General features: G+C 57.4%; 49 protein-coding genes and 5 pseudogenes. 33 read left to right on the forward strand and 21 right to left on the reverse strand.

Translation table 11 applies throughout. The features are described 5' to 3' along the window. Positions 1-339 precede the first annotated feature (339 nt). From ACTJJ7_RS24235 to ACTJJ7_RS24260, 6 genes are all read left to right on the forward strand, one after another. The gene (locus ACTJJ7_RS24235; RefSeq protein WP_105737516.1) at positions 340-870 is read left to right on the forward strand and encodes an OmpA family protein; all 531 of its coding nucleotides are present in this window, start codon (positions 340-342) and stop codon (positions 868-870) included. 194 nt (positions 871-1064) lie between these two features. Next, positions 1065-3422 carry a type VI secretion system Vgr family protein gene (locus tag ACTJJ7_RS24240; protein ID WP_105737514.1) on the forward strand — a complete coding sequence of 786 codons (2358 nt, stop codon included), beginning with the start codon at positions 1065-1067 and terminating at the stop codon, positions 3420-3422. 62 nt (positions 3423-3484) lie between these two features. Continuing rightward, positions 3485-4708 carry a DUF2169 family type VI secretion system accessory protein gene (locus tag ACTJJ7_RS24245; RefSeq protein ID WP_440969103.1) on the forward strand — a complete coding sequence of 408 codons (1224 nt, stop codon included), beginning with the start codon at positions 3485-3487 and terminating at the stop codon, positions 4706-4708. Then, positions 4705-5115 (forward strand): PAAR-like domain-containing protein, encoded by a 411-nt coding sequence (locus ACTJJ7_RS24250; protein ID WP_105737510.1) that lies wholly within the window; start codon positions 4705-4707, stop codon positions 5113-5115. The genes ACTJJ7_RS24245 and ACTJJ7_RS24250 overlap by 4 nt, the downstream gene beginning before the upstream one ends. Before the next feature lie 36 nt (positions 5116-5151). Next, complete coding sequence (locus tag ACTJJ7_RS24255) at positions 5152-9840, forward strand: RHS repeat-associated core domain-containing protein (protein WP_440969104.1); 4689 nt, start codon at positions 5152-5154, stop codon at positions 9838-9840. A 25-nt stretch (positions 9841-9865) separates the two neighbouring features. Next, positions 9866-10267 (forward strand): hypothetical protein, encoded by a 402-nt coding sequence (locus ACTJJ7_RS24260; protein WP_105737506.1) that lies wholly within the window; start codon positions 9866-9868, stop codon positions 10265-10267. Between the two features lie 137 nt (positions 10268-10404). On the opposite strand, the pseudogene ACTJJ7_RS24265 reads toward ACTJJ7_RS24260, so the two are convergent. Next, positions 10405-10746, reverse strand: a pseudogene (locus ACTJJ7_RS24265) (IS6 family transposase); the annotation flags it as partial. A 111-nt stretch (positions 10747-10857) separates the two neighbouring features. Continuing rightward, entirely contained in the window at positions 10858-11631 is a 774-nt protein-coding gene (locus ACTJJ7_RS24270) for an SDR family oxidoreductase (protein ID WP_105737504.1), read from the reverse strand. 145 nt (positions 11632-11776) lie between these two features. On the opposite strand from ACTJJ7_RS24270, the gene ACTJJ7_RS24275 reads away from it, so the two are divergent. Beyond that, on the forward strand, positions 11777-12676 hold the full coding sequence (locus tag ACTJJ7_RS24275) for a LysR family transcriptional regulator (RefSeq protein ID WP_105737502.1): 900 nt from the start codon (positions 11777-11779) through the stop codon (positions 12674-12676). Positions 12677-13781: 1105 nt separating this feature from the next. Here ACTJJ7_RS24275 and ACTJJ7_RS24280 read toward each other — a convergent pair. Further along, a complete protein-coding gene (locus tag ACTJJ7_RS24280; RefSeq protein WP_440969105.1) occupies positions 13782-14531 on the reverse strand; it encodes an SDR family oxidoreductase in 750 nt (249 codons plus the stop codon). A 106-nt stretch (positions 14532-14637) separates the two neighbouring features. Next, a complete protein-coding gene (locus ACTJJ7_RS24285; RefSeq protein WP_440969106.1) occupies positions 14638-15558 on the reverse strand; it encodes an alpha/beta hydrolase family protein in 921 nt (306 codons plus the stop codon). A 172-nt stretch (positions 15559-15730) separates the two neighbouring features. Between ACTJJ7_RS24285 and ACTJJ7_RS24290 the strand changes: the two genes are divergently transcribed. The 4 genes and pseudogenes from ACTJJ7_RS24290 (at position 15731) to ACTJJ7_RS24305 (ending at position 18523) form a co-directional block, all read left to right on the forward strand. Then, positions 15731-16288, forward strand: coding sequence for a TetR/AcrR family transcriptional regulator (locus ACTJJ7_RS24290; RefSeq protein ID WP_245421241.1), 558 nt, complete (start codon positions 15731-15733; stop codon positions 16286-16288). 376 nt (positions 16289-16664) lie between these two features. Then, positions 16665-16801, forward strand: a pseudogene (locus ACTJJ7_RS24295) (P-type conjugative transfer ATPase TrbB); the annotation flags it as partial. Between the two features lie 318 nt (positions 16802-17119). Further along, entirely contained in the window at positions 17120-18064 is a 945-nt protein-coding gene (locus tag ACTJJ7_RS24300; RefSeq protein ID WP_440969107.1) for a pirin family protein, read from the forward strand. A gap of 60 nt (positions 18065-18124) precedes the next feature. Further along, positions 18125-18523, forward strand: coding sequence for a RidA family protein (locus ACTJJ7_RS24305; RefSeq protein WP_162800208.1), 399 nt, complete (start codon positions 18125-18127; stop codon positions 18521-18523). A 16-nt stretch (positions 18524-18539) separates the two neighbouring features. Here the strand turns inward: ACTJJ7_RS24305 and ACTJJ7_RS24310 are convergent, their stop codons facing one another. The 9 genes from ACTJJ7_RS24310 to ACTJJ7_RS24350 form a co-directional block, all read right to left on the reverse strand. After that, entirely contained in the window at positions 18540-19505 is a 966-nt protein-coding gene (locus ACTJJ7_RS24310) for a zinc-binding dehydrogenase (protein WP_105737490.1), read from the reverse strand. A 106-nt stretch (positions 19506-19611) separates the two neighbouring features. After that, positions 19612-20379 (reverse strand): alpha/beta fold hydrolase, encoded by a 768-nt coding sequence (locus ACTJJ7_RS24315; protein WP_105737488.1) that lies wholly within the window; start codon positions 20377-20379, stop codon positions 19612-19614. Positions 20380-20736: 357 nt separating this feature from the next. Next, positions 20737-21033 carry a hypothetical protein gene (locus ACTJJ7_RS24320; RefSeq protein WP_130502133.1) on the reverse strand — a complete coding sequence of 99 codons (297 nt, stop codon included), beginning with the start codon at positions 21031-21033 and terminating at the stop codon, positions 20737-20739. A gap of 297 nt (positions 21034-21330) precedes the next feature. Further along, on the reverse strand, positions 21331-21453 hold the full coding sequence (locus tag ACTJJ7_RS24325; RefSeq protein WP_280952427.1) for a hypothetical protein: 123 nt from the start codon (positions 21451-21453) through the stop codon (positions 21331-21333). Further along, the gene (locus ACTJJ7_RS24330; protein WP_105737484.1) at positions 21453-23195 is read right to left on the reverse strand and encodes a monovalent cation:proton antiporter-2 (CPA2) family protein; all 1743 of its coding nucleotides are present in this window, start codon (positions 23193-23195) and stop codon (positions 21453-21455) included. The genes ACTJJ7_RS24325 and ACTJJ7_RS24330 overlap by 1 nt, the downstream gene beginning before the upstream one ends. A 121-nt stretch (positions 23196-23316) precedes the next feature. After that, complete coding sequence (locus ACTJJ7_RS24335; RefSeq protein ID WP_440969108.1) at positions 23317-24159, reverse strand: alpha/beta fold hydrolase; 843 nt, start codon at positions 24157-24159, stop codon at positions 23317-23319. Positions 24160-24447: 288 nt separating this feature from the next. Continuing rightward, positions 24448-25338, reverse strand: a complete 891-nt coding sequence (locus ACTJJ7_RS24340; protein ID WP_105737480.1) for a LysR family transcriptional regulator — start codon at positions 25336-25338, stop codon at positions 24448-24450. A 31-nt stretch (positions 25339-25369) separates the two neighbouring features. Beyond that, positions 25370-26407 carry an Atu2307/SP_0267 family LLM class monooxygenase gene (locus tag ACTJJ7_RS24345; RefSeq protein ID WP_440969109.1) on the reverse strand — a complete coding sequence of 346 codons (1038 nt, stop codon included), beginning with the start codon at positions 26405-26407 and terminating at the stop codon, positions 25370-25372. A 242-nt stretch (positions 26408-26649) separates the two neighbouring features. Then, positions 26650-27303, reverse strand: a complete 654-nt coding sequence (locus ACTJJ7_RS24350; protein WP_105737476.1) for a hydrolase — start codon at positions 27301-27303, stop codon at positions 26650-26652. 221 nt (positions 27304-27524) lie between these two features. Here ACTJJ7_RS24350 and ACTJJ7_RS24355 point away from each other — a divergent pair, with 221 nt between their 5' ends. Continuing rightward, a complete protein-coding gene (locus ACTJJ7_RS24355; protein ID WP_440969110.1) occupies positions 27525-28412 on the forward strand; it encodes a LysR family transcriptional regulator in 888 nt (295 codons plus the stop codon). A gap of 58 nt (positions 28413-28470) precedes the next feature. On the opposite strand, the gene ACTJJ7_RS24360 is transcribed toward ACTJJ7_RS24355, so the two are convergent. Continuing rightward, positions 28471-28857 carry a winged helix-turn-helix transcriptional regulator gene (locus ACTJJ7_RS24360; RefSeq protein ID WP_105737472.1) on the reverse strand — a complete coding sequence of 129 codons (387 nt, stop codon included), beginning with the start codon at positions 28855-28857 and terminating at the stop codon, positions 28471-28473. A gap of 126 nt (positions 28858-28983) precedes the next feature. On the opposite strand from ACTJJ7_RS24360, the gene ACTJJ7_RS24365 reads away from it, so the two are divergent. The 3 genes from ACTJJ7_RS24365 (at position 28984) to ACTJJ7_RS24375 (ending at position 31722) form a co-directional block, all read left to right on the forward strand. Then, positions 28984-29817: an enoyl-CoA hydratase/isomerase family protein gene (locus tag ACTJJ7_RS24365; RefSeq protein WP_440969111.1), complete on the forward strand. Its 834-nt coding sequence runs from the start codon at positions 28984-28986 to the stop codon at positions 29815-29817. 167 nt (positions 29818-29984) lie between these two features. Next, entirely contained in the window at positions 29985-30725 is a 741-nt protein-coding gene (locus tag ACTJJ7_RS24370; RefSeq protein ID WP_105737468.1) for an SDR family NAD(P)-dependent oxidoreductase, read from the forward strand. 580 nt (positions 30726-31305) lie between these two features. Next, positions 31306-31722, forward strand: coding sequence for a VOC family protein (locus ACTJJ7_RS24375; protein ID WP_440969112.1), 417 nt, complete (start codon positions 31306-31308; stop codon positions 31720-31722). Between the two features lie 148 nt (positions 31723-31870). Here the strand turns inward: ACTJJ7_RS24375 and ACTJJ7_RS24380 are convergent, their stop codons facing one another. Beyond that, a complete protein-coding gene (locus ACTJJ7_RS24380; protein WP_440969126.1) occupies positions 31871-33373 on the reverse strand; it encodes an alginate export family protein in 1503 nt (500 codons plus the stop codon). A gap of 322 nt (positions 33374-33695) precedes the next feature. Then, the gene (locus ACTJJ7_RS24385) at positions 33696-35501 is read right to left on the reverse strand and encodes an amidohydrolase (RefSeq protein WP_440969113.1); all 1806 of its coding nucleotides are present in this window, start codon (positions 35499-35501) and stop codon (positions 33696-33698) included. A 251-nt stretch (positions 35502-35752) separates the two neighbouring features. Between ACTJJ7_RS24385 and ACTJJ7_RS24390 the strand changes: the two genes are divergently transcribed. The 9 genes from ACTJJ7_RS24390 (at position 35753) to ACTJJ7_RS24430 (ending at position 44977) form a co-directional block, all read left to right on the forward strand. After that, positions 35753-36661, forward strand: coding sequence for a LysR family transcriptional regulator (locus ACTJJ7_RS24390; RefSeq protein WP_105737743.1), 909 nt, complete (start codon positions 35753-35755; stop codon positions 36659-36661). 1063 nt (positions 36662-37724) lie between these two features. Then, the gene (locus ACTJJ7_RS24395) at positions 37725-38066 is read left to right on the forward strand and encodes a hypothetical protein (protein ID WP_440969114.1); all 342 of its coding nucleotides are present in this window, start codon (positions 37725-37727) and stop codon (positions 38064-38066) included. 578 nt (positions 38067-38644) lie between these two features. After that, positions 38645-39208, forward strand: a complete 564-nt coding sequence (gene msuE, locus ACTJJ7_RS24400) for an FMN reductase (protein ID WP_440969115.1) — start codon at positions 38645-38647, stop codon at positions 39206-39208. A 5-nt stretch (positions 39209-39213) separates the two neighbouring features. Next, a complete protein-coding gene (locus ACTJJ7_RS24405) occupies positions 39214-40353 on the forward strand; it encodes an acyl-CoA dehydrogenase family protein (RefSeq protein WP_440969116.1) in 1140 nt (379 codons plus the stop codon). 27 nt (positions 40354-40380) lie between these two features. Further along, on the forward strand, positions 40381-41508 hold the full coding sequence (locus ACTJJ7_RS24410; RefSeq protein ID WP_105737741.1) for an LLM class flavin-dependent oxidoreductase: 1128 nt from the start codon (positions 40381-40383) through the stop codon (positions 41506-41508). 52 nt (positions 41509-41560) lie between these two features. Further along, positions 41561-42592: an ABC transporter substrate-binding protein gene (locus ACTJJ7_RS24415; protein WP_105737456.1), complete on the forward strand. Its 1032-nt coding sequence runs from the start codon at positions 41561-41563 to the stop codon at positions 42590-42592. 15 nt (positions 42593-42607) lie between these two features. Next, positions 42608-43627, forward strand: coding sequence for an ABC transporter permease (locus ACTJJ7_RS24420; protein ID WP_105737454.1), 1020 nt, complete (start codon positions 42608-42610; stop codon positions 43625-43627). Further along, a complete protein-coding gene (locus ACTJJ7_RS24425; protein WP_105737452.1) occupies positions 43621-44421 on the forward strand; it encodes an ABC transporter ATP-binding protein in 801 nt (266 codons plus the stop codon). Before ACTJJ7_RS24420 ends, ACTJJ7_RS24425 begins: the two co-directional genes overlap by 7 nt. Before the next feature lie 34 nt (positions 44422-44455). Next, positions 44456-44977: a hypothetical protein gene (locus ACTJJ7_RS24430; RefSeq protein WP_105737450.1), complete on the forward strand. Its 522-nt coding sequence runs from the start codon at positions 44456-44458 to the stop codon at positions 44975-44977. Positions 44978-45023: 46 nt separating this feature from the next. Here the strand turns inward: ACTJJ7_RS24430 and ACTJJ7_RS24435 are convergent, their stop codons facing one another. Both ACTJJ7_RS24435 and ACTJJ7_RS24440 read right to left on the reverse strand, forming a co-directional pair. Next, complete coding sequence (locus ACTJJ7_RS24435; protein WP_105737448.1) at positions 45024-45542, reverse strand: cupin domain-containing protein; 519 nt, start codon at positions 45540-45542, stop codon at positions 45024-45026. 24 nt (positions 45543-45566) lie between these two features. Then, a complete protein-coding gene (locus ACTJJ7_RS24440; protein ID WP_440969117.1) occupies positions 45567-46166 on the reverse strand; it encodes a peroxiredoxin-like family protein in 600 nt (199 codons plus the stop codon). A 434-nt stretch (positions 46167-46600) separates the two neighbouring features. Between ACTJJ7_RS24440 and ACTJJ7_RS24445 the strand changes: the two genes are divergently transcribed. The 6 genes from ACTJJ7_RS24445 to ACTJJ7_RS24470 all read left to right on the forward strand — a co-directional run bounded on the left by ACTJJ7_RS24445 (position 46601) and on the right by ACTJJ7_RS24470 (position 52592). Beyond that, positions 46601-47935 carry an LLM class flavin-dependent oxidoreductase gene (locus ACTJJ7_RS24445; protein ID WP_440969118.1) on the forward strand — a complete coding sequence of 445 codons (1335 nt, stop codon included), beginning with the start codon at positions 46601-46603 and terminating at the stop codon, positions 47933-47935. Then, positions 47904-48956, forward strand: coding sequence for an ABC transporter substrate-binding protein (locus ACTJJ7_RS24450; RefSeq protein WP_245421231.1), 1053 nt, complete (start codon positions 47904-47906; stop codon positions 48954-48956). Before ACTJJ7_RS24445 ends, ACTJJ7_RS24450 begins: the two co-directional genes overlap by 32 nt. A 77-nt stretch (positions 48957-49033) precedes the next feature. Next, positions 49034-49846, forward strand: a complete 813-nt coding sequence (locus tag ACTJJ7_RS24455; protein WP_245421230.1) for an ABC transporter permease subunit — start codon at positions 49034-49036, stop codon at positions 49844-49846. Further along, positions 49819-50610 (forward strand): ABC transporter ATP-binding protein, encoded by a 792-nt coding sequence (locus ACTJJ7_RS24460; protein ID WP_105737440.1) that lies wholly within the window; start codon positions 49819-49821, stop codon positions 50608-50610. The genes ACTJJ7_RS24455 and ACTJJ7_RS24460 overlap by 28 nt, the downstream gene beginning before the upstream one ends. Positions 50611-50673: 63 nt before the next feature. Beyond that, positions 50674-52233, forward strand: coding sequence for an FAD-dependent oxidoreductase (locus ACTJJ7_RS24465; protein WP_245421229.1), 1560 nt, complete (start codon positions 50674-50676; stop codon positions 52231-52233). Next, a complete protein-coding gene (locus tag ACTJJ7_RS24470; RefSeq protein WP_105737436.1) occupies positions 52230-52592 on the forward strand; it encodes a 4Fe-4S dicluster domain-containing protein in 363 nt (120 codons plus the stop codon). Before ACTJJ7_RS24465 ends, ACTJJ7_RS24470 begins: the two co-directional genes overlap by 4 nt. Before the next feature lie 61 nt (positions 52593-52653). On the opposite strand, the gene ACTJJ7_RS24475 is transcribed toward ACTJJ7_RS24470, so the two are convergent. Continuing rightward, positions 52654-53193 carry a nucleotidyl transferase AbiEii/AbiGii toxin family protein gene (locus ACTJJ7_RS24475; RefSeq protein WP_440969119.1) on the reverse strand — a complete coding sequence of 180 codons (540 nt, stop codon included), beginning with the start codon at positions 53191-53193 and terminating at the stop codon, positions 52654-52656. Continuing rightward, the gene (locus ACTJJ7_RS24480; protein ID WP_440969120.1) at positions 53190-53387 is read right to left on the reverse strand and encodes a hypothetical protein; all 198 of its coding nucleotides are present in this window, start codon (positions 53385-53387) and stop codon (positions 53190-53192) included. Before ACTJJ7_RS24480 ends, ACTJJ7_RS24475 begins: the two co-directional genes overlap by 4 nt. Before the next feature lie 11 nt (positions 53388-53398). Between ACTJJ7_RS24480 and ACTJJ7_RS24485 the strand changes: the two are divergent. From ACTJJ7_RS24485 to ACTJJ7_RS24495, 3 genes and pseudogenes are all read left to right on the forward strand, one after another. Next, positions 53399-53506 (forward strand): annotated as a pseudogene (locus ACTJJ7_RS24485) (3-keto-5-aminohexanoate cleavage protein); the annotation flags it as partial. After that, positions 53497-54594, forward strand: a pseudogene (locus tag ACTJJ7_RS24490) (4-hydroxyphenylpyruvate dioxygenase family protein); the annotation flags it as partial. The pseudogenes ACTJJ7_RS24485 and ACTJJ7_RS24490, both read left to right, overlap by 10 nt. Before the next feature lie 487 nt (positions 54595-55081). Then, positions 55082-56518: a hypothetical protein gene (locus ACTJJ7_RS24495; RefSeq protein WP_105737434.1), complete on the forward strand. Its 1437-nt coding sequence runs from the start codon at positions 55082-55084 to the stop codon at positions 56516-56518. Positions 56519-56910: 392 nt separating this feature from the next. Here the strand turns inward: ACTJJ7_RS24495 and ACTJJ7_RS24500 are convergent. Further along, positions 56911-57629 (reverse strand): annotated as a pseudogene (locus ACTJJ7_RS24500) (SDR family oxidoreductase). Positions 57630-57671 lie beyond the last annotated feature (42 nt).

Below are 57671 nucleotides of genomic sequence, written 5' to 3' on the forward strand. Positions count from 1 at the left end.
GCCAATTATTCGGTTGATTCCAACGGCGACCGTCCGATCGAGACGCTGCGCCTGAACTTCACCAAGATGGAAGTGAAATACACGCCTTACGATGCCAACCAGAGCCCGCAGTCGCCCATGATTGCATCCTACGATCTCGCCACAACGCGCGCGGCGTAAGGGCAGGCATGAGAAAGCGGAGTGGGCCTTTGTGCCCGCTTCGCTCTACGTCGGTCGGCCCCGATGACTCTGTACCGAATATAAGCGTGTGTGATGGAGTTGCGTAATGGTCAGCGCTTGAAATCGACCATTGGTTAATTTAGTCTGAACTCAACTTGCTATTCCCAAAGGGGTTACATCATGCGCCAGCTTTTTACTGTTCCTGCGGCCATTTTGATTGGCGCGGCTTCGCCGGCAATGGCTGGGCCAGCGTATAAGTCGGAAGATATTGTCAAGCATTTCGTCAATACGGCAGATCTTGGCAAAGCACGTGCCATCTGCGTCGGGACAGATCAGGAATGTGCGAAGAAGGTTGTAAATCCTGCTGCCTCGCCGCTCAACATGAAGGTGACATTCGAGTTGAACTCGGATCGCTTGACCGAAGAAGCCAGGCAGACGCTCGGCGAATTCGCCAAGGCTCTGAATGACCAGCGTCTGCAGATTGCGACGTTCCAGGTCGAAGGCCATACGGATGCCACGGGCACGGACGCATATAATGATACATTGTCCATGCGCCGCGCACGGTCCGTCTCGGCCTATCTCAGCGAACTTGGCGTATCTCCGGAGCGTCTGAAGGCAGAAGGCTTCGGCAAGCGCCATCCAAGTGTAAGCGATCCCTTCTCGCCGGAAAATCGCCGCGTTGAAACCCGGTTGGTGCTGCCGCAAGGTTAGTATTTCTGCGGATGTGACACGCAAGGCGAACGATTGTGCCGGCGCATATGGCGGAACATTGTCGAATCTGACGGCGGCGGCAGGGATAGGCTGGCGCCCGCCCAATTTTTATTGTGGCTCCGAATAGCTTTTGCCGCAGTCTCTCAAGTTCTGAAGTTCAAGGCTGCTGCTGTGAAAGAAGAGGGACTTTGATTATGAATATTATTTCGGATGCCGGCTATATTCAGGCCACCCGCATTTTGCGCATTCAAAGCCCTCTTGGACCAGATGTCTTGCTTCCTGAGCGGTTTGAAGCAAATGAAGAAATTTCGGGGCTTTTCGAGATCGCCCTTACGGTCAAATCGAAGAAGACGGATCTTAAGGCAAATGACATTGTCGGGAAGACGCTGGACATTGAGCTTGAAACCGGCGAGGGGCAGTATCGTCCGTGGAATGGCCTGGTCACCGAGCTCATGGAAGGGCCTCCCGTAACCCGCGGCCTTCGCGCGTATCGCATGGTACTGCGCCCGCAGCTCTGGTTGCTGTCGCAGCGTTCCGATTGCCGCATCTGGCTCGACAAAACCTCAATCGACGTTTTGCAGATGCTTTTGTCCGAGCATGGAATCAAGGCTGCGGTGACTGGCGGCGTGATCAATCCGCCAAAGCCGCAACATTATTCGGTTCAATGGAACGAAACGGATTTGGCCTTTCTCACCCGCCGTCTCGAAGAGGATGGCATTTTCTACTGGTTTGAGCACGTCGCGGGCGCACACACATTGCATGTGGCCACCCACACATTCGGCTATACTGAAGGTCCCGAAACCAATGTTCGCTATGCAGCGGGTTCAACCGACCGCAACCACATTGGCGGGCTGGAAAAGCGTTATGTTTTCACCCCTGGAAAGCGCACGGGAGCAGACTGGAATTTTGAAACGCCCAAAATTGTGCCGAAGGCAACGAGCCCATCCCTGGTCTCGCTGCCGAAAAGTGGCGAGTACGAACTTTATGAGTATCCAGCGCGCGCGTTGAACGTTGCCGACAATGAAGCGGCATCTCAACGGCGCATGCAGGCGGTCGAAGCCGATCATGAACGGGTTGAAGGCCATTCCACCGTGCGGACCCTGGCGGCCGGCCGCCGGTTCAAACCCTATGATGTTGCCCATCCCGATCAGGCTCATGAAGAGTTTGTGGTTACAAGGATTGTGCATACGGCAATCGATCCAACCTATGAAACAAATGACGGAGCTGCCGACTATTCCAATAGTTTTCATGCCTTGCCCAGCCGCGTGCCGGCAACGCCGCATCGCTCCACACCACGGCCGCGCATTGATGGCACACATATCGGCCTTATAGCGGGACCGCCTGGAGAGGAAATCCATGTCGATCAATATGGCCGTGTGAAGCTGTGGTTTCCTTGGGACCGTCGCGCGCAAAAAGATGGCTCCGACACGAAATGGGTCGAGGTTGTTCAAAGTTGGGGAGGCGGGACATGGGGAGCGCGCGTCAATCCACGTATCGGGATGCAGGCTATTTGCAGCCATGAAAATGGTGACCCTGACCGGCCTTATGTCATTGGCCTGGTAGCCAATGCCGACAACAAAGTTCCTTACAATCTGCCGGCTCACAAGACAAAATCCAGTTTCAGGACCAATACCCACAAAGGCAATGGCTTTAATGAAATGTCATTTGAGGATGACAATGGGCAGGAAAACTTTTTTCTGCACGCGCAGAAGGATATGACGAGCAAAGTACTCAACAATCAAATACACCGTGTAGACGCCAATGCCATGCACTCAACTGGTGCCAATCACCAGCTTGAAGTTGGCGCCAATATGAACCAGCAGGTCGGCGGCGGCATGAATCTCGTGGTCGGCGCGGTCGGCGGTGCGGCGGCCTCACTGCTTGGCGGGGGACTTTCGGGACTAATGGCGCAGAGTTCAGGATTGCTCTCTCAAGCCATGGGCATCGCAATGCAGGCAGTCCAAAGTGCGGGCGGGTCCGCAGCATCAAAGGCGGCAGGCGCAGCCCAGGCGGTAATGGGCGCTGCAGGGGTTCAAAATGCGTCACAGGGTTCCGAAGAAGCTCAACGAATGGGCGGTGTAGCGGAACAAGCCGGCAGTTATGGTGCCAGCTTGGGTGCAAGCACCCTTGCGGCCATTCCCACTGGCTTTGATGATGCGCGAGGCGGTGTCAACGGTGCCAAGGCGCCCGGTCTGCGAGCAGAAGGCGGCAAGTCAATGGCCGGCGCGGGGAGCAAAATCGCCGAGTCGCTTGCCGGGCTCATTGGCAGTGGTGTACGGAACACGACTATTGGCCAGATGGATAATATCAACATCGGTGCCGTGTCGACCGAGCAGGTTGGGGCGGTGAAGATTACGACTGTCGGCCAGGTTGCAATGGAAAAGGTGGGACATACCAAGAAGCTGACCGTGGGAGAGGAATATACGATTGAGGTCGGCAAAAGCCTCATCGTGATGAAAAAGGACGGCACCATCATCATCAAGGGAGTGAAGTTTCATTTCGAGGCAGACGGCCCATATCAGATGATCGGAGGGGTCATTGATAGCAACTGAATTGAGCGCCGGCCAATGCCACTCAATGCCGGAAAAACACATGCTGCCAATTGGGGCACCTGATGTCTGTTGCAATTAGGAACTTTACGCCGTTTGCCAATATGCGATTTTCCAATACGGATAGTCGAGGTCATGAATTCGGTGTTTTCATGGTCAAAGCGACGTTTGACATCGGTGAAACGGGGCAATGCGTTCTTTCGCAGGAACAGGACCCATTCAACTTCACCGATCTGTGCTACGAAGACGTCAATATATCTTCGTTGTATCATCCTTCGGACTTTGTTTCGTACAAACCGGCGACGGACATCATCGTCAATGCAATCGCCTATGCGCCGGAAGGCAAGGCAGCGCCATCTTGGCTTGTGGGCGTGCGTGTCGCTGACAACGGCGGTGTGCGGGCGGAAAAGATCATCCGGGTCACCGGGCCGCGGGTTTGGGTCCCCGAATGGAAGCAGCATTTAAATGATGACGAGAAAGCGGACTGGCGCAAACATGACACCTTGTTCAAGGGCTGGCAATTAAGCGAGCCGGAACCCATCGTGGCGCTGCCCATTCGCTACGAGTATGCCTATGGCGGTACGATATTCACCGGCAATGACGAAGATGGAAAACCGGTTCTGGATGCGTGGCACCACAATCCGCTTGGCCGGGGTTGGATCGACAAAAATCTGACTGATTTCACGCTACCCCAATCTGCTCCGCAGTTGGAGAATCCACAGGAACCGGTTAGCGATCCCTACAGGAGTTATGCAGTCGAAGGCTTGGGCGCAATACCGCCTGCGTGGCTGCCGCGCCGGACGTTTGGGGGAACCTACGACCAGGCTTGGCTTGACAACATCTGGCCTCGATGGCCCGAAGACTACGATTTTTCTTACAATAACTCGGCCGCGGCTGGGCTTGTTGTCCCCGGAGAGCACATACAGACGCCGTGCACCATCGAACTGGCGGGTCTTCGTCCGGAAACGCGTTTGTTTCAGCTGAGCATCCCGGACCACTGTCCGTGTATTGCACTTGAACACGTGGATGGTACCACAGAATATTACAAGCCGGCGCTCGATACGGTTTTTCTCGATGTTCTTGCGGACGATCTCTTAGACTGCCGGTTGATGATAACGTGGCGATTGGTATTTCACGAGCCGACAACGGCGGGCCTCATCCTGTCAGCCTCCGATTCACTTGAGAAGGAATGGTTCGCGCGCCATCCAGATGTATTGCGTTCAGCGCCAAAACCGGATGAATGTGCAGTTCCGTGTGATCTCATGGCTGAAGAGGAAGTAAGTGTATGACTGTTCCAGTCTCCGCCCGGAAGGATGGCGCCAACTTTGTCTATTCGATCAGTCCGGACGTCTGCCTGACACCCGTAGGGTCAGGCATGGTTCCGGTGGGCTATAATACGATCGCCTTTTTCGACACAGTCGTGCGGACAGCAACGACCGTTCGCAACAACAGCAACGAAGATTTTGTGGTCAACACCAGACCCAGTGTTTGCATTGGACACGAGCCGGGTACCGGCAAGGGCGTCAAGATTGCCGGATATAAAAGCCATGCTGTGATCAAGCAGGGTGCAAGCGCCGTTTTCACGGAGGGGTGGGCGGCCGTACGTGACGGTGACCCTGCCGAGATCAACCGCCCTGGTCCAGGGCGTGTCGAGACGCCCAGGTCAAAATCAAGTGTTGGCATTGACCACGTATGATGAGCCCATTGCGACCGTTGATTTTGTATGGAGTGAATGATGCCCGATGGCGGTGAGACGCAAATTGCCTGGCGAATGGGCAAACAGGTCTATGTCACGACGCGCGATGGCGAATCCACCGGCGAAGAGGTGGGGAATGCCAAGGCGCGTGTGCGGGTGGATGCGGTTGCCGGACAGGAAGATGCCGACCACGCCAAGCTCCGGCAGGAGCAGATCGGCAGGCTTAACGAGATGATTGAGGGCGCAAAAAATGCGCCTGACTCTGCCTTTGAGCCAACCTGGGCTGGCGATGGCCCGCCGCCAATGGAAGGGCCTAACCGCCAAGAAACCATCGCCATGTATGAGCGGGAAAAGGCCGCACTCGAGGCTGGCAGGCCAGTTTATACGCTTGGCGACAATATCAAGAATGTGGCCATGGCTCCCGTGCGGATGGTCGAGGGACTCTTTGGACTCGGAAAGGAACTCGTCGTCAACAATGCCAAGCAAACCTATGGCGGGATAACCTACATCAAGGGCGTTGTGACCGGTGACGACAAGGTGCGCGACGAAGGTGCCGAAATGGCCAAGTCCGGCATAGCCGGTAATTTGGAAGTCGGAAAAGCCATTGTGTCCTCTCCCGTGACCATGGTTGTCGGCATGGCAAAGCAGGCAAGCGTCGGAGATTGGGGCACCGGTGTCGGTGATACGGCCCTGCTGTTCGCGCCGGTCCCAAAACTGGGAAGAGCCGGAACGGGCATCGCAAAGGTTGGGGAGGAAGCTGGTCCCTTGGTGAAGAGCGCCGAACAGGCGACGGCAGAGGCGCTGGCAAAACGGGCTGCGGCAGAGGAAGCCGCCGCCAAAGCTGCGCGTGAAACAGAAGCTGCAAAAAAGACATTGACGGAAGAGGAAAACGTCAAGCCAAAGAAAGACCCGGAGGAAAATCCGGCAAAGAACTGCATTACCTGCACGTCGCAGCCCGTGGCTTTTGCCACGGGGGCGAAAGTTCTGCACACACCGGAATTCCACATGGGCTGGACCATTGCTCTCGCCCTCTACCGCAATTACTCCTCGGATCTCGGTGTGGACGGTCCACTGGGGCGCAACCGCACCGGTCCGCTGGATGAAACAATCGAGCGCCTTGCGGATGGAACTCTGCTCTACCGCATGGCATCCAGTCTTGAGGCCATTTTCGCGACGCCGACACCGATTCCAGGCTATTTCAGCCGGAATGTAAAATACTCGCATCTCGGACTGGCGGCGGACGCACGGCGCCGGCTGATCCTCAAGGATCGGGGCTTGCGCAAGACATTTCGCAAGTTTCCAGACGGCCTTTGGCGGTTGGAGTATATAAAGGACCGCAACGGCAATACCGTTGCCTTCGAACGCGATGCTGCAGGCCATCTGGAGCGGCTCGTGCATCCTGATGGTCTGTCGCTGCATTTTTTCAATGACGCATCCGGCCGCCGGCAGGCAATCGATGTTGTTGCTTGTGATGGATCGCGCAAAGCTCTGCTTTCCTATGCCTACGACGCTGATGGCAATATGGTGTCGGCCGCCAACCAGTATGGACCGTCGCACATCTATACCTATGATGCCAAAGGCCGGATGACCGGTTGTTCGGATGGTGCCAAACTCGACAGCACATATGTCTATGATGAGAACGACCGGGTCATCGCAGTCAACACGCGCGACAGTACATTCCGGTATCGGATGGCCTATGAAGCGGAGAAGAACAGAACGACCTATATCCCGGTAAACCGCCCGGACGCCACCACAACCGTTCATTACAATGATGACCGGAGAACCACCGCCGAAACGGATGGGCTTGGACATACACGTTATTTCGAATATGGTCCAAACGGGGAAAAAACAGCCGAAATTGATGCTGAAGGCAACCGGACCTCTTACCGCTACGATGACAACGGCAATGTCGCGGCAATTACCGACGCCGAGGGACGAGAGACGCTCTATTATTGGAGCAGTGACGGTGATCTTCAGATCATGTTCGACGCCGAAAGCAATCGCTGGCTTTATGAGCATGATGACAAGGGCAATCTGGTTTCGACGCAGAATCCTCTGGGATTCCGGACCGATATTGTCAACGACGCCGCCGGTCAACCGACCGGCATTATGCGGCACGACGGTCTGATCGAGCAGCGGGATTACGACGAATATCACCGCTTGATCGGTGTTCGCAGCTTTTCCGGCGAGAAAACAGTCTTCGAGCGCGACGCATTTGGGCGCGTCACGTCCATCGTCGATCCCGCCGGCGGTGCTACCCTTTTTGCCTACGCCGATCAGAGGGGTGGCGATTTCTGGGAAGCCGTTACCACCGCCAGACCTGATGGCGTGGTTACGTCCCGCTCTTTCGATGCGGATCAAGCCGTGGTCCGAGCGACCGACGGTGAGGGGCGTACCACAACCTATCGTTTCGGTGAATTTGATTTGCTGCAGGAACTGGAGGATCCCAAGGGTGGATTGCTGCGCTTCAAATATGATCACTTCGGCAAACTCATCAATGTTGAGAACCAGAACGGATTGCACTGGACATTCCAACGTGATGCTGCCGGTCGCGTTGTCAGCGAAACAGATTTTGACGGACTGACGATCAGCCATGTCTACGACGCGGCAGATCGCTTTGTTGAGACACGATACGCCGATGGTGCGCACTTAAAATTTTCTTACGACAAAACGGGTGCTTTGACGCGCGAAGAGGCCTTTGCACCGGATTCAACGGCACCGCAAGATATCACCCGCTATTGGTATGATGGCCGCGGCTTGGTTGTCAGGGCAGAAAATGCGTCGGCTCTCATCGAATTTGAACGTGATAAGCTTGGGGCAATTGTCGCAGAAACTGCGAACGGACGCCGGGCCGGGAATGTTTATGATTGTTGCGGCAACCGGGTTGAACGCGCCATTGGCGAAAGGCTTGTAAAGTCGATCTACGACCCGCTGGGTGCTATCAAGAGTCTTGTTATTGCTGACCATGCACCTCTTGCCTTTTCCCGTGACCGCCTGGGTCAGGAAACGCGGCGCGAGAGCGCTGCGGGTTTTCGTTTGGTGCAGAGCTATGATCTGGCCGGGCAATTATTGCTGCAATCCGCAGGACGTGCCATCAACGGGGGGGGCGGGATCGCTGGTACGCGGGCCACTGGGGCTGTTGATCCAAGGCATGTCGCTCCGGTGACGGAGCGTTCATATCAATGGAACAAAGTATTCGCGCCACTGGCCATCCATGATCAATTGTTTGGCGCGACCGTCTATGATTACGACGGCAACGGTCAGGTCACGGCAGCCCGCACTGATGAGCTATCGAGTTCGGATCAAGACGGAAGCCGCACACTAACCACAGAGCGATTTCAGTATGACGCGGCGCTTAACATTGTCGGTGTCGCGTCGGGTTTCGGTTCGCGTTTCGGGCGTTCGACCCGGCGTCCGGAAGATGGCTTTTCAACCGTGCTTTCCACCCCGGGCGGACGGATCAAAGTATCGCGCGGACCGCAAAACGAAAAGATATTTCTGACTCATGATGAGCGCGGGCGCGTTGTCAAACGGCGTGTTGAGCGCGCTGGCTTTCGCCCAAAAGCCTGGGCCTATGGCTGGGACGCCAAGGATCGCATGATTTCATGCGTGACGCCCGAGGGTGAAACCTGGGTCTATGCCTACGATCCGTTTGGACGGCGGTTGTGGAAAGTGCGAACATTCACTGAGGCAGAGAAGCAGCATTATGCCAGGCTTTTCCCCGATGTCATCCGAACTGCTTCCGATGCAGATCGTGAATCCTATTACCTGGAAGAAGCAAAACTGAGAGGCTTGCGCGTTCAAGAAGCGCGGCCGCCGATAATCGGGGTGCATTATTTCTGGGATGGCAATGTGTTGGCTGAACAAGCCCCATTCCGGCTTGATGGCACTGTTGACTGGGATGACGCCATAGGCTGGCACTTTGAGCCTGACAGTTTCCGCCCGCTGGCCAAAGAAAATCCAGACGGCAGTCTTCTTTATATCGTTACCGACCATCTTGGCACGCCGCGGGAAATGTTCGACGAAGCCGGCAAACTGCAATGGGCCGCAAGTTACAATGTGTGGGGTAAAGTCAAGTCGCTGAAAACGCCGCTCACATCCGGCAATGCGGCGGTGTCGATGGATGCAATGGAGTCCGGCTTGGAGGGTGACGTCGCTGTTCTGGCTTGTCCTTTTCGTTTTCAGGGACAGTATGAAGATGCCGAGACCGGACTCTACTTTAACCATTTTCGCTATTACGACCCATTGGCCGGACAATATATCTCGCCAGATCCAATTGGATTGGCTGGAGGTACCAGACGACATGGTTATGTTGAACGGCCAACCATTTTTGTTGATCCCTTTGGCCTGGATCCACATGAAGCCAGGATATCCGTCTATGATTCCAAGGGCGACTTGAGATATACGGAAGCGCTCAAGAGCGGAGGCACCAATCCGGGACGTACGTTGTCATGGCCCGAGCAAATTATGACGCATACGGAATCAGCTAGTATATTTAATGAAAGGATTCAGCCTGGAGACCGGGTAATATATACGGAAGCTAGGTTGCCGCCATGCTTTGGTTGTAGAGGGAACATGAACGATGCCGCTGTCAACAAGAATATTAGCATCGAATATAATTGGGTGGATAAAAACGGCGTGGCTCATCAATGGAAAACCGACCCTCAAAAAGCAGCAAAGGCGTTGGCAAAGCGCGAACGACGCAATCAGAAGCAATGTTGTTAAAGTATATCGATAGGGAGAAAAACTGATGAATTTGCGTCTAGATGCCAAAATCATAGAGTTTGTATACGATAAATTTGATACCAATGCGATCAATTTCATAACCGACGATTCTGCGTTTTCGGTCGCGACGGGAACTTATCTGGAAGATGATGAAGACCTCAATGAGACTGAGTTCATGTATAATAGCGAGAGACAATATGGCGGGTGCTCAAAGATCGAGTTTTTTTCCAGAAGAATTGTTTTAACATTCCAAGAAAAGCTTTTGGATAACTACGAAATTGTTGAAATTGTTTGCCAAACTTCCATATCGAAGGAGATAATAAACTTCTTCAATAATTATCTATTTGTTGGGGATATTGTTCAATACAGCGCCGAGATACCAGAAGAAAACCGCATTCAGCAATCCGTATCTCGCGAACTTCTGTAGAATATTTAGCATCTGCTAGATTTGAACGTCGAAATCTCTGGTTCTACAAAAGAGGCGGGAACGGTCTTTCAAAAAAGGATTTTGCCGCAAATGTTTCGGTAGCTGTGGACTGTTAAGAGAGTGACGCGCAAATCCGGAGCTGCTTTCAGGTCGCGGTTTTTGCTGAACAGGAACTCAACCGTATCGCCGTTGCTGTCGATGGCCCGGTACAGGTAAGTCCATTGGCCACGAACCTTTACACAAGTTTCGTCAACGCGCCAGCTTGTTGATTGTGGCCTGCGCCAGTGCCAACGCAGCCGCTTTTCAATCTCCGGGGCGTATTTCTGCACCCATCGATAAATCGTGGAATGATCCACAGGCACACCCCGTTCACCCATCATCTGTTCAAGTTCACGGTAGCTAATGCCATAGCGGCAATACCACCGCACTGCCCAAAGAATGATCTTACCTTCAAAATGGCGCCACTTGAAATCGCTCATCAAAAGTCTCGCTGAAAATCTTCCGCACTCTTTCGCATCACCGAATTTTTTCCAACAGAGCCCGTTGAGGAGCGGATGGGGCCGGGCTAATCGCCCGGCCCCATTCCAAGATTACTTCGTCGTATAACCACCATTGACAAGGATGGTCTGGCCGGTCATCCACCAGCCGTCCGAGACGAGGAAGCGGATAAAGGGGACAATATCCTCGATATCGGTCAATCCGGTCTTGGAGAACGGCGACAGCGCCGCAGCGGTTTTATGATATTCCTGCGCATCCTTGCCCTCGGCGGGATAGAAGAAGGGCGTGTCCATCGGGCCGGGACCAATGGCGGTTACCGAGATGCCGCGCTCGCCGAATTCCTTGGAGGCTGCTCGCGTGAAATGCTCGACCGGCGCCTTGGTGCCAGCATAAGCCGCATAGAACGGCGTGTAGGCACCGAGCAGCGACGTCACTAAAGTACAGATCTTGCCGTTGTCGCTCACATGCTTGCCGGCTTCCTTGAGAAAGAAGAAGGCCGATTTCGAGTTGACGGCGGTCGCCTCGTCGTATTCAGCCTCGGTGATCTCGACAAACGGTTTCTTCACCACCTTGCCAACCGTATTGATTGCGATATCGGGACGGCCCACCGCAGCAATTGTATCGGCAAACAGCTTCTCCATTGCCCCAGCCGTGGTCAGGTCGGCCTGGAAGGCAAACCCTTGCGCCCCGGCAGCCTTGATCGCCGCAACGGTCTCATCGGCGGCCAGCTTGGTTGCACCGGTATTGTAGTGCACCACCACAGCCTTGGCACCCTGGGCGGCCAGATCCCGGGCAAGCAGCCCTCCAAGATTCTTCGCTCCGCCCGCGATGAGAACTGTTTTACCCCTAATGCTATGATCCGTCATGGATTTAAGTCTCCTCATCTTCAGATACACACACCCAGCCATGCGGCCGCTTTCCAAGCCCCAGGTTATCGTTTAAAAAATCCCTATAAAGCCATCGTTTCTAACATCACCTGTCAGAAATAACGGACAATCGTAAGGTGGATCATTGGACCGCATCGATCTTTTTCGTGTCTTCACCCGCGTCATTGAGTGCGCCAGTTTCACACGCGCTGCCAACACGATGGCTCTGCCGCGTTCGTCGGTTTCGGCAGCCATCATTGAACTTGAGAGCCGGGTAGGTGCACGGCTCCTTCACCGCACGACGCGTAAGGTAACGCCGACGCAGGATGGAATTGCCTTCTACGAGCGTTGCCTGCGCTTGATTGCTGATGTGGAAGAGACCGAGGGGCTGTTCCGGCACACATCGGTTGGGCCGGCCGGGTATCTCAGGGTTGATGTCCCGGGCCGGATAGGGCGTCTAATCATCGCCCCGGCGCTGCCGGAGTTCCTGGCCCTTTACCCTGAGCTTGATCTTGAGTTGCGGGTCACGGACCGGGCAGTGAACCTTGTCGAGGAAAGCGTCGACTGCGTTCTGCGTGTCGGTCCGTTGAGCGATTCCGGTCTGGTTGCCCGCAAGATCGGCGACTTGCCGCTGATCAACGTTGCGAGCCCTGGCTATCTCGCCAATCATGGCACACCGGATCGACCTGCTGATCTCGCCGGCCACCATGCCGTGAACTACGCCTCGCCGGCAAACGGACGCGTTGAAGATTGGGAGTGGGTTGAGAAGGGCGAAATCCGAACCATGCCGATCAAGGGGAGGGTCACCGCCAACAGCGCCGAAGCTTACATCGCTTGTTGTCTTGCGGGCCTTGGCCTCATTCAGATCCCGGCCTATGATGTAAAACATCATCTCGACGCAGGTGAACTTATTGAGGTGATGCCCGGTCATCGCGCTGCGCCGATGGCGATGACCCTACTCTATCCGCACCGCCAACATCTTTCACGGCGTCTACAGGTCTTCGCGGACTGGCTCGATGAAGTCCTGAAACGGCGAATTTTATAACTTTGGTCGTGGGACTGCAATTTGACTTTACCAACGCCCGCGTCGTCTTCGAGGCAATCTTTCAGCGTATTGAATAAACGCGCAGTCGGCGAGCTTAACCGCGTGAAAGCCGGGCAAGAAATACTGAGCATACTTTGCCAAGCCCGGTCACATTCATCGGGTCAAACCACCAGTCCTCCCCCTTGCGCACAATATCTGTAAACTCGCAATCACGATAACTCCGAGTTTGATTGTAACCTATCTCTTTTCCGATTTCCAAGCGGCTAACGGTTCATCGCCAATGACGAATGTGCATCAAACGTTTGAGAGAGCCCACCCGCGCAGCATTTCTTGGCTTGCAGGGCCATAGAGCCAAGCTAAGCATCATACCAGTCCGCAGGCGTTTTCGCATGCATGAATACTTTTTGCAGCTGTACATGAACACCTGCCGGATGATATATATTGTCCAATCTCACGTGATTGAAATTCTACACGTGCTGTCCGAAGCGCGCGTTTGCTCTTATACGCAAGAAATCCGCGTTCGAGGTCTCTGTTGGTCGCCTTTATTTCTATCATGAAGCTGACAGCACTCTCCATTGCCCTACGGCCGCTTGGGCGAAATACCGCAGCATTGAGCGGTGCTGCGTCCTCATGAATCGTCACTCATCCATCTACCTGTCGGCTGGACATGGAGACGTTCCTGTTTTGCACCGCATTAATCTGATGGTCGAAAACAATGAGACGTTGCGATATTGGGAGCGAACGGAGCAAACCGGGGCCGTATAAAGTTGGGGGCAGCTGGTGACTAAACGACGGCTGTTGATTTGCACTGAGAGCTGATCCTGGATTGCGGGAAAATATCACTGTGAATTGCCCCTTGTTTCAATCGTCCCCTGTGGTTTCAGCGGGGGCACTGGAGTGATCGACATGGCGTTCCTGAGCGTAATCCGACGCTGGCATTTTCGGGATGATCTATCGATCCGGGAGATATGCCGTCGGACGGGCCTATCGCGGAACCCGGCCACTCGTCATCGCTCAGTGTCTCATAGGGGCGAGTGAAATTGGGGTGACGGAGCGCATCGGCTCATTCGACTCTTCCGGCCGGTGAAGGGGCAGAAGTGAGCCGTTATGCGACCTGTGCGGCAAGCTTTACGGCATCCGCGCCGGCGAGGATGCGAAACGGCGAAGAGGCATCGGTTACTGCCTGCCAGACCGCTTTTGCCACGTCGTCCGCAGTGGTGATTTCGGCCGGCTGCGGCGGTGTTGCGGAGAACACCTGTTTCGCCCAGCTGGCATAGGCTTCGGGTATGCCGTTCTGCGAGCGATCGCGGGCGGTCGCGCTAAAGGAAGTTTTCGGCGCCCGACCGGGAATGACGAGCCGCACGCGTACCCCGAACAGCTCCACCTCCAAGGCGAGGTTTTCGCTGAATGTCTCCACCGCCGCCTTGCTGGCCGTGTAGGCTGATAGCAGCGGCAATGGTTTGAGAGTCACGGCGGACGACACATTGACAATCACGCCCGATCCCTGCTTGCGGAAGCCGGGCAGTGCGGCTTGCGTCATCGCCATGGTGCCGAAGGTGTTCAGCTCGAAAAGCTGGCGCATTGCTTCTATCGACACGCCTTCCAGCGCGCCCATGAGACCGGCTCCGGCATTGTTGACGAGGGCGTCGATTGGTCCAGCCTCGTTCAAGGCGCGGCTGATACTGGCAGCCTCGGTCACATCGAGCGCAACGATGCGCAGACGTTCGGATGCAGGAAGTACGTCCTTACGAGGCTTGCGCATCGTGGCAATGACGGTCCAGTCGCGATCGAGGAAATAGCGGGCAGTCTCAAGCCCGAAGCCGGACGAGCTGCCGGTGATAAGGATTGTGTTCATGTGAAACTCCTGTTTGTGGTGATGATATAGCGTGACCGCGGAAGGGCTGGACGCGCGTTACGAGGGAGCCGGAAAAGGCGCGCCGGCGGCCTACTTCGTCTCGACGCTACCTTCCGGCGTAGCATCGGCTGCCAGCGCCGAGACCGTATCCGAAAATGCGCGATCGCCGGGATAGCGCGCTGCGGAGGAAGGTGGTTGAAAGGCGCTGGATCGCGGCGACCCGCTGGGGCCGTTCGTCTGTCGTCTCGAGCGCCTCGTAACCAGGGATGCCGCCAAGAGCATGCTCTCCGCCAAAGGCCGTAAACAATGCCTTGGGTGAGGGGCTCAAATCGTAGGCATCACGCCACCATTCAGCGCCACGTGTCGAAAGCCTGCCCACACCACGATCGCCGACGATGATCAGGGTCGGTGCCGTCATGGTCGAGAAATCTGGATACATGAATGGGTAGGTACGAGCTGCATATTCGGTCAGGTCATTGCCTCGGCCTGGCGTCGCCAGCAGCACGCCCGTCTTCACGCGATTGTCCTTCCCATTGACTACCGATCCGCCGTCGGGATCGGGATGGGTGGCGCCTAGCAGGGTACTGGCGGTCTGCGCGCCCCGCGAATGGCCAGCAACCGTGATGCGCGAGTGATCGAGCCGCCCCCGGATCATCAATACTTCGTTCTCGATGCGATCGAGCCCGTCGAGAACGGCGGCGAGGTCTTCCTCACGGAAGCGCCAGAATTGGGCGCGACGAGGATCGTCCGGGGTAAGGTCGAGCATCCGCGAATCCAGGTGTGTTGGCTGGATCACGGCGAAGCCATGTGCTGCCCAATAATCAGCGAGGGGGCCATAGGCGTGAAATGACTGGCCATTGCCGTGCGAGAAGACGACGAAGGGCAGCGCGGCGCCTGCGATCGGTAAGGAAACCCGAAGGTGCAGATCAATGCCTCGTCCCGGGGACGGCAAGATAATGGGAGAGATGGAGACAATAGCGGGTAAGCTGGCGGCGTGCGCGCGGGTTTCAGCGAACGAGCTGGACATAGGACTGCGAACCTCCGAACTGGCAAACGGATCAATGATCCGTTATACTGTTAATACGGATCATTGATCCGTTTAGCAAGAAGGATCGCGAAAAATGTTGTCGACCAAATTTCGGAATGCAGTCGAGGCCGCGTCACCGGTTCCTGGCGATGCCCAAGCGCCCACACCACGAATGCGTGCCGATGCGCGCAGGAACGAGGAAGCAGTTTTGGAAGCCGCCAAGATCGTGTTCGCCCGTTCGGGGGTGGACGCGCCCATCCGGGAGATCGCGACGCAAGCGGGCGTTGGGCTGGGTACGCTCTACCGCCGTTTCCCGACGCGTGCCGACTTGGTGGCCGCGGTATTCCGCCGCGAGGTTGATGCGTGCGCCGATGCGGCAGCGCCGCTTGCCGCTGAGCGCGGGCCAGCCGATGCGTTGGCAGCTTGGCTGAAGCGCTACACGCGTTTCTTGGCCACCAAGCAGGGGTTGGCCGCCGCGCTCCATTCCGGTGATCCGGCATTCGCCGCCTTGCCTGACTATTTCCGCAGCCGATTTGAACCGGCTCTGTCGACGCTGCTCAACGCCGCAGCCGGTGCGGGAGAAGTCCGAGCTGACGTTGCGCCCTACGATCTGCTGCGCGCGATCGGAAATCTCGCCGTGGCTTCGGGGGAGGATGGGCCGGCGCACACCGAACGAATGCTCATGCTGCTGCTGGATGGCCTGCGGTATGGTGCGGCGAAGGCAAAATAGCCGCAATTACCGCGAAAATGCTCGATAGGACCGATACCAGAAATGGAAGCTTTCGGTGCTCCCCTTTCCAAACGAAGCCTTACTGGTTTCCACCCAATTGCTGCCTTTGTAAGGGCCGCCGAATCGCCGGCCGGCATTTTTACACGCAGTCGGCGACCAATCGCAGCGACTAATCCGTCAAGATGCGGCCCTCGCCAAAATTCTCCTATATTTGCACGCCACGCTACGACTACGACGGAAACTTGTTGAACCGGCCTGATTCCGGGCTCTTTTAATCATCCCTGATCCCGGGACCATCTGTTGCGTCCCAACGAGAAACGGGGACGAGGTAGCATCCACCCACCACAGACGGGAAGTGATCCAACGCGGCGTGCGCATGCTGCGCACCGCGTTCGGAGCGGCAATCGCCAGGTTTCTGGAAAACCCGGCTGTGGTCGAGGTGGTGAGACGATGACGGCCGCCGACGGCGAACGCATCGTCCGCCTGGTCGGGCACCAAGTCGGTGCGGACTTGCCCGTTCCCCTTGGTGTGACACAGCTTCGCATGAATGGGCGCTACCGCACCATAAATATAAATGTCAGTGTCGTTTGAAGCACTGTCGGAGGCGGTTTGGCCTGCCAATCACACTAGTCTCATCGGCAACAAAAGACGTTTTCATGACCTTTTATAATGGATTTGCTCGCTTCTTCGCCCAACCACTCGGTAGCCGTTCGGATCGATCACCAGCCCCACCAGCTTGGGTTGACGCCTGCCAAAAGATGCGGCGACCAACCGCCAATCGTCCGCCACCTGCTGTGGCCTCTATAACCAGTTTGAGCGAAGGAACGTGACATGAGCTGGAATCCCACACAGACCCCCGAATGCCCAGAAACTGGCAGCCTCGACGCAATCGAGACCCTCATCATCCCGCGCACCCGCGATCTTGGCGGGTTCGAAGTGCGCCGTGCATTACCCGCCCCGAAACGACAGATGGTTGGCCCCTTCATCTTCTTCGATCAGGTGGGACCGGCGGAATTCCTGACTGGCGCTGGCATCGACGTACGTCCGCATCCGCATATCGGGCTGGCGACCGTGACCTATCTTTATGAGGGCGCTTTTCACCATCGCGACAGCACCGGCGCCGACCAGATTGTCTACCCCGGTGAGGTGAACTGGATGATCGCCGGTAATGGCGTCACCCATTCCGAACGCACCAGCGAGGAGATGCGCCGCCGTCCCCGCACCGCTTTCGGAATCCAGACCTGGGTTGCGCTGCCGGATCACGCGGAAGACACTGCGGCCAGTTTCGAGCATCACGGCTGCGAGGCGCTGCCGTTCATCGAGGATCAAGGCAAGCAGGTCCGGCTGATCATCGGCTCGGCCTGGGGGGCACGGGCCCCGGCCAAGACCTTCACTGAGACCTTCTATGCCGATGTCATTCTATCGGCCGAAGCAAAGCTGCCCTTGCCGGACGATCATGAGGATCGCGGAGTCTATGTCGTCGAGGGCAGCATCCTGATCGCCGGAACTCCGTTTGCCGCGGGTCAGATGATGGTGTTCCGTCCCGGCGACCGGATCAGCCTGACCGCGGGCGAGGCAGGCGCACGCCTTATGGTGCTCGGCGGCGAGACAATGAATGGACCGCGCTATATTTCGTGGAACTTCGTCGCCTCTTCGCAGGAGAAAATTGACGGTGCGAAAGAGGCCTGGCGCAAGGGCGACTGGGAGCATGGTCGCTTCCGTCTACCGCCCGGCGACGAGGCTGAGTTCATTCCGCTGCCCGAACAGCTGAAGTAATCGAATGTCGAACCAGATTGGTTAACATACCCATCGACAGCTATTAAGAGAGAACGAGAAATGACGAAACCCCAGGCCATCTTTCCCGTAAACAGGCATGCTCTTTACGAAGAACATCACTACTCGGCAGCGATCCAATCCGGCGATCTTCTTTTTGTTTCGGGGCAAGTTGGCAGCCGTGGCGATGGAACACCCGAACCCGATTTCGAACGTCAGGTTCAACTGGCGTTCGACAACCTCAAGGCTACACTCGATGCAGCAGGCTGCACGTTCGATGATCTCGTGGACGTCACCACGTTCCACACAGACCCGGAGAACCAGTTCGCAACGATCATGGCAGTGAGGCACAGGTTTTTCACCAAGCCGCCTTATCCCAACTGGACTGCCGTTGGAGTGAACTGGTTGGCCGGGTTCGATTTCGAGATCAAGGTCATCGCGCGCATACCGGAGAGCAGATAGATCCTGGGGTCTTCCTTCATCCGCCCACTGTAAGGACGGCCTTTCCCGCGAACTCTCTTTTCAGGAGTTCGCGGGCTGTTGCATCGATGGTAGCCCATGGGGCGGTTTTTCCGATAACCGGACGCAGACTTCCATCGGAGAGCCGCCGCGCAAGGTCGGCAAGAATGGCCGACCCGTCGGCCGCGCCATCCGGCCGGGTCAATTCCTCGAGGAGAAAGAAACCGTAGAGAACCGTACCGCCGTATGCTCCGCCGGACTGAAGGCGGAAGCGACGGGCGTCAAAGGTCGTGAGCGTATCCTCCGAAGCATCACCGAAAAGAACACAGACGCCGCGCGATGCCAGCCACATCAGCGCATCGCCCAGAAGCGAGCCTCCGACGCCCTCAAGAATAAGGTCGTAGGGCCCACCCTTCTCGCCGGCCTCGACGCCGACCGCGATATCGTTCGCGCCAAGGCTGCGCAGGAACTCCGCATTCGACCCATCCCGCGCGAAGGCCGTCACATGGGCGCCTGCAGCCGCTGCGAGCTGGATTGCATAAATACCGACACCACCCGTGGCCGCCGTGACGAGAACACGGCTTCCTGGACCGATCGCCTTCTTCTGCAGCGCTACGGCCGCGGTCAAACCTGCGACAGGGAGGGTCGAGGCCACTTCAAAGCTTACGTCGCCCGGAATTTTGGCAAGCCGGCTCGTCGGCACGGCGACACGTTCTGCCCAGCCACCGCTCCATACCAGGCCCACCACGCGATCACCCGGTCGGAAGCCGGATTCTTCTGGGGCCGTCTGTACCACGCCGGACAAATCCCATCCGGGTCGATTGCCATCGGTACCCTCATGGAGCGCACCGCGAACTTCACCGTTGTTCAGCGAGAACGCGCGAACCGCGACGATTGCCTCGTCCGGCGCGGCATCAGGTTCTGTATGGTCGGCAAGGACAAGGTGAGTTTCTGCACCCGTCTTCGAAACTGTAACAGCTTTCAATGTGACACTCCTCGATTCAGTATTCGATCAGATTTGGATCTGCTTGCGTATCGCGTTGCGGGTGGAAACACGCGCAACGGTGGTCGGATATCGACCGAAAGCAGGATTATTTCGCAGCCTCTTCGATCAGATATGTTACAACCTTCGGATGCGAGACCATCACGACATGCGATGCCCCCTCGACCACGACCGTCCGCTTGGAGCCTGCACGCTCCGCCATGAAGCCGAGTGCCTTGGCCGGGATGTTTTTGTCGCTGTCGCCATAGACGAAGTAGGACGGCAGCGTTTTCCAGGCCGGTTCACCGGACTTGTCCGTCAGGGCCGCTTCAGTAATTGGCCGTTGGCCGACAGCCATTAGTGCCGAGACCTCTGACGGAACGTCGTGCGCGAACTGGGCGCGGAACTTAGTCTGGTCGATGTAGAGATCGACGCCGCCGTCAGTGAGCTTGACAGGGGCTGCAAGCGCATCCCCAAGCGTCCCGCCGGGGAACTTGCCTGCGAGCTCGGCAGCGGCCTCGCCGGCGTCCGGTGCAAACGCCGCGACATAGACCAGCGACTTGACGTTGTCGTGCCCCTTGGCAGCGTTCGTGATGACCTGACCGCCATAGGAATGACCAACCAGGACCACCGGACCCTTGATGTTGCCGACGACGTCGGAAACGAGGCGGGCGTCATTCGCGACGCTGCGCAGCGGATTGGCGACTGCGACCGCTTTGTACCCCTCCTTCTGGAGGTGAGTGATGACTCCATTCCAGCTTGATGAGTCAGCAAATGCACCATGAACGAGGATGATAGTGGGCTTGACCGGTTGAGCGATAGCGGCACCGGACAGAATGGCGGTCGCGATAGCAACCGTTGCAGCAAGCTTGAGCATGATCAGTTCCTACTATATCTGTTTTTGTGTATTCCCGGATGGAGAATCCGAGGCGCGGACGAAACTTGCTGCCGAAGGCAAAGCGTTCGGTCTAATAATCACCGTCGTGGACGCTCCAGGTCTTGCTATTGGTCCGCTGGAGGTATTCCGGCATTCGTTTAGTCGATATCTGCGGACAGATAAGACTGATCGATGTCGACGAGCACGAAGACTTCAGAGCGACACACAGACCAGAGCTGTTACAGGCAGTCATCGTTCAATCCTTTACTTGCGGGTGGCATGATTTCTATTGTTGCGGCACGAGCTTAGGTAGCCCTTTTTCATGAAGAGCTGTGTCGCTGAAAGCGGAACGCTGCACTATGCATTCGTAAATAAGTAGGGGTGATCTGGCGGCATGCGGTGGTCGATACCGTAGCAGATCATGCCGTGCCGCTCTGCGTCTACCCGCGCACTTCCCCGACAGCAATCGCCGCCGCCAAAAACAAGCGCGCCGCCATACAGATCGATAAGAACACAATCCCCAAGTCGAATATTCTCCGGGGTCGCTACGTGAACGGTGGTTGTGCCGAGATGTAGTGTTTCGAGATTTCCTTTCGTTTTCTTCACAGCGTCCAGCAGAGTTTCGGCATAATACCTGTCGGCAGCGATCTGCATCTGCCGGCATCCCTCACGATCTTGCGGTGACGGTGTTGGAAATAGCGCGTTGAGCGGCGTTCCCTCGCGCACGGCGGCATGCAACATCGCCTGCGCTTCGGCGCCCATTGAGGCGGGGACGGGGATTATGCGTTCGTCTACGCGGACTCTTTGTGAACAATTGGGTTTTGACCGTCTTTCATTGGAATTTTCTCCCAATCCATCCATCCGTCTCGCTGATGTCTTCGTCCGCCAGTCCGTGGCCGACTGGAAGCTCACGCACTTCCACGGGCGCACCATTTACCTTCAAGGCGTCAGTCACTGCTCACGCTTTATGCGCAGATGGATCATTTGTTCATTGAGCATCAGCACGCTCGTTCCGGAAAGATCCACAGCAGAGACGGTCACCGCGATATGTGCGTTTGCAGAAAGCCGGATCATCAGAGCGGCTTTCGCATGGGTTGAAGGAGCAGCTGGTTGCTGCCCGACATGGTGTCCCCGTGAACCTGCTCAGACAGGCGCTCGGCATCGCGCCGACGAATCTCGATGGTGGCATCTTCAATATCGGCTTCCCCGTAGCCCAACGCCCGCAAACCTTCGGCTCCCATCAGGTAAGCGGATTCGACCGTTTCACGAATCTGATAATCGACGCCGGCGCGGATCAGGTCTATCGCGTTTCCACGATCGTAGCTGCGGACAAGAAGCTTCGCCTGGGTGAACTCGTGTTGCGCCAGTTCCACGATCTTCATCGCGGCCTTCGGGTCGTCGACACAGACCATGATCGCATCGGCTTCCCCCGCACCGGAGTGGCGCAGCGTGTCGAGCCGGGTTCCGTCGCCGAAGAAGACCTTGAACCCGTATCGCCCGGCATCGCGGATGCGGTCAGGGTCCTTGTCGATGACAGAAAGCTCCACGCCCTGTGATAGAGGTATCTGTGACGCGATCTGACCGAAGCGTCCAAACCCGATGACAAGGACCCGCCCCTTGAGATCGTGGGCGGGATCGACGCCATCCATCGACGCTTCCGTTCGAAGCAGAAGGTCGGTCGCTATCGTGAGTAGCGGGGTCAGTACCATAGAGAGGATCACGACAGTAGCAAACAGTGCGTTCTCCCGAGTGTCGATCACACCGCCCGAGGTCGCTGCCGCATAGAGGACGAAGGCGAATTCACCGCCCTGAAGGAACATCGACATGCGATGCAGGGCCTGATGGTTCGAGCCGCCGAACAGACGCGCGACCGCATAGACCACAGCGCCCTTCGTGACCGTGAATGCGCCCAGCAGGGCCAGCAGGAGCGGCCATTCGGCCGCGACGATCGAAAAGTCCAGAGACATTCCCACGGCAAGGAAGAACAGTCCCATAAGCAAGCCGCGAAACGGCTCGATATCGCTTTCGATCTGGTGGCGGTAGCTCGAGCCCGAGAGCATCACTCCGGCGAGGAACGCGCCCATCGCCATCGACAAGCCGGCTACGTCCATCAGCAGTGCTGCGCCGAACACGACCAGTAGCGCACCTGCCGTCAGCACTTCGCGGGTGCGGGCGCGTGCCAGCAAGGCGAAGAACGGATTCAGGCCCCAGCGCGACACGCCCATAAGCACAAGCAGCGCTGCAACGGCCACGAAGGCTTCAGTCCATCCTGCCTGTCCATGCGAGAGAGGTGAGAGAAAGGCAACCACCGCCAGCAGCGGTACGATCATCAGATCCTCAAACAACAGAATAGCGACCGACTTCTGTCCCTCTGAGCTCGAGATCTCTCCCCGGTCCTGCAGCACCGACATGATGACGGCGGTTGAGGATAAAACAAAACCCGCCCCAGCGATGAAAGCGACGGTCGCGGAAAGGCCAAGGAGCACCGCGCCCGTCAGTGTAAGAGCGGCTGTGGCTATGAAGACCTGTACAAGGCCCAGCCCGAAAATCTGGGCCCGCATCGCCCATAACTTGTTCGGGCGCAGTTCCAGTCCTATCACAAACAGGAACATCACCACACCAAGCTCGGAAAAATGGAGGATGGATTGGGTGTCGGTGAACAGCCCCAGCACCGATGGCCCGACAAGAACACCAGCGGCGAAGTAGCCGAGCACCGATCCGAGCCCTAGCCGGCGGAATAACGGTACAGCGACAACAGCCGCTCCCATCAGGACTACTGCCGGTCCAATGGTTTGCCCCAAGCTTACTTCAGCCATCTACGTGCCTTTCCTGCTTTGCGTTGTTCATGATCGAAGGGCGACGGGGCGGCCGACGATAAGCCGTCACCCCGTGATTGACAGTTGGAAGCGAGGCCCGGCATGGTGTCCGCCACCTCGCTCAAGCCTTGTCGCGACCTTCGATGAACGCCAGCAGATCGGCGTTGATCACTTCGGGATGCGTGGCGAACAGGCCGTGCGACAGGCCTAGATAGGTCTTCAGCGTGCCGTTCGGCAGGAGGTCGATCGCCTTGAGGGCCGAAGCATCGATAGGGACCACCTGATCGTCTTCGCCGTGCATCAGCAGAACCGGCTGCGACACGGCCTTCAGGTCCTCGGTGAAGTCCGTCTCCGAGAAGGCGGAGATGCAGTCGTAATGGGCCTTTGCGCCACCCATCATGCCCTGCCGCCACCAGTTGCGGATCAGTCCGTCGCTGACTTTGGCACCTTCGCGGTTGAAGCCGTAAAAGGGGCCGGTCGGGACGTCGAGGAAGAACTGCGCACGGTTGCGCAGAAGCGCCTCGCGAAATCCATCCAACACCTGCATCGGCAGGCCGCCGCGATAACGCGGCGTTGCCAGCATGATTGGCGGCACGGCGCCAATCAGCACGGCCTTCGACACACGGCCAGGCTCGCTGCGAGCGACATAACGGATCACCTCGCCGCCACCCGTTGAGTGCCCGACGTGAACCGCCTCCTTCAGATCGAGTTCCCGCACCAGCTCCGCGACGTCGGACGCATATGTGTCCATGTCATTCCCTGTGTCGGTCTGGTCCGAGCGACCATGACCGCGCCGGTCATGCGCGACGACTCGGTACCCCTTGCCAAGGAAGAAAAGCATTTGGTTGTCCCAGTCGTCCGCGCTGAGCGGCCAGCCGTGATGGAACATGATGGGCTGCGCTTCTTTCGAACCCCAGTCCTTGTAGAAGATCCGGGTGCCGTCCTGCGTTGTAATCACCGTCATGGTTTCTTTGCTTTCCTTAGGTTCTCGGATGGGAAGACCGGGTTGCCACCATCTTCCCGATGGTGAGCGATCGTCGTTGAATCCTTCTCTGGGCGATCATCGGCACGCGGATGTTCTTGTCGCTTCATTGGATCAGTCCAGATCGACGAGCTGCAGGCGCAGCGCCCGGACCATGCGAAGCATCTCCTCGGCGTCATGGCATAAGCCCGCGGTTCAGTTGCAGGCTGTAAGTCGTAGTCTGTCGCGACAAGCCAATTCGAAACATGAGAAGCGTGCGAGTGAAGGCCGTCATGTCCCGGCACTCCAAACAGGCGCATTTCGCCCAAACGATTCGATCAGCAACTCTGAAAGGATGCGCACCTTTTGCGCCGGATGCGGACTGGGTGGGCGCACGACGTGGACAGTGCCGACCGGCAGTGGATATGCGGTCATGACTGGTACGAGCGCGCCGGACGCAAGATAATGTTGCGTGACACAGTTGGGAAGCCATGCAAGGCCAAGCCCGGCCGCCGCTGCATTGGCAAGTGCCATGCCGTTCTCGGTTTTGAACCGTCCTTGTGGCTGCACGGTGACGATTTTCTCTCCATCCATGAACCGCCACGTTTCAGCTCCCACCAATGCGTGGTGAGAGCTGATCTCATCCGGTGTTTCCGGTGAGCCATGCATCTTGATGTATTCGGGACTTGCGACCAACTGCCCATAGATCTGACCAACTCGCCTGGCGATCAGGTTCGAATCACGCAGTGCACCGACCCGGATCGCACAGTCAAATCCCTCTGCGATCAAATCCACGAAGCGATCATTGTAGTCGGCCTGTATTTGCAGCTTTGGATGAAGCCATGCCATCCGAGAAAGCACGGGCGCAAAATGCACCGGCCCCGATGTCAGTGGCACGGCGACGCGCAACCGCCCGCGAAGGTCATCGTCCGGCAATATCTCGTCTTTCGCCGCATCGATTTCGGCGCAAACCTTTGCCGCATGTTCCCGAAATGTAACCCCGGCCTCTGTCAGCGCGGCACCACGGGTCGTTCGTGCAAGAAGCTGGATGCCCAAGGCTCCCTCGAGCCGGATGAGACGGCGACTGACCATCGACTTCGATATCCCCAGCCGACGGGCCGCGGGAGAAACGCCGCAGGCATCGGCAACTTCGACAAATGTCCGCAGATCCTCGATATCCATATCGTCACCCCGCTTCGATTTCGTTTCTCGATCAGATCTTTCCCGCAGCCCTCACGATTGGCGCCACTTCGGTACCGAGAAGCTCGATTGAACGTTTCATTGCCGCCGTTTCCAGAGAAGCGGTGCTCATCTGAAAGGTGATGCGAGAAAGGGCGCCGAGCGCCTGGCTGGCTTGAAGCATCTTTTCCGCAACCGTCGCCGGGGCGCCGATAAGAAAGGCGCCTTGAGGGCCCGCCATGTCTTCGAACTGCTGACGCGTCGGGGGCGACCAGCCACGCTCGCGACCGACCTTCGCTGTCAGATGCGCCCAGCCCGGGAAGAAGGCATCCCTGGCTGCCGCGTCGGTCTCGCCGACAAAGCCCATCGCGTGAACACCTACCTTGAGCTTCTCGGGACCGTGTCCCGCGCGTATGCCGGCCTCACGATAGAGATCGACGAGCGGGCGAAACCGTTCAAAGGTTCCCCCAATGATCGCCACCATCAGCGGAAGGCCGAGCGCGCCGGCACGCGCGAAGGATTGTGGCGTACCACCGACGCCGATCCATAGAGGCAGCCGTGGCTGGTGGGGCCGCGGAAAGACGCCTTGACCATTCAGTGCCGAACGGAATTGGCCTTCCCAGACAGGATTGCTTGTCTCGCCAAGCTTCAGGAACAGGTCGAGCTTCTCGGCGAAGAGTTCGTCATATGCCCTTGTGTCCAGGCCGAAGAGCGGAAAGGCCTCGCCGAACGAACCACGGCCGACGACGAGTTCGGTGCGTCCTTTGGAAATCAGATCAAGGGTCGCAAACTCCTGGAAGAGTCTTACAGGATCGGCGGCGCTCAATACCGTTACCGCGCTCGTCAATCGAATCTGGCTGGTGCGCGCCGCTGCTGCGGCAAGTATGATCGCCGGTGCGGAATCGAGGAATTCAGCGCGATGATGCTCGCCGATGCCGAACACGTCGAGCCCGACCCTGTCGGCGACCTCCACTTCCTCAAGAAGATCGGCCATGCGGTTGGTCGCCGAAGGGAGCTTTCTTGTGGTCGGATCAGGAAGGATCGCGGCAAAGCTGTCGACACCAATTTCCATGAAGGCTCCTTCGAAACTCTTTGGTTGATGGGGGTGGCCGCGAGGGGAGGTCGCTGCTCAACCCCTCCGGTACCCAATATCGCTCAGCGGGATAGTCGTCGCATTTGCGGCCGCCCCTACCGCTTCACAACGGCCTCCGGCATCGACGTAAACTCCGCCTCGCTGTCGACCGGCGTTGATGAATGCGACGGGGAGGACGCTTGCGATTGTACGCCCTTCCCCTTTCCGATAGCCGATTCAGATCAGGCGGTTTTGCGCGCCACCGGCGTATTGAGAAGCTGCTGCTCCCAAAGATAGGCGATGCCGCTGCCGGCGAAGTGCTGGATAAGTATCTCGGTCAGCTGCTCGACATGCCCGGTGCGCGCCCAATCGCGTTGCCATTCACCAGCGAGCGCCATCACGGTCATCGGGTTCGCGCCGGCTGCGATCATACGCTGGACGGCAACTTCGTGAGATTCCTTTGAAATCCCGCCCGACGCGTCGGTGATCACGGTCACGTCCCAGCCTTCGCCGGCGGCCTGGATCACAGGCATTGCCACGCAGACCTCGGTCCACAGGCCGGCGATGATCAGCTGCTTGCGTCCGGTCGCCTTGACGACGTTCACCACGTTCTCGTCCTGCCAGGTGTTGACCCAGGTGCGGTCGATGACCTCCTGGTCCGGAAATACGTCGGTGATCTGCTTGAAGAGAAGACCGCCGCGCCCCGCGATCACACTGGTCAGAATGGTCGGGACATCGAAGGCTTTTGCCAGCTTCGCCAGCGCGGTCGTGCTGTTGACCACAGCTTGCGGGTCGTGGCTGTTCAGGTTCGCAAGCTGATAGGGCTGGTGGTCGATCAGAACGAGGACCGAGTCTTCGGGACGAAGAAGCGAATCAAGGCCGTTACGAAAGGTCATGGAAGCATCCTTTGCTGGGAGGTGGGTTTATCGAACGATGGGTGCTGCCTCAGGCGGCGCCTCAATTGACACTGTCATTTCTTTTTATGATCCGGTAGCACCCGTTCCCGCGAAGCTGTGTCGCGAATGAAGGAACGCCAACATCGCCCCCGGTTATTTCTCTTTGTGATACGATTGGAGCGATTCGAGCACTAATCTGTCGTGAATACAGGAACGTTGATTTGGATATCGAAGACTTGCGGACCTTCGTGGAAGTTGCCGACGCTGGCGGGGTTTCTCCCGCCGCGCGGCGGCTCGGCATCTCCAAGTCGATGGTCAGCCGGCGTCTTATTCGGCTTGAAAAGGATCTGGGCGTGCAGTTGCTCGCCCGCACGACGCGCGGCGCCGCCCTAACCGAGGCCGGCATCACCTTCCGGGAACACGCGGCAAAAGTCTGCGCCGAGATCGACATTGCCAGGGAGGCGATATTGCCTGCCGGCGACCTTCGCGGTCGGCTAAGAATAGCAGCTCCGCTTACATTCGGTCCGACACACTTTGCCCCGGTGCTCGCATCCTTGGCGCAGCGCCATCCGGAGTTGCAGGTTCAAACCAGCTATACGGATCGGTTCGTTGACTTGATCGCAGAAGGGTTCGACTGCGCGATAAGGGTCGGCCATCTTGCTGACTCAAATATGCTTGCAAGACGCGTTGGCTGGACCTCCGCCAAATACGTTGCAACGCCCGACTACATCAAAAAGCACGGCTCGCCCGAGACGCCAGAGGAATTCCTCACGCACGAGGTCGTCATGCAGGGCACTGAAACCTGGCTGGCAATGGATGGGGAGAAGATCATCACGCTGAAACCGCAGGGCCGCTTCAAAGCCGATAATGCCGTGGCTCTTGTGGCTGCAGCACTTGCCGGGATTGGTCTTGCCGGTGTCCCCGAAGAATTAATTAAGGAGCATCTGGCTTCCGGCGTGTTGGTCCCGGTCATGACGCGCTATCCGCCGCCCAAATTGGGCATCTATGTGATCCGGCCGCCGGGGCAGCATCCCGCACGCAAGATACGGATGCTCACCGAGATGCTAGTCGAGTGTTTTGAAGACTTTTCAACAGATCGTGAAAACTAAGGGCCAAAGCGCTAATGATGGCAACCCGCACGTTTGCCTGCATTTTGCCGCGCGTGGCTCAAACTGTTACCTGATCGTGGCGCGCGTCAAAGCTACGTTGGCAGTCCTGAATCACGTCGATGTTCTCGATGGTCCAGTCGAACAGGATCGAGAACGGCTCTTGCAGCGATCGCCCAAGCGGCGTCAGCGCATACTCGACGCCGAGCACGCGCCCGTCCAGAACCCTGCGCGTCACCATGCCGTTGCGCTCCAGCTTGCGTAGCGTCTGGGTCAGCACGCGCTGGGTTACGCCATCGAGACGGCGTTTGATCGCATTGAAGCGCCGGGGATCGCTGAGCACAGCCAGCACCATCATCGACCATTTGTCCGCGATCTGGTCGAGGATCACCCGGCTCGGGCAGTCGGCACGGTAGACCGGGTCATTTTCACGTGTTGGTTTATCCATCGGTATCCTCCGGCATCCCTGGGATGCTTCAGGTGCGTAATTGACGCTAGGTATGCAATGAATACTTTAGAGTCAATGGCGCGGAAGATCAGGGCCATAGTTTCCCGAAGAACAGAGACCTTACGTATGACAGACACAGATTTCAGCCGGCTCCGGGTCTCCCGGGCAGACGGTATAGCCACAATCACGCTCGACAATCCGCCGGTAAACGTTCTCAATGTTCCATTGATGAGCGAGATTCGCCGCTTTCTTCTCTCCGTTCGTGATGATCCCGACACGCGCGTGCTGGTTTTCCAGAGCGCGGACCCCGAGTTCTTCATTGCCCATGTCGACATGACATTGATCGACGAACCACATGCCTTTGACGAGATTGCCAGCGAGGCTCCGGAAGGCCTTAACCCGTTCCAGGCGTTCGGCGAGCTCCTGCGAAAGCAGCCGCAGGTGACGATTGTCAAGCTCGCCGGGCTTGCACGCGGCGGCGGCGCGGAGTTCGTCGCGGCGGCCGACATGACATTTGCTGCCGAAGGCCGGGCGGGACTTGCCCAATGCGAGGCATTGATGGGCATCACGCCGGGCGGCGGCGCCACCCAGTATCTGTCATCACGGATGACGCGCGGCCGCGCCCTCGAAGTGATCCTTGGCGCCGATCTCATCGATGCGGCGACGGCGGAACGCTATGGCTGGATCAACCGGGCATTGCCGGCCTCCGAGCTTGATGGCTTCGTCGACCGGTTGGCGCGCAACATCGCCGCGTTACCCGAAGGTATCATCGCCGCCGCTAAAAAGGCGGTGCCTCCCGTAAACCTGCGGGAAGGCTTCAGTCGCGAGCACGACGCTTGGGCGGGGCTATTCGCACGTCCTGCAGCCGAGAAGCTTATCCGGGGTGGGCTTAAGGCAGGAGCACAGACCAAGGACGGCGAGCGAAATCTGGAAGGTCTGCTCCGTGAGCTGCGCGCTTGACGCCACGGCTTCGCCCGACGTTCCGCCCTTTGCAACACAGTTCAGCACTTCTCGATACTAAAAGACGTTAATGGGGAACATTAAGTTAGAGACAGGCGCTCGAGCGCCTGTCGCACCTTGCGCGAACCATTTGGGCTTGGGTCGACTACGTAGAAAAGGAAGAACATATGATTGATCTGAACGGGAAACGTGCATTGGTAACCGGAGGGTCGCGGGGCATCGGTGCTGCGATCGCATTGGCCTTGGCCGAGAACGGCGCTGACGTGGCGTTTACGTATCAGCGCTCGGCTGAAAAAGCTGACACGGTGGCCAAATCCATCGAGAGTACGGGGCGTCGCGCGGTTGCTATTCAAGCGGACAGTGCCGATCCTGAGGCGATCACGCGCGCAGCCAGCGATGCCATCACGGCGCTTGGCGGTCTCGATATTCTCGTCAACAGCGCGGCGATCGGTCACTCCGGAGCGATCGCCGACCTTGATGTGGCTGAATATCAAACGCTGATGGACGTCAACGTGCGAGCGCCAGTGCTGTTCGCGAAGGCTGTCATTCCGCATCTTTCCGCTGGCGGGCGCATTATCTCTGTCGGATCGGGTCTCGGCGAGCGGGTTCCCTTCCCGGGCGTAACGGCTTATGCGATGTCCAAGGCGGCACTCACCTCTTTCACCCGCGGACTGTCGCGCGAACTTGGCCCGAACGGCATTACCGTAAACCTCGTGCAGCCCGGATCGGTGGATACGGACGCAAATCCGGCGGACGGTGCGGCCGCTGACTTCCAGCGGAGCCTCACGTCGCTGGGGCGTTTCGGCGAGCCACGCGAAATCGCGAATGCCGTGGTCTTTTTGGCAAGTCCCGCCGCGAGCCTGATTACGGGTGCCATCCTGACCGTTGACGCGGGCGCAATAGCCTGATTGCGCTCAATCTTCCGTATGCCGAGGGCGAACGTCCGATTTCGGGTGCTTCCCAGAATGGGCCATGACATCCTTGATCGGCCTGCCGTCCTGCCTCTTGCAACGGAGTTTCGCATTTGGGGAGACTATGCTGCCGGTACATGCAGGACTAACCTGCCGCCATGAACTCTAGTGAGCGCCGCGACCGCACCTGAAAAGAAGGCGGTGAAGCTTTGGTGGAGGTGCGTATAGGGCCGACAAATGATCCCGCAGTTCTGGAGGGTTTCCCCGTCGAATGTGTCGTCGCCATCGGCAACTGGCGACAAAACCGGTTGCCCCGGGGATCCGTGGACGCGCGTGCGTAGCCTGCGTAAGCCGCTCTCGGAAGTGGCGTTCAATGGGACCGTGCAAAGCAAGGCGGTTCCCGCCTTTCCTCGTGAGTGGGAAGGGTTGCTGCAACCGCGTCGGAGGAGGAGGGGTGGGCGACCTGTCTTGGGAGGTACGAACTTCGTTTCCGGCAGGATACTTAGTGCCTCAACCATAATAGCGATGGTATCTCGAACCGGAGTTGGAACGAGAAAACTAAAACCCGGGAAATTACATGGCAAATTTCGTCCCTCGCCTCCATCATGTCGGTGTCGTTGTCCACGACCTGCAGGCTAGTCTAGACTGGTATCGCAATAATCTTGGCTTCGAGCATCAATACAGTTTCACTCTGCCTGGCGCGCAGGTGGCCATGCTCGTTCGCGGCGAAGCTCGGCTGGAAATCTTTCAAGTCGATGGTGCGGCCCCCATGACAAACGAGCGAGAAGAAATCGAAACATTCCTGAAACTCGGCGGCGTCAACCATTTCGCGCTCAATGTTGATGACCTGGAAGAGACTGTAGCCGCACTGGCGGCTAAGGGTGTTAAAATCGTTATACCGCCGTCCTCCGTCCCCAACCATGCCGGCGATCGCTTCGCTTACATACGAGACAATGAGAGAATGCTGGTCGAGTTGTTTCAGTCGGCGCCTTGAGAATGGGTGCTCTGATTTCAGCCCCAGAATGCCTATCCAGCTTTCCTCACTGTGCAACACCGTGTCGACATATGAGACGACCAATCCATCGTCCCCAGATGTTTGGCACGGCGAAAGGCCGGTATTGGTGCGTATGGCGGTGCACTCGCTACCATGAGTATTTCAATTCCGCTCGAACATAGTTGCTGTCACGGCCTCCGGCGTCGCGAAGCGCCGAGCCGACCTGGTAATGGACCGCCTCCAGTGACCCCGTAAGATTGGGATTGAAGCGATAGTCCGCCTTCGCCTGCAAATAGGCTCCGGTCCATGCCGGCCCATGACCCGCCGTGCCGGCCACGGGAATGCTTGGCAGGGTGTAGACGGCGTCCTGTGTTGTCTGTCGCCAGAGCAGTCCGACCCCGGCCATCAGGGTTAGGTTTTCTGTCGGCTGAATGGTGACCGATGGTTTGATGTGGACGAGGTTGGCGTATCCGGTATGACCACCGAGCGAGAAATAGAAGCCGTTCGGAAACAGCGGATTGAAGGTGCTAAGCGTGCCATCACTTGCGTCCCGGTCGCCGGACGCCACGTCGAACTGCAGACCGATTCGCGGCGACCAGGTGAGTTCCTCGAAGGTGTAGCCAGTCCTCGCACCAACGGCCCATGCCAGAATGTCGGCTGAGCCGACCTTGCCAACCTGTCCCATCGCTTCCGCATCCCAGTCGAAGCCGGCATGTTTGCCAGCCGTCCGGATATTGAGGATGTGCCTGTCCTCCTCACCCGACGCAGTGAGAAAGATGGCGTCCTTGCGCTGATAAAGCGCGTAATAGGCCGACGCCTTGATCGTCGGCGAGAGCTGCCACTCAACGCGCGCGCCGCTGAACATTGCATCGCCGTTTGATCGATCATCGAAAGGGCGGTCATCGCGATACTGAACAGGCCGGCTGACAAGACCATAGAGGCGCCATGCATCCGTCTCCCACCCGGCCCAGACAGCGTCGAATGACTGGCGGACATTTGGCCCATCGCGCGTTGAAACGAACCGCTCGAGGTCAAACGCGAAGTCTTGGCGGCCGACCCTTGCCGTGAACGTTCCGGCGTCAGTCTCCTGCGTATAGCCGACGAATGCTTGCCGAAGGTCAAACCGGTTTGCGTCGTTAGGGCCGACCACCGTCTTGTCGAAGGCACGCACATCCTCGAACTGCGTGAACACTTGCCAGTTTTCATTCAGGTGAGCGTCGATATGGAACTGCGCGCGCTGTAACCAGTAAGAGTCTCTGGGGTTCGCACCCACGGTCCCGAAAGCTGGCGCATCACTGACTTCGAAGATTTCGCGTAGATTGAGCCCGAGCGAGACGTAGCTGTTGGGATTAGAGGGAAACAACGGAATGTATTTCAAACTGTCCAGCGGCTGAGTCCGCAGTTTCGGATTCGCGAGCATCGACCAGTCCTCCCGCGACCGGTCGGCTTTTATCGAGGGCCTCTCCTGCGTCAAGCGAGTATCATCAGCAAGGGCTGATCGGCAGTCCCATTGAGCAAAGGACAGGGCAGCAAGCGAAAGCAGCAGTAACTGCGCTCTGGATACGGACCGAAGACCAAGTGTTGTTGAAAGACGCGAGGTGGCGAAACTCCGTCGGTCAATCGTCTGCTCGCTTTTCAACCTTCGGCACATGGCCACGTCCTGTGTCAGGGTTTCATGGGTGATCTCCGCCGTCGGCCACTCGCACGGCGAAGTACGGGGCCGTTTGGGACGGGATGAATAGGCTGGAGCCAACGCGGCAGTTCGAGACGCCTCGTCCGCGCGCTCATCAACCCTGCTTTCAAACAGCGAGCGCTCTTGGTCGTTTGCACTCGCGTCTCGAGCAACTGCTGACCACACATTCAGGCGATGGTGCTTCCAACGCAGTAGGGAACGGCCACGCGGCGAAACCGGAATCCAACGAGCTTCTTCAACGGAACTTTTGGGGAGAGCGGAGAGAACCTTTCCGCGAGGTTCATTTTTCCACATGATAGCTGCCGAAGTATTTTAAGGGTGACCAAGCTGGAAGGATTTCGGGCAGTTTTGGCGATAGAGCGCTATAGTCCTGTGCGCCGTACACGACCTTTCCGTCCATAATGGTTAGGACAGACGAGATAGAGCTGATTTGCTCTTCCGGCACAGTGAAGTAATCCTTGTTGAGAACGGCGAAGTCTGCCAGATTTCCGGGGGCGATTGTGCCTAGCTCGGCTTCTGCATTCATGAACCAGGCTGCCCCACTGGTGAACAGCGTCAGCGCTTCGGCGCGGGAGAGCCGGTTGTTCTCGGCAAGAACCTTCGATCCGGACACGGACTTGCCGGACACCATCCAGCTTATACCGACCCAAGGGTTGAACGTGGCTGCCCGGAAAGCGTCGGTGGTCATCGCCAGTGGGATGCCGCTATCCACGAGTTTGCGCAGAAGCGGCGTCTCCAACGCCTTCTCGCGACCATATGTCTTGATGAAGCCATCGGCGTGCAGCGCCATCTTGGCGTCCAGGGCGATGCCGCCCCCCAGCTTCTTCACCCGATCGATGTTCACCGCGCTGATGGTCTCCGCATGCTCGAGACTCCATTTCAGGCCATCGAGCGGTATCGTTTCGTTCACCTTCTCAAGGGCATCGAGAAAGGGCGAGATGTTCTCGTTGTAGCTAACGTGCATGCGGAACGGGATGCGCCGCTGGACGAGCTTCATCACATCCTGCTCGACGAAGCGCCGCATCTTCGCAGGCTCGATGATGACCGCCGGACGGTCGAAGTTCTCGTGATCATGTACTTCCCCGCTCAGAACCTCCCCGGCGCCTCGATATTCGTGGCCATGTGCCAGGCTGGGGTGCAGGTTTTGTCCTGGACTTATCGGCGCCGTTTTCGTGATCGCCTCGATTTCCAGATCCACCATGTTTACTGGCCCACCGGTGCCGAGTTGCAAGTCCACAAAAGGCATGCGCACATTGAGGCGGTTGTCTCGTGCAAGCACGTTTACTCTTGCCTGTGCCTCCGGGTAGGGCCAGCTGCCGCCGTTGTCGATGATCGAGGTCACGCCGAACCGGTTCAGACCGTGAATGCTGTAGATCAACGAACTCACCTGTTCGTCGAACGTGGGCTGCGGCACCATGCTCTCGAGGGCAAGGAACAACCAGGTATAGCCGTGGACCACACCGGTGGGATTGCCATGGCTGTCCTGTTCGAATTCGGTGTCTGGCACCTTTGGGAACCGGTCGGTACCTACGCCAAGCGCCCCCATCGCCTGCTTGTTCAAGAAAGCTTGGTTGTAAGCATATTGCACGATCATGGGGCGATCGGGCACGGCGCTGCGCAATTCGTCCAGTGTGGGAAAGCGGTTCTCCTCAAATTGGTAGGGGGACCAGCCTCCGATCACTTTGACCCATTGGCCCTTCGGCGTGCGTGCGGCCTGCTCGCTCAGCATCGCCAATGCCTCACGCAGCGTCGGGACGCCATCCCATCGAACGTTGTAGCTATAGGCCAGATCGTTGAGAACATGGATATGGGCATCTATGATGCCGGGGATCAGTCTGCGGCTGCGAGCATCAATAATCTCGGTGTTGGAATTCTTCAAATCGAGAATGTCCACATCAGAGCCGACGGAGTAAATACGGCCTTGCTTGACGGCCAAAGCCGAAGCTTCGGGGTGAGCTTGATTGCCGGTGAAGATCTTTGCGTTGTAAACGATCAGATCCGCACCGGGTTGTTCTTCCGTGGTTTGTGCCTGAGCCGCAGAGAAAGAAGAAATCGTCACAAAAGCGATGAATAGTGTTTTGAACATTTTACCCCGTTCGACTGATTTTACGAATTGCGCTCATGCGCAAGCCGGCTCCTTACGGACGCATGCGATGGACGCAGAAGTGAGTTGAAGCTGATAGAAAGATTATGGAATAGATCCTATATTGGCGGTTCGTGAGGCACGCTTTGAGGATGCCTTCAAGGGAGAGTCAGCCGTAGCGAAATTGTCACTCTCTTCTTTGCCTTGGTAGCCCTCGGTCGTGTGAAGCCATGTTGCAGAATAAGGAACGCCTTGTGGAAATTGAGGATCTAAGAATATTCGTCGAAGTTGCTGATGCAGGCGGAGTATCATCCGCCGCGCTGCGACTGGGCATCTCCAAGTCGATGGTCAGCCGGCGGATCACCAGGCTCGAGGACCAACTCGGCGCACAGCTATTTGCAAGGACGACCCGCGGTATAGCGCTCACGGAAGCAGGCGCCACATTTCGCGATTACGCAGCCAAGACCTCCGCCGAATTGGATCTGGTGCGGGAAACGATCCTGCCCGCCGGTGAGCTTCGAGGTCGCATGCGCGTAGCCGCGCCACTGTCATTTGGTCCGACCTATTTTGCCCCCATCCTCTCCCAGATGGCTAGTCGACACCCGCAGCTACAAATCCTTTCTTCTTATACTGATCGCTTCGTGGATCTCGTGGGAGAGGGTTTTGATTGTGCAATACGGCTGGGACATCTATCGGATTCGAGCCTCGTCGCAAGACGTGTTGGACCGATCTTTGGCAAGCTGGTTGCAAGTCCTGCCTATATCGAAGCTCACGGTGCTCCCGAAACACCGGATGAGATTGTGAAGCACCCGGTCGTTATGCGGGACGCAGAGGTGTGGCAATTCATAGATGGCGACAAGATCGTCACTGTACGTCCCCAGGGACGTTTCATAGCTGATAACGCAATGTCTCTCGTGGCGGCCGCTCTGGACGGCCTTGGGGTCGCCTATCTGCCAGAACCGCTGGTCGCGGATCATATTAGTTCGGGTGCGCTGGTGCCAATCATGACGTGTCATCCGATTCCGCCAGCCGGTATCTTCGTCGTGAGGCCGCCCGGACAGTATCCCTCTCGAAAAGTGCGAACCCTCACTGAGATGCTTGTCGAACGATTTGGAACGCCGTTCGTTAGCGAGGGGAAGCCGGCTACCGACAAGATATTTTAACGATCGGGGCAGGGTAGTAACATTCCTTGCATTGAGGGCGTGAGACCCGACTGAAGCGAGAACGATGAAACCGCGCTAGCAAAATATTGCATAGCGGTCCCGCATGGCCTCTGCATGGCGCGTACACCTGCCGGAAACACTAGCGCTAAATCATGAGGTCGTTCGCACCACTGTCTGCCGCGGAAAGAGTATCCCTCCAGAAGATGTTTCCACTCCGCTAACAACGAGTGGAGCATCATACCCTGCCGGATACCATATCCCTAGCTTCGCGTGCAGCCTTGAAGCTGATTCAGGCAGAAACGGGAGCAAGCAGCAAGCGACGATGGCGAGCCCATGGACCTGCTCCGCCAGAGCCACACCAGACGATCCGAAATTCTTTGCCGCTCCGTATGGTCGAGCTCGCCGAGCAGGGCCTCGGCATCAGACCAGGGCGCTTTCCGCGTAAACTCCCTGTTCGCGAACAAGGGCACTGTCGGGAACCGCTGGCGTCACGCCGGAAAAGGACGACGCCAGCAATGTGAGAACCCGATTGACAAGATTCCCAAGCTGGCCGCCGAGTTTATCCATCCTGGCGCGTTGGACCGGGTGATCGCAGGGTGTGGTGTTTCCCATTCCGAGCAGACAGGCGGCGCGTGTTCCGCCTTTGGTGACGGTGTATTACGAATACCAGGACTACCCAACCTATGACGGCAACGGTACCCAACCGCGTTGAAAGGTTGATCGACAGATGAGGGTATCTCAGGTCGTGACCCGGTTGGCCGAACACGTGATATCAGAAGGCGAATGGCGAGGGAGCCCAGCAGCACCTCGGAAGGAAGGGAACGCCGGAAGGCTGTTCACAAAGAAGCGGGTGAATAGCAGCAACAGACACTCTCTCGACGCAGAACTTGGCGTTGACGACTATTCTTCGCGTGTTGGCCGATCAGGCACGTGCCTCGGATAGGCGGATCAGGGTTCGCGAGTTTATGCGGAAGGCAAGAACTATCTGTCAGTTCTCACCACTCGCCAGAGTAGGCGATGTGGCAGCGCAGTTGAAATACATTAACAATCCACGAGGTAAACAATGACAAATAATGGACATGATCTTACGTCGGCTGGAAGCGAAGTCGCCGACGTCATCAACCGTGCAAACAGGAAGCTGGCTGCTGCAGTTTCGTTGGTGTTGGAAAGTGCGGTCAAACAGGCTGCCGATGACATGCGAGCAATCGGCCAGGAGGATGCGACGCCGGTGCTGCAATATTTTGCGTTCGGCGTTTATCAACAGATGTATTGTTTGATATGTGGTGCGGACCCGGAGACTTTTAATGGAGGCGATCCGGATATCGCCTACCACCTTATCCGTAACAGCCAGAACATTGCTAAGGACTATTGGTCGGCGGACATCGAGCCTTATCCAGCCAAATGAGAATAGAATTTATCATCAGGTGTTAAGCACCGGCATTCGCTATCTCAACGAGCCGTTGCAGATCTTTCGATCTCCCCGTTTGCGTTCCTTGTTACAGGACACAGTTTCACGCGCGGCGATACTACCGTGACGCCCGATCCAAAGGTAGAAGAGGGCTATGCGCACGGGGGTTGCAGCGCTTCGCACTCATTCGCTACCGGTGACATCAACAGAAGGTTTACCCATAACCTGTGCAACACTTCTCCTGGCCTGGTTTAGGAACGCTGCGACAGCATCTGTTACCACCTACACGGGATGTCGCAGCATCGGCACTGTCACAAGATTGCACGGTCCCAAAAATGCCTGATGGATGTTGAGCGAACCTATATCGGTGCTGCTCTGGATGTCACCGGATTCGATCTGCCGCGTTGTTGGCAGGCGAGTGACCAAACAGCGTCCCATCTTCTGGCCGCGATTGAGAAAAATATACCAGTATCGGCGCGCAGTTCAGCGTCTGCTTTCTTTTTAATCTCTATTACTTTGGTAGTGTTAATGGATGGCCGTGTTAGCGGCAGCATCTGTTATCAGGGATATCGCTCATGCCCAATCCGACTGTCGTGGGTGTCTCCGGCAATTTCCATCGTCCTTCCAAGACAAGATCGCTCGTCACCAACCTAGTCGGGCGGATCGCCAATCGATATGGTCTGACGTCTGAAGTCTATGACCTGATCGATGTGGGAGACTCCCTCGGCTCTGCCCGGCATGCCAGTGAACTTAGTCCTGCCGCCACAACCATTCTCCACCGTGTCGTGACGGCCGATATCCTTGTGGTCGGTACACCGACCTATAAGGGCAGCTATACCGGGCTCTTCAAGCATTTCATCGATTTGTTCGAGCCGCTCGCCCTGCAGGGCAAACCAATCCTGCTGACCGCCACAGGCGGCAGCGATGGGCATGCGCTGATTGTCGAACATCAGTTGCGGCCTTTGTTTGGTTTCTTCATGGCGCACACGCTCCCGACAGGCATCTTTGCCGTCGACCGCGACTTCCTCAATCATGAGATCGTTGCCGAACATATCAACGCCCGGATCGCCCAGGCGGTTGAAGAAGCCCGTCCCTTTGTCGGGCAGTCGGCGGGCCCGGCGATCAGTGCGGCGGAGTAGGTGCGATGACGCGGGCACTGACGCTTGGCGAGACAGCCCGAACGGTTGCAGCGGAATTTGCTGTGACTGCAAGTCTTGATGATGAAAGCGGTGCGTTCCCGCACGAGAACTTCCGGAAACTGCAGGAATACGGATTGCTGGCGCTGACCTCGCCGGTCACCTACGGTGGGCGGGGGGCCGGGCTTGGCGATGCTGCGACTGTGATCGGCGAAATCGCCAAGGGCGAACCATCAACCGCACTTATCCTCATCATGCAATACATCAACCTTGCAACGCTGCCGGGCGGGCGCTGGCCGGAACATCTGGTCCGGCGTGTGCTGGCTGATGCGGCGCAGCGTGGTGCACTTATCAATGCCTTGAGGGTTGAACCGGAGCTTGGAACACCAATTCGTGGCGGTCTTCCCGCCACGACAGCTCGTCGTACTGAAGAAGGCTGGTCACTGAGTGGCCGCAAGATCTATTCGACAGGCATTGCCGGACTCACCTGGTGCATCGTCTGGGGGCGGACAGATGAAGAAAGCCCGCGCGTGGGTGCTTTCCTGGTTCCGGCAAATGCCGATGGTATACGCATTGAGGAGACGTGGAACCCGCTCGGCATGCGCGCGACGGCAAGCCACGACGCGATATTTCAGGACGTCCGTATTCCCTTCGATCATGCGGTTGATATTCGTCCGCCCGAGCAATGGAAAGATCGCGAAGCCGGCCAAGCCGTGTGGATGGCAGTGCTGCTCGGTTCACTCTATGACGGTGTGGCGCGGGCTGCCCGGGATTGGCTCGTTCAGTTTCTCCATGACCGCAAGCCCGCCAATCTTGGCGCTGCCTTGGCGACGGTCCCTCGTATCCAGCAGGCCCTAGGTGAAATTGAGGAGCTGCTCGCCGCGAATGCGCGACTGCTCCGTTCGGCTGCACGCGATGCGGATACGGGTGAAGCTCCATCATCGCCTGAAAGCAATCTCCTCAAGCTGACCGTCACCGAGAATGCCATCTCCGCTGTCGAAAAAGCGTTGAGATTGACAGGGAACCACGGCATCAGCCGCAACAACCCGCTGGAACGTCATTACCGCAACGCTCTGTGCGGCCGCATCCATTCACCCCAGGAAGACACGGTGCGGATCGCTGCGGGGCGCGCTGCACTCGGTATCTGAGATCGTTCAATCGTTATGGAGGCCACCATGCCAGTGGAATTTATCGGTTTTGTCGGAAATGCCAACGGGTCGGAAACCATCCGCTCTACAGGCCAGGCACTTGACCTGAATTATATCGAGGCACTCGCGAAAGTGCAGGAAAACGGCGGTTTCGACCGCGTGCTTCTGGCCTTCAATTCGACGTCTCCCGAAAGCATTCTCGTCAGTCAGCACGTGACCAGCGTGACCAGGACGCTCAACGTCATGATCGCCCACCGTCCCGGCTTCACAGCGCCGACCGTCGCGGCACGACAGCTTGCAACTCTTGACCACATCAGCGGGGGGCGTGTCGGCGTTCATATCATCACCGGAGGCAATGACGTCGAACTGGCGCAGGATGGCGATCATCTGACGAAGGACGAGCGCTACGCACGCACGACGGAATATCTCGACATCGTTCGTCAGGAATGGACGAGCAAGGAACCATTCGATTATGACGGCCAGTATTACAAGGTCGACAAGGCTTTCGGCAGCATCAAACCGGTGCAGCCGGATGGTATTCCGGTCTATTTCGGCGGAGCATCCGATGCGGCTCTGCAAGTGGCCGGTAAACATGCGGATATCTATGCTCTGTGGGGTGAAACCCATGCGCAGGTGAAGGAACTGGTCCAGCGTGTTCACGAGGCAGCAGCGCCTTATGGTCGATCGCCGCGGTTCAGCCTCTCGCTGCGCCCGATCCTGGCGGAGACGGAAGAAGCGGCCTGGGCCAAGGCCAACGCCATTCTGGAAAAGGCCAGGGCTCTGATCGATGCCGGCAAGGTCCGCGATCCGAACAACCAGCGCTTCAACCAGATCGGAGGTCGGAGTCCGGCCAATGAGGGCTCAAAGCGCCTCTTGGCTGCGGCGGCGCAGGGCACTGTCCTCGACAAGCGCCTATGGACCGGGATTGCCGGGCTGACCGGCGCGCAGGGCAATACAACGTCATTGGTCGGGACTCCGGATCAGGTGGCGGAGGCATTCCTCGACTATTACGACCTTGGCATCACCACTTTCCTTATCCGCGGTTTCGATCCGATCGAGGATGCCTTCCATTACGGACGTGACCTCCTGCCGCGCGTGCGTGAGCTCGTGGCGCAGCGGGATACGGCGACCAAACATGCACAGGCGGCGGAGTAGACGCAGGCCGTCGCCGTTGGATTCAATCAGCACAATTTCAAGGAGATGGGAAATGGGGAATTTCACGCTTGACCGCCGCACATTGCTGCGCGGTGCCGGTGCATTGGGCTTGGCAGCGCCGTTCGGTTCCATGGCTCTGACCGGGCTTGCGGGAGCGCAGAACGCAGCAGCACCCGCAAAGGAACTGAAGAAGATCAAGTTTGCCACGAACGCTTCGGCGATCTGTCTCGCTCCTGTCTTTGTCGCCAAAGAGCAGGGGATCTTCGCCAAGTACGGCCTTGACGTCGAACTGGTGAATTTCGGTGCTTCGACCGAAGCGCTTCTCGAGGCCATTGCAACGGGCAAGGCCGATGGCGGGGTGGGGATGGCGTTGCGCTGGCTGAAAGCACTGGAACAGGGCTTCGACGTGAAAATCACCGCTGGTACCCATGGCGGCTGCTCGCGGCTCATCACACCGGCAAGCACCGGGTTGAAAACACTTGCAGACCTCAAGGGCAAATCCATCGGCGTTTCGGATCTGGCCAGCCCTGGCAAGAATTTCTTCTCGATCCTTCTTAACAAGGAAGGGATCAACCCCATCAGCGACGTCGAATGGCGGCAGTATCCGGGTGAGCTGTTGCAGGTCGCTGCCGAGAAGGGAGAGATCCATGCCATCGCCGACGGTGATCCGAAAGCATTCTTCTGGCTCCGGGACAACAATTATGTGCAGATCGCCTCGAATCTCGATCATGGTTTCGAAAAGCGGGTTTGCTGCATCGTCGGTCTGCGCGGCAGCCTGATCCGTGATGATTTGCCGACGGCCACGGCTCTGACGCGGGCATTGCTGGAAGCGCAGGACTGGACTGTTGCGAAGCCGGAAGACGCAGCCAAGGCATTCCTGCCGAATGCGCCAAAGGACAAATCGACCGATGACCTGATCGCGGTACTGCTCGCCCAGACGCACAACCACAATCCGACGGGTACCGATCTTAAGAAGGAGATCGCCCTTTACGCAGGTGAGCTGCGCGATGTGCAGGTTTTCAAACAGTCGACCGATCCGGATGCGTTTGCCGCCAAGGTCTACGCGAATGTCCTGTCAGCTTGACGAAAGGGGTAAGGCATGACCGCCATAGAGTCGAATGATACGGCGTTCTCGGCCGCTCGGGCAACTTCTGCCCAGTCGGGCAGGAGATCTGCCCGATTTTGGCGGACGGGTGCAGTTGCCGCCGCACTCTGGCTCGGTTCCGCGGCGGTTATAGAATTCTGGCCCGAGATCATTCCCGCGCCTTACGGGAGGGAGCTTGCGATCTTGTCGGTTCTTATCGCAGCGCTGCTCGTGCTGGTTCTGACCACAGGATTTCTCCTCGGCAAGACCGCGATCTGGGTTCGCTACTATGGTCCCTGGTTTGCCGTTGCGGCGGTAGGGCTTGGAATATGGGAAATGCTGACAGCCAAGCTTGCCGTGCTTCCGGTCCCATTTTTCTCGTCACCGCAAGGTATTCTGGAGGTCTATATCGATGATTGGGCACGCCTTGGCGAGAGTGTTCTTCATTCGGTTCTGCTGCTGGCCAAGGGGTATTTCTTCGGTGCGGTCGTCGGCTTCACAACCGGTGTCACCATCGGCTGGTCGAGGGCGGCGGGCTATTGGGTTCACCCCATCCTGCGGCTGATCGGGCCGCTCCCGGCAACGGCCTGGCTGCCGCTTTCCTTCTTTATCTTCCCCTCGAGCGGATCGGCGAGCGTCTTTCTCATCGCGCTGGCGACCGCATTTCCGGTGACGATCCTCACCTGGTCGGGCATCGCCAGCGTAAATCGTGATTATTACGATATTGCGCGCACGCTTGGGGCCAGTCGCTGGTTCCTTATCTTCAAGGTCGCCATTCCTGCCGCCCTGCCGCATGTCTTCGTCGGCCTGTTCATGGGGCTTGGGACATCTTTTGCAGTGCTGGTCGTTGCCGAGATGCTGGGCGTCAAGGCGGGCCTCGGCTGGTACCTGCAATGGGCGCAAGGCTGGGCCGCTTATGCCAACATGTATGCCGCGCTGATCGTCATGGCTTTGATGTGCTCGAGCCTTATCACCATCCTCTTCCGTATCCGTGACCGGGTACTTTCATGGCAGAAAGGGCTTGTCAGATGGTAGCGCTTGCCCCGTCCGATTTTCGAACACCGCCGAACTTGACCGGTGTTCAGGTGAATATCGGCGCCGTATCGCATCAGTTCGAACTCGAGGGTGCACCGCTGCCCGTTCTCGATAGGGTGAGCTTTGCGGTTGAACCGGGACAATTCGTGGCGCTGCTCGGTCCCTCCGGTTGCGGCAAGTCCACTTTGCTGCGGCTTCTCGCAGGTCTTGATCATCCGACCAGCGGTTCATTGCGGGTTGATGGCGAGGAGATCGGCGATCCGGATCCCTCGCGGATCCTGGTCTTCCAGGATCCGACGCTTTTCCCCTGGCGAACCGTCTGGGAGAATGTAGCTCTCGGGCTTGAAGCGCAGGGCATCATCAGGACCGGTGGTGACCGTGTGGATGCGGCATTGCGGCTCGTCGGTCTTGACGGTTTCGAAAAGGCCTATCCCCACCAGCTTTCGGGAGGCATGGCACAGCGCGTCGCACTTGCGCGCGCGCTGGTGAATGATCCGCGTCTGCTTCTCCTCGACGAACCGCTGGGCAAGCTCGACTCGCTGACGCGGCTCACCATGCAGGCGGAGCTGGTGGCTCTCTGGCAGAAGGCTGGAATGACCGCCATTCTCGTCACCCACGATGTCGAGGAAGCATTATTTCTGACCCAGCGCGTTCTCGTCTTCGGGCCCCGACCGGCACAGATCGTCGCCGATATTCCGGTGGATCTGCCCTATCCGCGTCATCGGGGCGATCCAAGACTTGGCGAATTGCGCCGTGTGGCACTCCAGCATCTTGGCCTTGCGGCCACCTGGTAGCCGGATGCCACTGACGCCGATCATAAACTCCAAAATGCCGATCATTGCCGGCGGCGCGATCGGCCTGCTGATCAGTTGCGGATTTGATAAGAGGCTGGGTTTCTCCGGTCTGAAGGACCGTTCGGTGCGGATACCATTGGTATCAAGCGATCTTGCAGCCACCTGTGTGGCTGCGGCAAAAGACGGGGACCCTCGTGCTGCCGCACGCCTGTTTCGTTTGATTGCGGAGGGGGGCGATCCGGGCCCTCTTCCGCCACCGAGGCTCAGGGCGACAATCCTTGTCGATCCGCCGCATGTTGGCGATGTCGCCATTACAATCGTTGATTTGGAGAAAGATGGACTACCCGCAGTCGATACAGTCGAGATCACCTTTGAGCTGGCAAAACCTTCATTCGGCCTCGGACCCTTTCGCCATACAATCACGCGTCACGGCGGCGGGTCTTTCACGGTGCCTCCTTTGACGGTTGCCATGAACGGCTTTTGGGCCGTGAAGGTCACTGTCATTGACGCTGCCGGATCAAATCTTGAGGCAACCAACGTGCTTGAGATTGTCTGAATGCCGTCCGCGTGAGATCGGACGGCCGGTCCACACAACGCCGTGCCTATCGATGAATGGGGTCTTTCCAAAGGACGCCTTCCGGCTTTTCCACCGGTTCAATATCAAGATTGACGACGACGGGGTCCTGGCCCGAACGCACAAGCACGCATTCGAGCGTCTCGTCTTCGCTCGCATTGATTTCCTGGTGCGGCACGTAGGGCGGCACGTAGATAAAATCGCCAGGCCCCGCTTCCGCGGTGAACTCGAGATGGTTGCCCCAGCGCATCCGGGCCTTGCCTTTCACCACGTAGATAATACTTTCGAGGTCCCCGTGGTGATGCGCCCCAGTCTTTGCATTGGCGTGGATCGTCACCGTGCCAGCCCAGATTTTCTCAGCGCCGGCTCGCGCATTGTTAATTGCAGTCGCGCGGTTCATGCCGGGTGTCTGGGCCGTATTGGGATCCAGCTGATTTCCGGGAATGACCTTTACGCCATTGTCACGCCAGTCGATCTCCTCATGCGAGTGGTCGTGATCGTGGCTATGGTCATGATGGTCATGATCGTGATGATGGTCTTTTGACAATGTAATTCTCTCGCTACTGCTGGTTCACGCGGCTGCACGTTCGCGGATCAGGTGGACGGCTTGAATAACGTTTTCAGGTTCGGTCCGGACAAGCCAGTCCGGACTGACATCGGCAAAACGGACGGTGCCTGTCTGGTCGATGACGATGGTTGCGGGCATCGGCAATTCCCATGTGCCCGTACCAGTGATATCGCCGATCGATGTTCCCTTCGCGAGAGCCGCCTGCCGGGATGGTTCGTCATAGCCGTAGAGGATACCCAATTTACGCGCGAGGTCGTTGCCGAAATCCGTTGCGACCAGAAAATCAAGATTGTGGCGTTCCTTGATGCCAACGAGACGCTCAGGCACCTGCGGACTGACAGCCACCAGAGTTGCACCCAACTCTTTAACCGCGGGAGCGAGATGGGCATTGTAGTAGGGCAGGGCGATATTGCAGGCCGGACATCCCTCGAAGCGGAAGAACACCAGAACCAATGGACCTGTCTCAAGGAGCCGACGAAGCGAAAGCTCCGCGCCTCCCACTTCCTTCAGTGCAAAGGCGTCAACCTTGTCTCCGGCTTTGACGAAACCGGACCGATCAGCCGTATCGACAAGCAGCTGGCGTTGATCAATGTTAATTCGCAAGGCCTGCGGCTCCATGGTTTTTGCGCGGTTAGACTGGAATTGCGCGAGTGTATGATTAAGGCTCTCTGGTTCTGACATTTGTTGTCGCTCCGGTTGCTTGGTCACGCAACAAAAATACGGTCTTTGGAACAGGAGCCACAGACAGGAATTTTTGCTTTGCCTGGGCGGGGCGAATATATCCTCCAGCCGCCTATGATTTGTTAGCAAGGTATTCCCTGGGCGTCAGTGGAGCGCATTGGCGCACATTCCGGACACTCGTTAGCCTTGGTGATCAATGTTTGCCGTTGGCGCGATCGGTAGCAATTATCTCCCGTATGCATGCTGAAATTGCAAATCCATATCTAACTCGACCAACTTAATCGTCTTAAGCTTCTCGTGGTTCTGACCGACGGTGCGAAGCTTGCGCCGGGTCGAAAACGATCAGGGAGTTTGCAATGGCGGATAGCCGGAAACTGAAGCTTGGATTCATGCTCCACGGAGTTGGCATGGGATGGGGCGATTGGCGTCACCCGGATTCCCAACCCGACGCAAGCACCAGCTTTGCATATTATAAAAGACAGGCACAACTTGCCGAACGCGCCAAGTTTGATTTCCTCTTTGTGGCCGACAGCGTCTTCATCACGGAAAAATCCAGCCCGCATTATCTCAATCGCTTCGAGCCGCTCACTATCCTTTCCGCACTTGCCGGGGCGACGTCAAACATTGGGCTCGTCGCCACGCTGACCGTCAGCTACAGCGAGCCGTTCAACGTGGCGCGGCAGTTTGCTTCCCTCGATCACATCAGCGGCGGACGGGCTGGCTGGAACGTCGTGACCTCCTGGCTTGAAGGCAGTGCCGCCAATTTCAGCAAGTCTTCCCATCTTGCCCATGACACACGTTATCGCCTTGCGGGAGAGTATCTTGATGTCGTGCAGGGGCTCTGGGATTCCTGGGAAGACGACGCGCTTGTTCACGACAAAGCCTCAGGCGTGTTCTTTAACCGGGCGAAGCTTCATACGCTTGATCATCACGGTGAATTCTTCCAGGTTAGAGGGCCTCTCAACATCGCCCGATCGGCGCAGGGTCAGCCAGTAATTTTTCAGGCCGGAGCTTCTGAAGACGGCAAGAATTTTGCTGCCGCCCGGGCCGACGCGATATTCGTCCATCACGAGAATCTTGAGGAAGGCAAAGCCTATTACCGGGACACCAAGAATAGGGCCGCCGGCCTTGGCCGTGATCCAAACGACTTGTTCATCCTGCCCGGGATTCGCCCTGTCATCGGATCCACTGAAGAGGAAGCGGAGCGCAAATACCGGGAGTTCGCCAATCTGACTTCTATCGAGAATGCCCTTTCCATGCTGGGCCGTCCTTTCAATGATTATAATTTTCTACAGCACGATCTTGATGGCGCATTCCCCGATATTGGGGCACACGGAGCCAACAGCAACCAAAGTGCGTCCAACAGGATTCTCGATACGGCGCGGAGAGAAAACCTTACCCTTCGGCAGGTGGTATTGCGCTTTGCAACGCCGCGAACAGAATTCGTCGGCACGCCAACCCAGGTGGCCGACGCGTTGCAGCGCTGGCTTGAGGGGCGTGGATCGGACGGATTTGTCATCAACGTTTCGCTGCCGAAGGAACTGGAAGTCTTTGTAGAGACGGTTGTTCCAATTCTTCAGGAACGTGGGATTTATCGCACCGAATATGAGGCCGAAACATTCCGCGGCAACCTTGGAATCCCCATCCCGGTCAACAGGTATGCCGCAGAGATTGCGGCCGCAGCCGAGTGAATTTCCCCTCTGGATATTTGACCCTAACGAAAGTCGAACCGCTATGACAACAGTCTCACGCCGTTATATCAATCTTGCCATCGCAGGCCTCGTCTCCGGGCTGATGCTCGGAACAGCGCCCTCAACATTCGCAGCTCAGGATCTGAGCAAGGTCACACTTCGTATTGGCGACCAGACAGGGGCTACGCGGGCAAAGCTGGAGGCCGCGGGCTTGCTGAAAGACGTGCCCTATCAGATTGAGTGGTCGGTCTTTCCTGCAGCCGTCAATCTTCATGAGGCCCTGAAGGCAAATGCCGTTGATATTGGGGGAGCTGCGGATTCCCCGACCGTCAGCGCAATTGCCGGAGGATCGAAAATCAAGGTAGCGGCTTACTTCACCAACGGTGGCCTCGGAAGCTCGATTATCATCCCTGCCGGAAGCCCGATCAAATCGATAGAGGACCTGAAGGGTAAGACGATCTCGCCAACAACACGCGGCAGTGTCGCCCATTATCTGACGCTTGGCGTCCTGAAAAAGGCCGGGCTTACCGTGAATGACGTGAAACTCGCGTTCCTGACGCCGACCGATGCGAGCGCCGCATTTCAGGCCGGAAGCATCGATGCCTGGGGAACCTGGGGCGTCTACAAGGCTCGCAGCATCGGTACGCTGAAAGCGACGGTGTTAATCGACGGCCCCGGCGTCAACACGGGAAACAATGTTCTAAGTGCAACCGACAAAGCGCTGGCTGATCCTGGTAAGGTTGCGGCGATTGCGGACTTTTCGGATCGCGTCGAGCGCGGCTACAAATGGTCGACGGAAAACAAGGATGCATTTATCGACTTTTACAGTGCTTTCACAAAGCAGGATCGGTCAACAATTGAAAGCATCTATCCTGACGAGGCGGCCTATAAGCGTGGCACGCTCGACGATGCCTTTGCTGCTTCGCTGCAGAACGTATTCGATACCTGGAAAGAAGCAGGTGTTCTCACCGGTTCGCTCAATCTGAGCAACTACGTCTATCGCGATCTTCCGACCAATTGACGGACTGGACGATGCGTTCGCTTCAGAGAGAGCCTATCCTGAATATTGGGCGGATAGACAGTGTTAACCCAAGAGGCATGACTGGACTACCGTTGCAAACAATCACACCGGCATCTGCAAGGCGTGGGAGTATTCCGCGCTGGGTGAGGCGTTTTTCCGGCCCGGTGCTTCTCGTGCTGATCTGGCATGTCGCCTCGGTCTCCGGAGTGTTGCCGGGCGAAATACTGGCGGGGCCGGCAACTGTCATTTCAAGCGCCGTCAAGCTGTTTGCGACGGGTGAGCTTCAAGAGGCAATGTGGATATCACTCAGACGTGCGCTCAGCGGACTTGCGATCGGAGGTACGATCGGTGTTACACTCGCGGTCGTGGCAGGTCTATTCCGGCTCGGCGAGGACCTGATCGATGCGCCAATGCAAATGTTGCGGACCGTCCCAAACGTTGCCCTTATCCCGCTCCTTATTATCTGGTTCGGCATCGGAGAGACCCCGAAGGTCGCGCTGATTGCGCTCGGTACTGCATTTCCTCTTTACCTGAATGTTTATGCGGGCATTCGCAATGTCGATTCAACACTGATCGAAGCGGGTCGCACACTTGGACTTTCGCGGCTGGCGATGATCCGCCACGTGATCTTGCCCGGAGCGCTCCCGAATGCACTTGTGGGGCTGCGCTATGCACTTGGCATTGCCTGGCTTGCGCTCGTCTTCGGGGAGCAGATTAATGCGACAGCGGGTATCGGTTATCTGATGGCCAACGCTCGCGAGTTTTTCCAAACGGATGTCATCGTCGTCTGCCTTGCGGTCTATGCGCTGCTTGGCCTCGCTGTCGATTTCATGGTCCGAACTCTAGAGAAGGTGTTCCTTGCATGGCGGCCAGCGTTCAACGGAACTTGAAAATTGTCGAAACCGAGACGCCAGTGGACGTTTTGGGTCGGGCAAAAGCGACCGATTTGGCAGTCAGAGTGCGCGGGCTCACGCGCCGCTTTGGCGAGCGCGAGGTATTAAAGGATCTCGATCTCGACATCGCGCCTGGTGAGTTCGTCGCGCTCCTCGGCGCGAGTGGTTGCGGCAAGAGCACGTTGCTACGGATACTTGCCGACCTTGATCGCGAAATGATCGGCGAGGTTGAAGTGCCTGTCCGGCGTGCGGTTGCCTTCCAGGCTCCTCGCCTGATGCCATGGAAGAACGTCTGGCGAAACGTGGTTCTTGGCTTACCTGGGCGGCCTGACCGGCAGCGGGCGCTCACGGCTCTTGAGGAAGTTGGTATCAGCCATCGGGCCGACCAATGGCCTAAGGTCCTATCGGGAGGTGAGGCGCAGCGCACGTCGCTTGCCCGCGCCTTGGTGCGCGAGCCTGATCTCCTTCTGCTTGACGAGCCATTCGCTGCTCTCGACGCCCTTACGCGCATCAAGGCACAGGATCTGGTCGGGGAACTGTGGCAGCGGCATGGCTGCGCAATCCTTCTGGTCACGCATGATGTGGAAGAAGCCGTTCTCCTCGCTGATCGCGTCCTGGTGATGAAAGATGGCGTCATTGCTCATGAGGAACACATAGCCATGCGTCGTCCGCGCGACGTTGCCGATCCGGCCTTCGCACGTATACGCGGCGATCTTCTGGACTGGTTGGGTGTGCGTCACGGAAAATACGACAATGATTAGGCTCTCCGAACCAAGGCTGGGGCCATTTGCACCGTGAGCAATCATCGGCAAGATACACTGGAATTGACCACCGATGTTCTTGTCATCGGCGGCGGACTTGCGGGAACTTGGGCGGCGTCCGCCGCTCGTCGGACCGGGGCCTCTGTTATACTCGTCGACAAAGGCTACTGCGGCACCAGCGGCGTTACCGCGACGGCTGGTCCCGGTCATTGGTGGGTACCGCCAGATCCTGCCCAATTGCGTGAGAACACAATCCGCAACCGCCTCAAGACGGGCTTCGGATTGAACGACCCGGAATGGATGAACCGTGTTCTGGCATTGACTTGGGAAAGTCTGCCCACGCTGGCGGAATTCTATAATTTCTCGAACGATGAGAACGGCGTGACACAGTACCGTGCGCTTCGGGGACCGGAATATATGCGCGCGCTCCGCAAACTGGTCGACAGTCTTGGTGTCACGGTCCTCGACCACAGCCCCGCATTGGAACTGCTCCAGCATTCCGATGGTTCGGTGTCCGGCGCGTGTGGTATCCGTCGCCAGAAGGGTGGCGATTGGCAAGTCAATGCAGGAGCTGTGGTACTGGCGACCGGTGGCACGTCGTTCCTATCCCGCCTGCTTGGCTCGCATACCAACACTGGTGACGGCTATCTCATGGCTGCGGAGGCGGGGGCAGAGTTCTCCGGTATGGAGTTTACAAGCTATTATACTGTCGCCCCCAATCATTCGACGATGACGCGGTCGATGTCCTATGCCTTTGCCACCTATTACGATGAGGATGGTGTAGTCATCCCGATGCCCCCAGGCCCCGATACAATGCGGCCTCTGGCGCGCGCCCTACTCAAGGGGCGGGTCTTCTGTGACCTGCATCGGACGCCCGAAGACATACGAGCGAAAGTGCCGGTGATATCGCCAAATTTCATGCTGCCCTTCAGGCGCTGGGGTATTGATCCCTACAAGGATCGCTTCGAGATCACCCTTCACGGAGAAGGGACGATTCGCGGTATCGGCGGCCTGAGGGTTGTTGGCTGGGATTGCCGCACTTCTGTGCCCGGACTATTCGCTGCTGGCGATGCCGCGACGCGCGAGCTAGTCGCCGGCGCGATTTCCGGCGGCGGAAACATCAACTCAGCTTGGGCCGTCTCATCCGGCCAGTGGGCGGGGCAAGGAGCAGCACGTTACGCAAGGAAACACGAAGCAGCGGGCGGTGGCAGACCCATCGGGCAGGCGGGACTGCGACCCGGTTCTGCAACAAGACACGTGGACCTGACTGCGGCGCTGGCCGCCGTTCAAAGAGAAGTGTTACCGTATGACAAGAACATTTTCCGCAGTGGCGACCGACTAGAGCAGTCAGGGACGGTTCTTGAAGACATCTGGACGGAGTTTCACTCACATGCCGCAGGTAACTTCCAAACCGTGCTGAGGACACGTGAAACGGCGGCAATGCTGACGACCGCCCGCTGGTGCGTAGCCTCCGCTCTTGCTCGGGACGAAAGCCGCGGCATGCATCAGCGGGATGACAGGCCCCAGACGTCCGCTCGATTCAACAGGCGGATACTTGTAGGTGGGCTCCAAAAAGTCTGGACCCGCACTGATCCTGCACCGAAACCGGAGCTTGCATCATGATTGAACTCGTCCTTGAAGAGCGTTGTTCAGGCTGCAATGCCTGTGTCGAAATATGTCCGACCAACGTACTTGAAATTGGTAGTGACAGTTCTCCGTTTATTGCTCGACAGAACGAATGCCAGACCTGTTTTATGTGTGAGCTCTATTGTGTTGAAGATGCAATCTACGTCGGACCCTACTGCGACCGGCCCGATCCGGTCGATAGGGAATCGATCCTCGCGTCAGGATTGCTAGGTGAATTACGTCGTTATCACGGATGGGACGAGTGGGCCGCGGATCCCCGTTATTCCAATGAGCATTGGCAGATGGAGAAGGTGTTTTTGCGTGCTCGGGACATGGCGATTTGCACGGCACCTTAAAGAGCTGATAAACGTTTTCAGATTTAGTGTGCCAGAGCGCGCTATAACCGTCGTCCGGACGCTAAGACAATATGTTTTCAATCTCCTGGCGCTGCTGGGCGTGTTTCTCCGGGTTCTGCTCTTTCAGTTTCGTAAGGTTGAGTAGTTTCCATCTGACGGCCGGCAGGTTTGCCGCCTGCGGCATGCCGATGGCTTCAAAATCCGGCTCGGTATCATGCAGTGAAAGCAAGAAACGCATTGCGCTATCATCCAACCGTGTGAGTAAGTCGTCGGTCAGACGCACCCGTGCATTCTTCAGTTCACCGAGGTTGACAGGCGCGGTGGTCATACCTTCAAACTCCTTGACGAACGCTTCGTCGAGTTCGGAGAACGAGGGCTTGATAAGCTCGTGCGGCGGCCGGCCCGAGCTGGCGACATAAATGAGGAAGGTGCGAAATAGTGCATCCGTCAGCCCTTCATTCTCGTAGAGCAGCTTCACATCGAAGAGATCCCGCGGGTGTTGACGATCAACAGCTGCATGAAGCTTGCCACCAAACAGATCCTCAAAGGAGACGACCTGCATTTCGGCGAAGCCGAACGTGTCGGCGAGAAGGTCAGTCACGGACCGTAGATCAGGAGGGTGTACGTTCCACGCGAGACCGGCGATGTCTCGATCTTGATCTCGGTGGTGCCCTGCCGGACCAGTATCCGTGTGTCATTATTGCCCCCACCGGCGATCCGCTGGGCGGCAATGCCGCGAAGGTTTTTCAGTAGATCTTCGCGAATGCGATCGAGCGTTGTGTCAATGCCGTTCAACGTCGCTTCCCGGTCCTCGATCGGCAGATATCCATGTGCGCAATCACGACGAGAGCCCGTCTTCGTCGCCGGAGAAATTTGCCGAAGTGCAGGATGGTGTCGTCAGGCATTGTCCGGGCAGGTGATCCGCAGTGAACCGGACGTCGCCATGACCGTTCCTCCCATGCCCGATGCGGTCGAGGTGATCGGTGTTGCATTTGTGGAATTTGCGGCCAGCGCCGATGAGGCAGAGGAGCTTGCCTCGCTTCTGCGGGGGCTGGGTTTTCGCAAGACCGGCAAACACAGAACCAAGCGCGTCGACCGCTACTGCCAGGGCGCGATCAACCTCGTGATCAACACCGAGCGGCAGGGTTTTGCCCATTCCTCCCACGCGGTCCACGGCATGTCGGCCTATGCGTTCGGTCTCCATGTCGCCGATGCGCATGCGGCGTTTGACCGTGCACTGGCGTTGGGCGCTGAGCCCTTTGAACAGCCCGCAGACTCGTCCGGGACCAGCATGCCGGCAGTGCGCGGTGTCGGCGGGGATATTCTCTATTTCATCGACGGCAAAGGCGGACCTGAAGGCATTTGGGACGAGGAGTTCGACCCGGTCGATGACGCCAGGGCAGCCGGAGATGCCGGGTCGCTGCGTTTCGACCATGTGGCGCAAACCATGAATTTTGATGAAATGCTGACATGGCTTCTTTTCTACACTTCCATTCTGAAGGCCAAGAAGACACCGATGGTGGATATTATCGATCCCTCCGGCGTCGTTCGCAGCCAGGTCGTCGAGAACGAGACAGGCTCGCTGCGCATCACCATGAACGGCGCGGAAAATCGCCGGACGCTCGCGGGTCATTTCCTCGCGGAAAAATTTGGCTCCAGCATGCAGCACCTTGCATTCGAAACGGGCGATATTTTTGCGAGCGCCGCGGCGCTAAATGCCAACGGCTTTACGCCTCTGGAAATCTCGGCGAATTACTACGATGACGTCGAGGCGCGTTTCGGGCTTGATCCTGATCTGTCCGACAGGCTGAAAGCGGCCAATATTCTTTATGACCGCGATGATTACGGCGAATATTTCCAGCTCTATAGTCCCAATTATGGCGAGGGTTTCTTCTTCGAGATCGTCGAGCGGCGCGGTTACAGGGGATATGGAGGCCCGAATGCCATTTTTCGCATCGCTGCTCAGAAACGCCATATTCGCCCGCAAGGCATGCCAAAATAACCGCTGGCATAGATGCCAGAATGGTACATGTTCAGAACTAACCTGACCCGGTTTCTTCATTTGCAACGCAACCCACAATGCAATGTCTATCTGCTGAGTGCAGCGACATTGAGCTGCGTGGCAAACACGCTTGGCATGCTCAACATGGATGGCCCCAATGCCGTCGCGATCGCATCTGTCGGTGGAATTGTGGGCACACCGGTACTCGGGTGCTTGCGGATCGCGTCGGAAGGGCCAAAATATACATGGGTGGTGCGGCGTTCATGTTTGTCTTTACCTTTCCCCCTGTTTCTTATGCTCGACCCAAAGAATGTTTTCTTGGCTGCGGGTTAGGCTTTGGAACGATGGCCGGTGCCCAAGACGCATTTTTGGCCACTCTCGTTCCACCACAGACAGGTTCTCTGGCATTGCTGTCACACGGGAGCGCAATGGAGTGATGATATAGATCGATCTATCTGCTTTCGTCGAATGGGTCTGGATGAATGGAATGAAGGAACGCTTTCTGATTGCCCTCGTGTTAATAGCGACAGCCATTTACCTGGTTGTTGTTGCCGCGGATCGGATTTCTCTGCCCAATGAGATACGTGCGAACCGACAGGCGGGCGAAGCAAGCCATTTCAAGACATTCCAGGATGCTGCTGGGCGTGAGGGGCATGTAACAACACCTCTGCTGGACAAGTTCGCTTATGCCGGGGATGCCAACTTCTGCATTAAGCTGCGAGAAATGACCAAATCCAATCCGGACGCTGCGGGAGAGCTTCTGGAAGAGTGTGACAAACTCACAACTGGAACGGCACAGGAAGTCATCCAAAAGCGTATCGGATTGGCCACGGTTGTCGGCGATCAGGACGAGGAACACACCTATTTTCTATCCGGCGATGCAGGTGATCGTGACAAACGCATTGTCCTTGCCATTTCAGCGCTGCGCGCATCTCTTGATGCAGCTTCTCCAAGCAATCCCGTGCAAGCTTTCTCCGCTCTGGAGAGCCTCTGGATCGCAAGAGATGTGAGCGATGCCTTCACCTATTATCAGCCAGGATACCTATTTGGTCCAGCCATGAAAACTGAGGCCGGAGAAGCCATGCTAGCCTTGTGTCCGCTCGCTGGACGCACCGATTGCGATAGTTATGTGCCCAGCGGAATGCCTCAGGCACTCGAGGATCTTGGCCGCTGGCGATCCGACGAAGCCATGTTGCTGCGCTCTGCAGAACTGCTGGAACGCGCGTACAGAGCAGTCAAAACACCCGACAAAGGAAGAGCGCTAGCGTTTGCTCAGGACTTCTCCGCCACACTTGGTTATGCCAATGAACTCAATTCGGGAAACGGAAGCGCTCACGCGAGGCGCGGTGTGATACCGCTGGAGGAGTGGCTCGCCAAATATGAAAGCAGCACTGATGAGCGTCAACTGCAATATATCTATGGCAAAGTCGGTGCAGCATATGGACGTATCGCATCCGATACCGAGCAGCGCGCAGACGCCGTAAAGGCCGTAAAATTCAACACCTTGGCCTTTGAAATCGCCAAGAAATTAAACAAGAACGGTCCGAGCTGGGAGAACATGGCAAATCTTGGCGATGACACCCTGCTCTTGGCTGAACTGGATCGACAAGAAGCCGGGTTTCAGCAAGCACTGAGATTGCATCGCAACGCCTACGCTATCACCAAAAAGGCGAATGTACTGGAATCAACCTCTTATATGAGTATGAAGCTCGCGCGGACACTTCAGCACTATGCCAAGGCAGAACTGCCGTTGGTGACGGATGCCCAAAAGATCATCGTGCTGGAAGAGGCAATAGCCCTGGCCGAAGGCGTCAGGCCACTATTCGAGCAAATCGGGACCACATCTTACATGAAAATCACAGATCGCATTCTCAGCGAGGCAAACGCTCAATTGAACACGCTCCGCCCATTGAAACACCCGTGAAAATTCAACACATCACGCAAACGTTCTTTTCGTGTTCACCTGTTCCGGTGTTTGGCGTACTTTCAGCCCCGTTGCTCACCGCGTTGAGGGGAAGGTTCACATGGCTCAATTCTCAATGGAAATTATGCGCCTAACCGGCTCAGTTCTGCGTGGAAACCAACAAACGGCCCGCCAGCCGCCGTCAGCGTGATGACCTGGTCATGCTTGCGCATGTACGCTCGGCCTATTGTCTTTCGCACGAGACTTATATGACCGCCACGCTCACCGCCATCGTCAACGGTCACAAGCAGAGCCGGGTTGGCGAACTTCTGCCGTGGAGTTTCATCGCAAGGAAAGACTTGCCGAAGAAGTCGCTCCTCGGCAAAGGCCGACGAACGCAGCTTGAGGTGACCCTACCATGGTGTCGCGTTACCCGGTTCGACGAACGTCCCCGATGCCGTTGCAATAAGTGCATACTGCACTGGCAGCCTTGCCCCTTCCTCGGGAGTCATGTTGCCGTAGCCGGTCAGGTCGGTCTTGACGAAGCCGGGGCTGACCGAATTCACGACGATGCCGGTCTCTTTCAGTTCCTGGTGCAACTGGATCGTTAGCATGTTCAGAGACGCCTTCGATGCATTGTACCCGATGAATTGCTGCGAATAGTATGTTGATGTCGGATCGCCGTTCAACGTTAGTGAGCCAAGCGAGCTGGACACGTTTACGATGCGCCCGGCGGGTGACGTTCTCAGCAGCGGCAGCACCGCCTGTGTCACAGCCACGCGCCGATGAAGTTTACTTCCACAACAGTGCGAACAGCATCAATGGCCGCACGGCTGGGAGGAGCGTCTGCAAAATCGAAGATGCCAGCGTTATTGACGAGGATATCCAGGCGGCCATGCGAATCTGCAATAACCTGAGCTGCTGCAGTGATGCTCTGTTCGTTCGTGACGTCGAGCTGGACGGAGAAGGCATCAATGCCCTCCGACTTCAATTCTGCGGCCGCCGCAGTGCCACGATCCACATTCCGCGCACCGATCACGACCCTGACACCAGCCATGCCGAGTTGGCGCGAGACCTCCAGACCAATGCCCTTATTGCCGCCGGTTACGAGCGCAACGCGTTCTTCCTTCATGTTTAAAGCCTTTCTTCATCTACATTTTCAGTCATGATATGA

Source organism: Phyllobacterium sp. 22229 (assembly GCF_052056495.1).
Classification (GTDB): domain Bacteria; phylum Pseudomonadota; class Alphaproteobacteria; order Rhizobiales; family Rhizobiaceae; genus Phyllobacterium; species Phyllobacterium myrsinacearum.

Bases quoted from the DNA above. Each gene is read 5' to 3' on its own strand.
- ACTJJ7_RS24235 (WP_105737516.1), top strand. From the start codon at position 340: ATGCGCCAGCTTTTTACTGTTCCTGCGGCCATTTTGATTGGCGCGGCT.
- ACTJJ7_RS24240 (WP_105737514.1), top strand. From the start codon at position 1,065: ATGAATATTATTTCGGATGCCGGCTATATTCAGGCCACCCGCATTTTG.
- ACTJJ7_RS24245 (WP_440969103.1), top strand. From the start codon at position 3,485: ATGTCTGTTGCAATTAGGAACTTTACGCCGTTTGCCAATATGCGATTT.
- ACTJJ7_RS24250 (WP_105737510.1), top strand. From the start codon at position 4,705: ATGACTGTTCCAGTCTCCGCCCGGAAGGATGGCGCCAACTTTGTCTAT.
- ACTJJ7_RS24255 (WP_440969104.1), top strand. From the start codon at position 5,152: ATGATGCCCGATGGCGGTGAGACGCAAATTGCCTGGCGAATGGGCAAA.
- ACTJJ7_RS24260 (WP_105737506.1), top strand. From the start codon at position 9,866: ATGAATTTGCGTCTAGATGCCAAAATCATAGAGTTTGTATACGATAAA.
- ACTJJ7_RS24270 (WP_105737504.1), bottom strand. From the start codon at position 11,631: ATGACGGATCATAGCATTAGGGGTAAAACAGTTCTCATCGCGGGCGGA.
- ACTJJ7_RS24280 (WP_440969105.1), bottom strand. From the start codon at position 14,531: ATGAACACAATCCTTATCACCGGCAGCTCGTCCGGCTTCGGGCTTGAG.
- ACTJJ7_RS24285 (WP_440969106.1), bottom strand. From the start codon at position 15,558: ATGTCCAGCTCGTTCGCTGAAACCCGCGCGCACGCCGCCAGCTTACCC.
- ACTJJ7_RS24290 (WP_245421241.1), top strand. From the start codon at position 15,731: ATGCGTGCCGATGCGCGCAGGAACGAGGAAGCAGTTTTGGAAGCCGCC.
- ACTJJ7_RS24300 (WP_440969107.1), top strand. From the start codon at position 17,120: ATGAGCTGGAATCCCACACAGACCCCCGAATGCCCAGAAACTGGCAGC.
- ACTJJ7_RS24305 (WP_162800208.1), top strand. From the start codon at position 18,125: ATGACGAAACCCCAGGCCATCTTTCCCGTAAACAGGCATGCTCTTTAC.
- ACTJJ7_RS24315 (WP_105737488.1), bottom strand. From the start codon at position 20,379: ATGCTCAAGCTTGCTGCAACGGTTGCTATCGCGACCGCCATTCTGTCC.
- ACTJJ7_RS24320 (WP_130502133.1), bottom strand. From the start codon at position 21,033: ATGCAGATCGCTGCCGACAGGTATTATGCCGAAACTCTGCTGGACGCT.
- ACTJJ7_RS24325 (WP_280952427.1), bottom strand. From the start codon at position 21,453: ATGATCCGGCTTTCTGCAAACGCACATATCGCGGTGACCGTCTCTGCT.
- ACTJJ7_RS24330 (WP_105737484.1), bottom strand. From the start codon at position 23,195: ATGGCTGAAGTAAGCTTGGGGCAAACCATTGGACCGGCAGTAGTCCTG.
- ACTJJ7_RS24335 (WP_440969108.1), bottom strand. From the start codon at position 24,159: ATGACGGTGATTACAACGCAGGACGGCACCCGGATCTTCTACAAGGAC.
- ACTJJ7_RS24340 (WP_105737480.1), bottom strand. From the start codon at position 25,338: ATGGATATCGAGGATCTGCGGACATTTGTCGAAGTTGCCGATGCCTGC.
- ACTJJ7_RS24345 (WP_440969109.1), bottom strand. From the start codon at position 26,407: ATGGAAATTGGTGTCGACAGCTTTGCCGCGATCCTTCCTGATCCGACC.
- ACTJJ7_RS24350 (WP_105737476.1), bottom strand. From the start codon at position 27,303: ATGACCTTTCGTAACGGCCTTGATTCGCTTCTTCGTCCCGAAGACTCG.
- ACTJJ7_RS24360 (WP_105737472.1), bottom strand. From the start codon at position 28,857: ATGGATAAACCAACACGTGAAAATGACCCGGTCTACCGTGCCGACTGC.
- ACTJJ7_RS24365 (WP_440969111.1), top strand. From the start codon at position 28,984: ATGACAGACACAGATTTCAGCCGGCTCCGGGTCTCCCGGGCAGACGGT.
- ACTJJ7_RS24370 (WP_105737468.1), top strand. From the start codon at position 29,985: ATGATTGATCTGAACGGGAAACGTGCATTGGTAACCGGAGGGTCGCGG.
- ACTJJ7_RS24375 (WP_440969112.1), top strand. From the start codon at position 31,306: ATGGCAAATTTCGTCCCTCGCCTCCATCATGTCGGTGTCGTTGTCCAC.
- ACTJJ7_RS24380 (WP_440969126.1), bottom strand. From the start codon at position 33,373: ATGTGCCGAAGGTTGAAAAGCGAGCAGACGATTGACCGACGGAGTTTC.
- ACTJJ7_RS24385 (WP_440969113.1), bottom strand. From the start codon at position 35,501: ATGTTCAAAACACTATTCATCGCTTTTGTGACGATTTCTTCTTTCTCT.
- ACTJJ7_RS24395 (WP_440969114.1), top strand. From the start codon at position 37,725: ATGACAAATAATGGACATGATCTTACGTCGGCTGGAAGCGAAGTCGCC.
- msuE (WP_440969115.1), top strand. From the start codon at position 38,645: ATGCCCAATCCGACTGTCGTGGGTGTCTCCGGCAATTTCCATCGTCCT.
- ACTJJ7_RS24405 (WP_440969116.1), top strand. From the start codon at position 39,214: ATGACGCGGGCACTGACGCTTGGCGAGACAGCCCGAACGGTTGCAGCG.
- ACTJJ7_RS24410 (WP_105737741.1), top strand. From the start codon at position 40,381: ATGCCAGTGGAATTTATCGGTTTTGTCGGAAATGCCAACGGGTCGGAA.
- ACTJJ7_RS24415 (WP_105737456.1), top strand. From the start codon at position 41,561: ATGGGGAATTTCACGCTTGACCGCCGCACATTGCTGCGCGGTGCCGGT.
- ACTJJ7_RS24420 (WP_105737454.1), top strand. From the start codon at position 42,608: ATGACCGCCATAGAGTCGAATGATACGGCGTTCTCGGCCGCTCGGGCA.
- ACTJJ7_RS24425 (WP_105737452.1), top strand. From the start codon at position 43,621: ATGGTAGCGCTTGCCCCGTCCGATTTTCGAACACCGCCGAACTTGACC.
- ACTJJ7_RS24430 (WP_105737450.1), top strand. From the start codon at position 44,456: ATGCCGATCATTGCCGGCGGCGCGATCGGCCTGCTGATCAGTTGCGGA.
- ACTJJ7_RS24445 (WP_440969118.1), top strand. From the start codon at position 46,601: ATGGCGGATAGCCGGAAACTGAAGCTTGGATTCATGCTCCACGGAGTT.
- ACTJJ7_RS24450 (WP_245421231.1), top strand. From the start codon at position 47,904: ATGCCGCAGAGATTGCGGCCGCAGCCGAGTGAATTTCCCCTCTGGATA.
- ACTJJ7_RS24455 (WP_245421230.1), top strand. From the start codon at position 49,034: ATGACTGGACTACCGTTGCAAACAATCACACCGGCATCTGCAAGGCGT.
- ACTJJ7_RS24460 (WP_105737440.1), top strand. From the start codon at position 49,819: ATGGCGGCCAGCGTTCAACGGAACTTGAAAATTGTCGAAACCGAGACG.
- ACTJJ7_RS24470 (WP_105737436.1), top strand. From the start codon at position 52,230: ATGATTGAACTCGTCCTTGAAGAGCGTTGTTCAGGCTGCAATGCCTGT.
- ACTJJ7_RS24495 (WP_105737434.1), top strand. From the start codon at position 55,082: ATGAAGGAACGCTTTCTGATTGCCCTCGTGTTAATAGCGACAGCCATT.